Origin of the sequence: Flavobacterium sp. HJJ, assembly GCF_015351475.1 — a bacterium.
GTDB classification, from domain to species: Bacteria; Bacteroidota; Bacteroidia; order Flavobacteriales; family Flavobacteriaceae; genus Flavobacterium; species Flavobacterium marginilacus.
Genome location: NZ_JADKPR010000008.1, coordinates 115343 through 173013, shown reverse-complemented (window position 1 = coordinate 173013; position 57671 = coordinate 115343). Strand labels below are relative to the sequence as shown.

50 protein-coding genes and 2 riboswitches (1 of these 52 cut by a window edge) are annotated in these 57671 nt (G+C 35.2%); of the genes, 40 read left to right on the top strand and 10 right to left on the bottom strand.

What is annotated here, in order from left to right; all coding sequences use genetic code 11:
- The 4 genes from IRZ80_RS08825 to IRZ80_RS08810 form a co-directional block, all read left to right on the top strand.
- Window positions 1–385 carry the 3' end of a BamA/TamA family outer membrane protein gene (locus IRZ80_RS08825; protein WP_194641195.1) on the top strand. It extends 2240 nt beyond the left edge of the window, so 385 of the gene's 2625 nt are visible here — the last part of the coding sequence; its start codon lies off the left edge, out of view; it ends in the stop codon at window positions 383–385.
- Between the two features lie 69 nt (window positions 386–454).
- The gene (gene fbaA, locus IRZ80_RS08820; protein ID WP_194641194.1) at window positions 455–1522 is read left to right on the top strand and encodes a class II fructose-bisphosphate aldolase; all 1068 of its coding nucleotides are present in this window, start codon (window positions 455–457) and stop codon (window positions 1520–1522) included.
- Between the two features lie 80 nt (window positions 1523–1602).
- A complete protein-coding gene (gene accD, locus IRZ80_RS08815; RefSeq protein WP_194641193.1) occupies window positions 1603–2457 on the top strand; it encodes an acetyl-CoA carboxylase, carboxyltransferase subunit beta in 855 nt (284 codons plus the stop codon).
- A gap of 82 nt (window positions 2458–2539) precedes the next feature.
- Window positions 2540–3124: a hypothetical protein gene (locus IRZ80_RS08810; RefSeq protein ID WP_194641192.1), complete on the top strand. Its 585-nt coding sequence runs from the start codon at window positions 2540–2542 to the stop codon at window positions 3122–3124.
- 39 nt (window positions 3125–3163) lie between these two features.
- On the opposite strand, the gene IRZ80_RS08805 is transcribed toward IRZ80_RS08810, so the two are convergent.
- The gene (locus IRZ80_RS08805) at window positions 3164–4045 is read right to left on the bottom strand and encodes a cupin-like domain-containing protein (protein WP_194641191.1); all 882 of its coding nucleotides are present in this window, start codon (window positions 4043–4045) and stop codon (window positions 3164–3166) included.
- A 106-nt stretch (window positions 4046–4151) separates the two neighbouring features.
- The gene (locus IRZ80_RS08800; protein WP_194641190.1) at window positions 4152–5399 is read right to left on the bottom strand and encodes an ABC transporter permease; all 1248 of its coding nucleotides are present in this window, start codon (window positions 5397–5399) and stop codon (window positions 4152–4154) included.
- A gap of 244 nt (window positions 5400–5643) precedes the next feature.
- Between IRZ80_RS08800 and purH the strand changes: the two genes are divergently transcribed.
- The 6 genes from purH to rodA are packed head-to-tail and all read left to right on the top strand — an operon-like array spanning window position 5644 to window position 12824.
- Window positions 5644–7170 (top strand): bifunctional phosphoribosylaminoimidazolecarboxamide formyltransferase/IMP cyclohydrolase, encoded by a 1527-nt coding sequence (gene purH, locus IRZ80_RS08795; protein WP_194641189.1) that lies wholly within the window; start codon window positions 5644–5646, stop codon window positions 7168–7170.
- Window positions 7171–7224: 54 nt separating this feature from the next.
- Complete coding sequence (locus IRZ80_RS08790) at window positions 7225–8253, top strand: rod shape-determining protein (RefSeq protein ID WP_115814184.1); 1029 nt, start codon at window positions 7225–7227, stop codon at window positions 8251–8253.
- Between the two features lie 57 nt (window positions 8254–8310).
- Window positions 8311–9141 (top strand): rod shape-determining protein MreC, encoded by an 831-nt coding sequence (mreC, locus tag IRZ80_RS08785; RefSeq protein ID WP_194641188.1) that lies wholly within the window; start codon window positions 8311–8313, stop codon window positions 9139–9141.
- A complete protein-coding gene (locus IRZ80_RS20955; RefSeq protein ID WP_228520846.1) occupies window positions 9134–9640 on the top strand; it encodes a rod shape-determining protein MreD in 507 nt (168 codons plus the stop codon). The genes mreC and IRZ80_RS20955 overlap by 8 nt, the downstream gene beginning before the upstream one ends.
- Window positions 9637–11574, top strand: coding sequence for a penicillin-binding protein 2 (mrdA, locus tag IRZ80_RS08780; RefSeq protein ID WP_194641187.1), 1938 nt, complete (start codon window positions 9637–9639; stop codon window positions 11572–11574). The genes IRZ80_RS20955 and mrdA overlap by 4 nt, the downstream gene beginning before the upstream one ends.
- 14 nt (window positions 11575–11588) lie before the next feature.
- A complete protein-coding gene (gene rodA / locus IRZ80_RS08775; RefSeq protein ID WP_194641186.1) occupies window positions 11589–12824 on the top strand; it encodes a rod shape-determining protein RodA in 1236 nt (411 codons plus the stop codon).
- Window positions 12825–12930: 106 nt separating this feature from the next.
- Here the strand turns inward: rodA and IRZ80_RS08770 are convergent, their stop codons facing one another.
- Window positions 12931–13413: a dihydrofolate reductase gene (locus IRZ80_RS08770; RefSeq protein WP_194641185.1), complete on the bottom strand. Its 483-nt coding sequence runs from the start codon at window positions 13411–13413 to the stop codon at window positions 12931–12933.
- An 11-nt stretch (window positions 13414–13424) separates the two neighbouring features.
- Window positions 13425–13757, bottom strand: coding sequence for a 2TM domain-containing protein (locus IRZ80_RS08765; RefSeq protein ID WP_194641184.1), 333 nt, complete (start codon window positions 13755–13757; stop codon window positions 13425–13427).
- Between the two features lie 234 nt (window positions 13758–13991).
- Here IRZ80_RS08765 and IRZ80_RS08760 point away from each other — a divergent pair, with 234 nt between their 5' ends.
- Window positions 13992–14288: an isoamylase early set domain-containing protein gene (locus tag IRZ80_RS08760; protein ID WP_194641183.1), complete on the top strand. Its 297-nt coding sequence runs from the start codon at window positions 13992–13994 to the stop codon at window positions 14286–14288.
- Between the two features lie 35 nt (window positions 14289–14323).
- On the opposite strand, the gene IRZ80_RS08755 is transcribed toward IRZ80_RS08760, so the two are convergent.
- The 4 genes from IRZ80_RS08755 to IRZ80_RS08740 all read right to left on the bottom strand — a co-directional run bounded on the left by IRZ80_RS08755 (window position 14324) and on the right by IRZ80_RS08740 (window position 17962).
- A complete protein-coding gene (locus IRZ80_RS08755) occupies window positions 14324–15175 on the bottom strand; it encodes a thymidylate synthase (protein ID WP_194641182.1) in 852 nt (283 codons plus the stop codon).
- A gap of 92 nt (window positions 15176–15267) precedes the next feature.
- On the bottom strand, window positions 15268–15885 hold the full coding sequence (locus IRZ80_RS08750) for a bifunctional nuclease family protein (protein WP_194641181.1): 618 nt from the start codon (window positions 15883–15885) through the stop codon (window positions 15268–15270).
- A gap of 239 nt (window positions 15886–16124) precedes the next feature.
- Entirely contained in the window at window positions 16125–17093 is a 969-nt protein-coding gene (locus IRZ80_RS08745) for an electron transfer flavoprotein subunit alpha/FixB family protein (protein ID WP_194641180.1), read from the bottom strand.
- 122 nt (window positions 17094–17215) lie between these two features.
- Window positions 17216–17962: an electron transfer flavoprotein subunit beta/FixA family protein gene (locus tag IRZ80_RS08740; protein ID WP_194641179.1), complete on the bottom strand. Its 747-nt coding sequence runs from the start codon at window positions 17960–17962 to the stop codon at window positions 17216–17218.
- A gap of 445 nt (window positions 17963–18407) precedes the next feature.
- On the opposite strand from IRZ80_RS08740, the gene IRZ80_RS08735 reads away from it, so the two are divergent.
- From IRZ80_RS08735 to IRZ80_RS08715, 5 genes are all read left to right on the top strand, one after another.
- On the top strand, window positions 18408–19385 hold the full coding sequence (locus IRZ80_RS08735) for a pyruvate dehydrogenase complex E1 component subunit beta (RefSeq protein WP_194641178.1): 978 nt from the start codon (window positions 18408–18410) through the stop codon (window positions 19383–19385).
- Window positions 19386–19450: 65 nt separating this feature from the next.
- Window positions 19451–21949, top strand: a complete 2499-nt coding sequence (locus IRZ80_RS08730) for a DUF5686 and carboxypeptidase-like regulatory domain-containing protein (RefSeq protein WP_194641177.1) — start codon at window positions 19451–19453, stop codon at window positions 21947–21949.
- 190 nt (window positions 21950–22139) lie between these two features.
- On the top strand, window positions 22140–22739 hold the full coding sequence (locus IRZ80_RS08725) for a DNA-3-methyladenine glycosylase family protein (protein ID WP_194641176.1): 600 nt from the start codon (window positions 22140–22142) through the stop codon (window positions 22737–22739).
- Window positions 22740–22850: 111 nt separating this feature from the next.
- Window positions 22851–23381, top strand: coding sequence for an inorganic diphosphatase (locus IRZ80_RS08720; protein ID WP_194641175.1), 531 nt, complete (start codon window positions 22851–22853; stop codon window positions 23379–23381).
- Window positions 23382–23495: 114 nt separating this feature from the next.
- A complete protein-coding gene (locus IRZ80_RS08715) occupies window positions 23496–26075 on the top strand; it encodes a sodium-translocating pyrophosphatase (RefSeq protein WP_194641174.1) in 2580 nt (859 codons plus the stop codon).
- Between the two features lie 74 nt (window positions 26076–26149).
- On the opposite strand, the gene IRZ80_RS08710 is transcribed toward IRZ80_RS08715, so the two are convergent.
- Both IRZ80_RS08710 and metK read right to left on the bottom strand, forming a co-directional pair.
- Window positions 26150–26764: a deoxynucleoside kinase gene (locus IRZ80_RS08710; protein ID WP_194641173.1), complete on the bottom strand. Its 615-nt coding sequence runs from the start codon at window positions 26762–26764 to the stop codon at window positions 26150–26152.
- Between the two features lie 178 nt (window positions 26765–26942).
- Window positions 26943–28193: a methionine adenosyltransferase gene (metK, locus tag IRZ80_RS08705; RefSeq protein ID WP_194641172.1), complete on the bottom strand. Its 1251-nt coding sequence runs from the start codon at window positions 28191–28193 to the stop codon at window positions 26943–26945.
- Window positions 28194–29184: 991 nt separating this feature from the next.
- Between metK and IRZ80_RS08700 the strand changes: the two genes are divergently transcribed.
- The 24 genes from IRZ80_RS08700 to metF all read left to right on the top strand — a co-directional run bounded on the left by IRZ80_RS08700 (window position 29185) and on the right by metF (window position 57234).
- A complete protein-coding gene (locus IRZ80_RS08700) occupies window positions 29185–29334 on the top strand; it encodes a hypothetical protein (RefSeq protein ID WP_194641171.1) in 150 nt (49 codons plus the stop codon).
- Window positions 29335–29390: 56 nt separating this feature from the next.
- The gene (locus IRZ80_RS08695; RefSeq protein WP_194641170.1) at window positions 29391–30683 is read left to right on the top strand and encodes an O-acetylhomoserine aminocarboxypropyltransferase/cysteine synthase family protein; all 1293 of its coding nucleotides are present in this window, start codon (window positions 29391–29393) and stop codon (window positions 30681–30683) included.
- 89 nt (window positions 30684–30772) lie between these two features.
- Window positions 30773–31774 carry an alpha/beta fold hydrolase gene (locus IRZ80_RS08690; RefSeq protein WP_194641169.1) on the top strand — a complete coding sequence of 334 codons (1002 nt, stop codon included), beginning with the start codon at window positions 30773–30775 and terminating at the stop codon, window positions 31772–31774.
- On the top strand, window positions 31761–32867 hold the full coding sequence (locus IRZ80_RS08685) for an aspartate kinase (protein ID WP_194641168.1): 1107 nt from the start codon (window positions 31761–31763) through the stop codon (window positions 32865–32867). Before IRZ80_RS08690 ends, IRZ80_RS08685 begins: the two co-directional genes overlap by 14 nt.
- Window positions 32868–33017: 150 nt before the next feature.
- Window positions 33018–34232, top strand: a complete 1215-nt coding sequence (locus IRZ80_RS08680) for a sterol desaturase family protein (RefSeq protein WP_194641167.1) — start codon at window positions 33018–33020, stop codon at window positions 34230–34232.
- A 790-nt stretch (window positions 34233–35022) separates the two neighbouring features.
- Window positions 35023–35232, top strand: a complete 210-nt coding sequence (locus IRZ80_RS08675) for a hypothetical protein (protein WP_194641166.1) — start codon at window positions 35023–35025, stop codon at window positions 35230–35232.
- A 234-nt stretch (window positions 35233–35466) separates the two neighbouring features.
- A riboswitch (SAM riboswitch) is annotated at window positions 35467–35575 on the top strand.
- A gap of 78 nt (window positions 35576–35653) precedes the next feature.
- Entirely contained in the window at window positions 35654–36616 is a 963-nt protein-coding gene (locus IRZ80_RS08670) for an alpha/beta fold hydrolase (RefSeq protein WP_194641165.1), read from the top strand.
- A 263-nt stretch (window positions 36617–36879) separates the two neighbouring features.
- Entirely contained in the window at window positions 36880–39294 is a 2415-nt protein-coding gene (thrA, locus tag IRZ80_RS08665; protein ID WP_194641164.1) for a bifunctional aspartate kinase/homoserine dehydrogenase I, read from the top strand.
- 53 nt (window positions 39295–39347) lie between these two features.
- A complete protein-coding gene (locus tag IRZ80_RS08660; protein WP_194641163.1) occupies window positions 39348–39590 on the top strand; it encodes a DUF2007 domain-containing protein in 243 nt (80 codons plus the stop codon).
- Window positions 39591–39665: 75 nt separating this feature from the next.
- Window positions 39666–40100, top strand: a complete 435-nt coding sequence (locus tag IRZ80_RS08655) for an OsmC family protein (RefSeq protein WP_194641162.1) — start codon at window positions 39666–39668, stop codon at window positions 40098–40100.
- Window positions 40101–40139: 39 nt separating this feature from the next.
- Window positions 40140–41312 (top strand): trans-sulfuration enzyme family protein, encoded by a 1173-nt coding sequence (locus IRZ80_RS08650; protein WP_194641161.1) that lies wholly within the window; start codon window positions 40140–40142, stop codon window positions 41310–41312.
- 74 nt (window positions 41313–41386) lie between these two features.
- Entirely contained in the window at window positions 41387–41905 is a 519-nt protein-coding gene (locus tag IRZ80_RS08645; protein WP_194641160.1) for an alpha/beta hydrolase, read from the top strand.
- Between the two features lie 122 nt (window positions 41906–42027).
- Window positions 42028–42438: an RrF2 family transcriptional regulator gene (locus tag IRZ80_RS08640; protein WP_194641159.1), complete on the top strand. Its 411-nt coding sequence runs from the start codon at window positions 42028–42030 to the stop codon at window positions 42436–42438.
- 160 nt (window positions 42439–42598) lie between these two features.
- Entirely contained in the window at window positions 42599–43300 is a 702-nt protein-coding gene (locus tag IRZ80_RS08635) for a phosphoadenylyl-sulfate reductase (RefSeq protein ID WP_194641158.1), read from the top strand.
- Window positions 43301–43374: 74 nt separating this feature from the next.
- A complete protein-coding gene (gene cysD / locus IRZ80_RS08630; protein WP_317174749.1) occupies window positions 43375–44328 on the top strand; it encodes a sulfate adenylyltransferase subunit CysD in 954 nt (317 codons plus the stop codon).
- A 159-nt stretch (window positions 44329–44487) separates the two neighbouring features.
- A complete protein-coding gene (locus tag IRZ80_RS08625; protein ID WP_194641157.1) occupies window positions 44488–45732 on the top strand; it encodes a sulfate adenylyltransferase subunit 1 in 1245 nt (414 codons plus the stop codon).
- Window positions 45733–45806: 74 nt separating this feature from the next.
- Window positions 45807–47897 carry a HEPN domain-containing protein gene (locus IRZ80_RS08620; RefSeq protein WP_194641156.1) on the top strand — a complete coding sequence of 697 codons (2091 nt, stop codon included), beginning with the start codon at window positions 45807–45809 and terminating at the stop codon, window positions 47895–47897.
- Complete coding sequence (gene cobA / locus IRZ80_RS08615; RefSeq protein WP_194641155.1) at window positions 47890–48666, top strand: uroporphyrinogen-III C-methyltransferase; 777 nt, start codon at window positions 47890–47892, stop codon at window positions 48664–48666. The genes IRZ80_RS08620 and cobA overlap by 8 nt, the downstream gene beginning before the upstream one ends.
- Complete coding sequence (locus tag IRZ80_RS08610; RefSeq protein WP_194641154.1) at window positions 48666–49253, top strand: bifunctional precorrin-2 dehydrogenase/sirohydrochlorin ferrochelatase; 588 nt, start codon at window positions 48666–48668, stop codon at window positions 49251–49253. Before cobA ends, IRZ80_RS08610 begins: the two co-directional genes overlap by 1 nt.
- Window positions 49254–49359: 106 nt before the next feature.
- Window positions 49360–50412, top strand: a complete 1053-nt coding sequence (locus tag IRZ80_RS08605) for an NAD(P)/FAD-dependent oxidoreductase (RefSeq protein WP_194641153.1) — start codon at window positions 49360–49362, stop codon at window positions 50410–50412.
- A 191-nt stretch (window positions 50413–50603) separates the two neighbouring features.
- A riboswitch (SAM riboswitch) is annotated at window positions 50604–50711 on the top strand.
- 436 nt (window positions 50712–51147) lie between these two features.
- Window positions 51148–52149 carry a homocysteine S-methyltransferase family protein gene (locus IRZ80_RS08600; protein WP_194641152.1) on the top strand — a complete coding sequence of 334 codons (1002 nt, stop codon included), beginning with the start codon at window positions 51148–51150 and terminating at the stop codon, window positions 52147–52149.
- Window positions 52150–52205: 56 nt separating this feature from the next.
- Entirely contained in the window at window positions 52206–52724 is a 519-nt protein-coding gene (locus IRZ80_RS08595; RefSeq protein ID WP_194641151.1) for a hypothetical protein, read from the top strand.
- Between the two features lie 721 nt (window positions 52725–53445).
- Window positions 53446–56121, top strand: a complete 2676-nt coding sequence (metH, locus tag IRZ80_RS08590; RefSeq protein WP_194641150.1) for a methionine synthase — start codon at window positions 53446–53448, stop codon at window positions 56119–56121.
- Window positions 56122–56277: 156 nt separating this feature from the next.
- Window positions 56278–57234, top strand: coding sequence for a methylenetetrahydrofolate reductase [NAD(P)H] (gene metF / locus IRZ80_RS08585; RefSeq protein WP_194641149.1), 957 nt, complete (start codon window positions 56278–56280; stop codon window positions 57232–57234).
- The last annotated feature ends 437 nt before the right edge of the window (window positions 57235–57671 follow it).

Sequence of the window (57671 nt, the reverse complement as noted above, 5' to 3'; positions counted from 1 at the left end):
ATGGCAGCCTTACAATCTTGGACCAGGGAGTAGTTCCTTTTCTAATGATTTTAATGAAGCCAACATGAAAATTGCTTTTAGCAGCGAATATCGTTTTCCAATTGCTGGCAAATGGGGAGGAGCTTTTTTTGCAGATGCGGGGAATATTTGGAACGTTTTGGATGCAGTTACATATGAAGCGGCAAAGTTTAGCAGTGTAAAAGACTTGAGCGAAATCGCTGTAGGAACAGGATTTGGTCTCCGATATGATGTGAGTTTCTTCGTTGTTAGGATAGATTTAGGATTTAAAACCTACAATCCAGCCAAGGAAACTGGGGAAAGATGGTTTACACAATATAATTTTGCAAATTCTGTATTTAATTTTGGTATCAATTACCCTTTTTAAGTGCTAATTAATTCTTATTTTTGCAAATTATAATCTAAAAACTAAAAAAACAATTAAAAGAAAATTACAATGGCACACAATATTAAACCCGGAGTAGCTACAGGAGACCAAGTTCAGGAAATATTTAGATATGCAAAAGAAAAAGGCTTTGCCCTTCCTGCAGTAAATGTTATAGGATCTGACACAATTAATGGAGTACTGGAAACTGCTGCAAAACTAAATGCCCCAGTTATTATTCAATTTTCAAATGGAGGTGCGCAATTCAATGCAGGAAAAGGACTTTCTAATGCTGGTGAAAAAGCAGCTATTGCAGGTGGTATTGCTGGAGCAAAACACATACATACATTGGCAGAAGCTTACGGTGCAACTGTTATTTTGCATACTGACCATTGTGCAAAAAAATTATTACCATGGATTGATGGGTTATTAGACGCTTCAGAAGCACATTTTGCAGCTACTGGTAAACCTTTATTCTCTTCACACATGATTGATTTATCTGAAGAGCCTATCGAAGAGAACATCGAAATCTGTAAAGGATATTTAGAGAGAATGAGCAAAATGGGAATGACACTTGAAATCGAACTTGGAATTACAGGTGGTGAAGAAGACGGTGTTGACAATTCTGATGTTGACAGTTCAAAATTATACACACAGCCAGAAGAAGTAGCATATGCTTACGAAGAATTATCAAAAGTGAGTCCAAGATTTACAATTGCAGCAGCTTTTGGAAATGTTCACGGAGTTTACAAACCAGGAAACGTAAAATTAACTCCAAAAATCTTGAAAAATTCTCAAGATTACGTTCAGGATAAATTCAAAACAGGTTCAAACCCAGTTGATTTTGTTTTCCACGGAGGATCTGGTTCTACACTAGAAGAAATCAGAGAAGGAATCAGCTATGGCGTTATAAAAATGAATATCGATACTGATTTGCAGTTTGCATTTACTGAAGGTATCCGTGATTTTATGGTGAACAATATTGATTACTTAAAAACTCAAATTGGAAACCCAACTGGTGCAGATGCTCCAAACAAAAAATTCTACGATCCAAGAAAATGGCTTCGTGAAGGTGAAGTAACTTTCACAGCAAGACTTGAGCAGGCTTTTGCTGACCTGAACAATGTGAATACATTGTAAATTTCAAATTTCAAATTACCAATTATGAATTATGGGTCCAACTCATAATTCATAATTTATAATTCATAATTACAAAAAAAATGGCTTGGTTTAAAAGAAAAGAAAAAGGAATCACTACGGCGACTGAAGACAAAATGGATATCCCAAAAGGGCTTTGGTACAAATCACCTACAGGGAAAATTATTGATGCTGAAGAATTAGCACGTAATCTATTTGTAAGTCCCGAAGATGGTTTTCATGTTAGAATTGGGAGTGAAGCCTATTTTGATATTTTATTTGACAACAATGAGTTTGTTGAATTAGACAAAAATATGACTTCCAAAGATCCATTGCATTTTGTTGACACCAAAAAATATTCAGAAAGATTAAAAGAGGTGATGGACAAAACCCAGCTAAAAGACGCTGTGCGTACCGGAGTTGGAAAATCCAAAGGAAAAGAAGTTGTAATCTGCTGTATGGATTTTGCCTTCATTGGCGGGTCTATGGGAGCAGTTGTTGGAGAAAAAATTGCAAGAGGAATTGATCATGCAATCAAAAACAGACTTCCTTTTGTGATGATTTCTAAATCAGGTGGAGCCAGAATGATGGAAGCGGCATATTCTTTGATGCAGTTAGCAAAAACATCTGTAAAGTTGGCACAGCTGGCCGAAGCTAAATTACCGTATATTTCACTTTGTACTGATCCAACAACTGGAGGGACAACAGCTTCATATGCAATGCTGGGAGATATCAATATTTCTGAACCAGGAGCCTTAATTGGTTTTGCGGGTCCGCGTGTAGTAAGAGATACTACTGGTAAAGATTTACCAGAAGGATTTCAAACTGCTGAGTTTCTTCTTGAACATGGTTTCTTAGATTTTATAACACCAAGAAAAGAATTGAAAGATAAGATCAATTTATATCTTGATTTGATTCAAAACAATCCTATTAGATAATTTACGAGTTTTCTAAAACACAAAAACCCAAGAAAATTTTTCTTGGGTTTTTTTTACATCTTTATTTTAAATCATTTAGTTTATGGCGAGAATTTTTACTGTTTTACTGATTTGTTTGCTTTTTTTTAATTGTAAAAAGGAAGAAAGCGAACAGAAAAACATTTCTTATATAATCTCTAAAGAGAATAAAGAGAGAATTAAAGGTAATTATATAATTCCTCCTCCTCCGCCTATTCCTGGTTGGTTGTTTTATGGAACAGATACATTTATCATTAATTCTGATACTACAGCATATTATATGAAAAACAAAGGGGTAGGATTTGTTTGCGGAACAGTGACAGCAGATACAATTCCTTATTTTGCGGATTTAAATCCTCGAGATTTAATTGAAATTTCAAATAAAAATATTTTTGATTTTATAAAGTTGAATTATAACGATGACTTTAGAAATGCAACTTTTATTGCGTCAAATTCTGATACAATAGATTCTGAAATCTTTTTTGATTTATATAAAGCTTTAAAAATTTTCAAAAAAGATCGTGATTTTATAGCTATTAGACGGACAACACAAGAAGAAGATACTGTTATTTTTTATAAGAGAAACAATAAGACTTATTATTCAGGAAGCATTCAATGGGACAAGACAAAAATCAAATTTCCAAAATAATAAAATCTCAGAAACTTAGAAATTCAAAGACTTTGAAGCTTATTTCGGTCTGTTCTTGTTTAATTCTTTTTCGGCAATTTTAAAAGCTAATTTTTTACGCCATTTGGCATATCGTTCACTGAAAATTACTTTTATAGCACTATCAACAGCACCATGCATGAATAAGCTCCAGACACTGGCGGCTTTTCTGGTAATTGATTGGTCCCAAGCACGAAGCGTCAAGGAGAAAGAGCCGTCAATATAGCGCATCCAGTGCCACATTCCAGTCGGCATAAATAAAGTATCGCCATGTTCCAGAAAAACCTCATAACCTTCAACTCCTTTTAGGGCTGGGAATTTTTCAAAATCCGGATTGGCAACATCATAATCTTCTAAGGCATAAGTAGTATTGGGGATACAATAAAGTCGTTTTTTCCACTTATAATCGAATAGTATAATATGTTTTCGGCCTCCAAAATGTGTGTGAAAAAGATGAGGCAGATCAATATCGTAATGTAAAAAAGTAATGGCTTTGGATCCTCCAAAAAACATGGCCGGCATACTTTCTATAAAACCTCCCATTAAATCCTTGGGAACTTTTACATCATTGACTAATTCTGGTATGTGCTTGAAAAGATTAAAGAAAAATATACGCAGATCTGTAGGCTCTCTTTTAATTAAATCCAAATATTCGCCAAATTTCATGCTGGCAATCGATGCATTGATTATTTTGGCAGGATGAGCCTTGGAATTGTCCACAAGTTTCACTTCAATATCTCCAGCTATTTCTTTGAAATAATCGATTGACCATTTATCTCGGGCTGGCCAATCTTTTGTCAGACCTTTTATGATTAGAGGTTTCTTTTTGTTTAAATAGTTTTTTTTAAAATCCTCTCTACTAATAGAGTCAACTATATCTACATTTTTTAAAATAAAGCTCATTTATAAAAAATTTAATTAATTGGATTCTATATCCAAAACTAACTAAATATTCATCGCTCTCCAAATTTACACTTAAATAACAATAATATAATGAATGAGAATAATTTTACATTCCAGTCCTGATAGCTTCTACTGGATCTAGCTTAGAAGCTGCAATCGCTGGGATAATCCCGGACACAACTCCTACAATAATTGATAGTCCCGAACCTATCAGTATGTTCCAGAAGCTTAGGATGAATTCAAAATCTAATGCCTTGGTAAGAACTATAGATACAATCCAGACCATGAAAAGACCTATTAATCCGCCAATTACGCAAAGAATAATAGCTTCGAATAAAAACTGGAATAAAATGAATCGGTTCTTAGCGCCTAATGATTTCTGGATTCCTATTAAATTGGTGCGTTCTTTTACAGAAACAAACATAATATTGGCAACGCCAAAACCGCCTACTAAGAAAGAAAAGAAACTTATAAAAATTCCTCCTATACGGAGTGAGCCTAAAATCTCATCTATAAAATCCAAAAAACCAGCAAAAACATTAATGAAAAAATCATCAATTTCTCCCGCTTTCAATCCTCTGAAATTTCGAAGTTTTTGAGAAATTTCACCTTTGTATTCTTCTATGTCCACTCCTTTTTCTGGTTTGAATATGATCACATTCGTTAAATTAGGATTGTTGTCGCCATACAGTTTTCGGACAAAATTAACAGGGATGTAAGCTGCGGAGTCATTACTTCCTCCAAATGTAGATCCTTCTTTTTTTAACACTCCAATAACGGTAAACCGCTGGCCGTATAATCTTACGTTTTTTCCAATTGCTTCAGTATCTTCAAAAAGTGATTTTGCAATATCGTCTCCTAAAACAATGACTGCAGCTCCAGAATTTGCTTCGGACTCATTATAAAATCTTCCTTCTTCAAATTTTAGTCCTTCTATGTCAATAAATTCATGTGAAACTGGCAGTATCTGTACAGCACTTACAATGTTTGAGCCGTATTTTATTGATTCGCTTCTGGTAAATATGCGGTATCCCAATTCATCAGTATGTGTCATTGCATCTTTCAGATAAATGTATTCGGAATATTTTACATTAGGAAACTGCTCTCTTTTCCACTGCGGGATGTCAGATGGGCCAAAAGGGAATTTTAATAAATAAATTGTGTTTTTGTCCATGCTGCTCAGATCTTTTGAGATTTTTTTATCCAAAGAATCAACTGCAGCAAGTACTGCTATTATTGAAAATATTCCAATGGTTACCCCTAATAAAGAAAGAAATGTTCTTAATTTATTGCTCCGCAGTGCATTCATGGCAAAACCGAAACTTTCTTTTAATAACCGTAAGTAAACTAGCATATTTTTAAAATTTGTATTACTGTAAAGTTCTATCTTTTTATTTCTTTTGAAAAGTATTTAAAATTACATCGCCAGGAACTGTTTTTTGTATTTTAACAAGAAGAAATTTCGTCCCGGCGGTTTCAAAAACCTAAAAAAATACATTTAACAATAGGTATGATATTTTAAGAGATTGTTACATCTTTTTTATTGAATTATATTATCAAAAAAAACTATTTTTGCACTTTAAAATTATAACTACTAAATGAACACAGCAAAAACAATCCAATCTGCATTAATTTCAGTCTTTTCAAAAGATGGTCTTGAGCCAATTGTTAGAAAATTACACGAACAAAATGTGACTTTTTATTCTACAGGAGGCACGGAAGAATTTATTAAAAATTTAGGCATTCCTGTAATACCTGTTGAAGATGTTACATCTTACCCATCTATTCTTGGCGGACGTGTGAAAACTTTGCACCCAAAAGTTTTTGGAGGTATTCTAAATCGTCAGGACAATGAAAGCGATGTGCAGCAAATGAAGGAATATGATATTCCTCAGATTGATTTGGTAATTGTTGATTTGTACCCATTTGAAAAAACAGTTGCTTCTGGAGCAAGTGAAGAAGATATAATCGAAAAAATAGATATTGGCGGTATTTCATTAATTCGTGCTGCTGCAAAAAACTTTAAAGATACTGTAATTGTTCCTTCTATGGATCAATACGGTTTGTTTTTGGATATGATTTCTGCTCAAAACGGTGCTACAACATTGGCAGACAGAAAATTATTAGCTACTAAAGCATTTCATGTTTCTTCACATTACGATGGAGCAATTTTTAACTATTTCAATACTGATGAAACAATCTATAAAGCAAGCATAGAAAACGGACAAGTATTAAGATATGGTGAAAATCCGCACCAAAAAGGATTCTTCTTTGGCGATTTTGATGCAATGTTTACTAAAGTTCATGGAAAAGAATTGTCATATAATAACTTACTTGATGTTGATGCTGCAGTGAATTTAATTAACGAATTCAAGAATGACGGACCAACATTTGCTATTTTGAAGCATAATAATGCCTGCGGATTGGCGACAAGAGAAACTATTAGCGAAGCTTATAATGTTGCTTTGGCCTGTGATCCGACTTCTGCTTTTGGAGGAGTTTTGATTGCTAATGCAACAATTGATTTGGCAGCTGCCAATGAAATCAATAAGTTATTCTGTGAAGTTGTAATTGCTCCGTCTTATGAGGCAGAAGCTATTGCTGTTTTACAGGAAAAGAAAAATAGAATTATATTGATTCAGAATGAAGTGGAACTGCCTCAAAAACAGGTGAGAACCTGCTTGAATGGATTGTTAATTCAAGAAAGAAATAATATCACAGATACTAAAGCGGACTTAAAAACCGTTACTGTAAAAGCACCGACAGAACAGGAAATTGAAGACTTAATTTTTGCTTCTAAAGTGTGTAAGAATACTAAATCAAACACAATTGTTTTTGCCAAAAACGGAACTTTAATTTCTTCAGGAACCGGACAGACATCAAGAGTTGATGCTTTGATGCAGGCTGTTGAAAAAGCAAAATCTTTTGGGTTTAGCCTAGAAGGTGCTTCTATGGCCAGTGATGCATTCTTCCCTTTCCCGGATTGTGTTCAGCTTGCAAAAGAAGCTGGAGTAACAGCAGTAATTCAGCCGGGAGGATCAATCAAAGACGAATTGAGTATTAACTATTGCAATGAAAATGATCTTGCGATGGTATTTACTGGAACACGTCATTTTAAACATTAATTTGTTTAACTTTGTGCGTAATTTATTTATAACTTTTTAACCCTTAAAAGGCATATGGGATTTTTTGATTTCATGACCGAGGATATTGCGATAGACCTTGGTACAGCAAACACTTTAATCATTCACAATGACAAAGTCGTAATTGACAGTCCGTCTATAGTTGCGCGTGATAGAATATCAGGCAAAATTATTGCAGTTGGTAAGGAAGCCAATATGATGCAGGGGAAGACGCATGAAAACATTAAAACTATCAGGCCTTTGAAAGATGGTGTAATTGCTGATTTTGATGCTTCGGAGAAAATGATAAATATGTTTATCAAAAGCATTCCGGCATTGAAAAAAAGAATGTTTACTCCTGCTTTAAGGATGGTGGTCTGTATTCCTTCAGGGATTACAGAGGTGGAGATGAGAGCGGTAAAAGAATCTTGTGAAAGAGTAAATGGAAAAGAAGTATACTTGATTCATGAGCCTATGGCGGCAGCTATTGGTATTGGAATCGATATCATGCAGCCAAAAGGAAACATGATTGTGGATATAGGTGGAGGAACAACAGAAATTGCCGTAATTGCATTAGGCGGAATCGTTTGTGATAAATCAGTAAAAATTGCAGGGGATGTTTTTACAAATGATATCGTGTACTACATGCGTACGCAGCATAACTTATTTGTTGGAGAAAGTACCGCTGAAAAAATAAAAATCCAAATTGGTGCTGCTATCGAAAACTTAGAAACTCCTCCAGAGGATATGTCTGTTCAAGGAAGAGATTTATTGACAGGTAAGCCGAAACAAGTAGAAGTATCTTATAGAGAAATCGCAAAAGCATTGGATAAATCAATTCAGCGTATTGAAGATGCTGTAATGGAAACATTATCTCAGACACCTCCAGAATTAGCTGCTGATATTTACAATACAGGTATCTATCTTGCGGGCGGTGGGTCTATGTTAAGAGGTCTTGATAAAAGAATTTCTCAAAAAACTGATTTACCGGTTTATATTGCAGAAGATCCATTGAGAGCGGTTGTAAGAGGCACTGGAATGGCTCTTAAAAACATTACAAAGTTTAAAAACATTTTGATTAAGTAATATAACCTCTTTTTACTGAAGTTACTTTATATCTAACATTCAATATACCGTCAAAAAATGCAGCAAATATTTTCATTTATTATAAAAAACAGTAATAGAATACTGTTTTTGCTGCTTTTGGGTATTTCGTTGTCGCTTACTATACAGTCTCATTCTTTTCACCGAAGTAAAGTAATCAGTTCGGCCAATTTCCTGAGCGGAGGTGTTTATGAAAGGATAAATTCTGTTGAAGAATATCTTAATCTAAGAGAACAGAATGATGAATTGGCTAGGGAAAATGCCAATTTAAAAAGTCTGCTGTTTAAAACTAAAGATTCTGCTGAAATTCCAAATTTAGACAGTTTAAAAGGAGTTCTGCCGAAAGACATTGTTGTATGTAAAGTAATTCGTAACTCCTACAATGTATATGAGAACTTTTTAACATTGAATGCTGGTGCTAAGTCTGGAGTAAGACCAGACATGGGGGTAATTAACAGTTTAGGAATTGTAGGGATTATAGATGATGTTTCAGCTAATTATTCAACAGTAATAAGTATTCTTAATACTAAATCACAGATAAACGCAAAGATTAAAAACTCGGATCATTTTGGTACATTGAATTGGGATGGAAAAAATACTGGTTTTGTACAATTGATTGATGTGCCAAGATTGGCTACCATAAAAAGAGGTGACACTATTGTTACAGGAGGGCAATCAGTGATATTTCCAGAAAATATAGGAATTGGTACAATTGATAAGATATACATTCCTGATGATAAAACACATTATTACAGAATAAACGTAAAATTATTTAATGATATGACCAGCTTAGGTCATGTATATATAATAAAATCGGGTAATAGCGAAGAAATTAGAAACTTAGAAAACCAACATAAAAAAGATGAATAGCACGTTACTAGTGAATATTTTTCGTTTTGTGCTTTTATTAGCTTTACAAATTCTAGTTTTTAATAATATGAATTTTGAAGGTTATGTAAGAGCGTTTCCTTATATCCTTTTTATTATTCTTTATCCAGTAAACGGAAATAAAGCTAATCTTCTTCTCGCTAGTTTTTTTCTTGGTCTGATGATGGATTTATTTTGTAATTCAGGAGGTGTTCATGCCACTGCATGTGTTGTTTTGGCACACTTAAGACCTTCGTTTTTTAAATTTTCATTTGGACTTAGTTATGAATATCAAACCGTTAAACTAAATGATGTACTTACACCAGAGCGGTTTACCTTTGTTTTATTGTCAGTTATCACACATCATATTATATTATTTCTATTAGAATCATTTCAATTCTCTTTTATATTAGACGTTTTACTTCGAACTCTTTTAAGCACGCTATTTACTATATTAACCTGTATTATTCTTATTTACTTAATAAAGCCAAATAAACGATGAGAAAAGTCTTGTTGCCAGCTTTAATTATTATTGGTGCATCTTTGTTAATCATACGTGTCTTTTATTTGCAGATTATTGATGATTCGTTTAAGCTGAAATCAGAAAATAATGCCATAAAAATCAAATATGATTATCCAGAGAGAGGTTATATTTATGATAGAAATGGTGTTTTATTAGTTGCCAATCAGCCTTCTTATGATATCATGGTTATTCCGAGGGAATTAAATAAAACAGATACTATTGAGTTTTGTAAGCTATTGAATATCACCAAAGATGATTTTATCAAAAGAATAGAAAAAGCCAAAGTATACAGTCCAAGACTGCCCTCTGTATTTTTGGCACAATTAAATAAGACTGAGTTTGCAGCTTTTCAGGAAAAAATCAGAAAATTTGAAGGTTTTTATTTTCAAAAGCGTTCTTTGCGTGATTATGAGGTAAATTATGGAGCCAATATTTTTGGTTCTATCAATCAGGTTAATGATAAGCAAGTTGAAAAAAATCATTATTACAAGAGCGGAGATTTGATTGGTGTCCAAGGGGTTGAGGAAAGCTACGAAGAAGTTCTTCGTGGAATAAAAGGAGTAAAATATTTTCAGAAAGACAAATTTAACCGGGAAATAGGTTCCTACAAAGAAGGGAAATTCGATACTATTGCTGTTCAGGGTGAGGATATAAATCTGACTATTGATTCAGAGATTCAAAAATACGGAGAGCAATTAATGGTTAACAAAAGAGGCGGAATTGTTGCTATTGAGCCAAAAACCGGGGAAATTTTAGCTCTTGTTACTGCTCCTTCTTATGATCCTGGGATTTTGGTAGGAAGACAGCGTTCCAAAAATTTTACCAAATTGTATCGTGATTCTATAGCAAAACCACTTTATGACAGAGGTTTATTGGCTGAATATCCTCCTGGATCGCCTTTTAAAATTATGACTGGTCTTGTTGGGCTGCAGGAACAAGTTGTCGATGAAGAAACCAAATTTGTATGCAGTCATGGTTTCTATTATGCTCCTGGACGATTTCAAAGATGTCATTGCGGTGGTGGAGTGCTAAATCTGCATGTTGGAATTTATAAGTCTTGTAATGCTTATTTCTCTAATGTGTATCTGAGAACTATCGGGAAATATAAAAGTACTCCTTATGCTGTTGATGTTTGGAGTAATCATATTAAAAGTTTTGGATTAGGAGAATTTATGGGATATGATTTGCCGATAGGAAGAAGAGGAAAGATTCCGACTTCAAAAACCTATAAAAGAATGTATCCTGGATGGGGCTATAGCGGGAAAACAATTATTTCCAATGCAATTGGTCAGGGAGAAGTTTTGGCAACTCCTATTCAATTGGCCAATATGATGGCTACTGTAGCTAATCAAGGGTATTATTACACTCCTCATATCATTAAAAAAATAAAAGGAGAAAAAATTGATTCCAAGTTTACAACAAAACACGTTACGACCATTGATCAAAAATATTTTCCTCCTATGATAAGCGGGCTTTTTGATGTTTATAACAGAGGAACAGCTTATGCATTACGCGTTGAGGGTATTGATATATGCGGAAAAACAGGAACTGCCGAAAATTTTGCTAAAATTGACGGCAAAAGAGTACAGTTAAAAGACCATTCTATTTTTGTGGCTTTTGCGCCAAAAGATAATCCAAAAATAGCTATAGCTGTTTTGGTTGAAAATGGAGGTTTTGGAGCAACTATAGCAGGTCCTATTGCCAGTTTGATGATTGAAAAATATCTTAAGAAAAAAATCACTAGAACTGATTTGGAAACACGCGTATTAAATACGAGTTTACAAAGCCGATATGCAATATTGGGAGGACTTTCGGAAGAAGTAAAAAAGGAATTAAGAATTAAAGATTCTATTACCCAAAGCAAATTAAAAACAGCTGCTCAAAAAATTGACACAACCAAAACCAAAAAATAATACATTCATATCAGATGAAAAATCAAAGTTTATCGAGTAATATTGATTGGATATGTATCATTATCTACATCGCACTTGTGTTTATGGGCTGGTTAAATATTTATTCTTCTTCATTGTCGTCTACCGATGGCACCTATGAAAAACAAGCCATATTTATTGCTTTAACAGTTCCAATGATTTTTATCTTATTGTATATTGATGGCAAGTTTTATGAAAAGTATGCCAGTATCATTTTTGTTATTTCTTTAGTATCGCTTGCTGGTCTGTTTGTGTTTGGTAAAACAATTGCGGGTCAGCGCTGCTGGTATGGATTTGGAAGTTTTACAATACAGCCTTCTGAATTTGCAAAAGCGGCTACCTCGTTAGCTATTGCAAAATACCTCAGTGATACCCAGATAAATCTAAAGGAAGTTAACAGACAGGTACAGGCACTGGCTATTGTTTTTTTGCCTGTTATGCTTATTTTGCCTCAGCCTGACCCCGGAAGTGCCTTGATTTACAGTGTTTTTATTATTGTTTTATTTAGAGAAGGATTACCTGCCTGGTATGTCTGGACTGGTTTTATAACTGTTCTGCTGTTCATGATGACATTGGTGTTAGAGCCTCAATATGTTATTTTGATATCTCTTTTAGTCATTGTTCTAATTCATTATAAGTCAAGACTGGCTGATAGAAATATAGTGATGAGCGGTATCCTGTTTACAATTATATCTGGCTTTGTTTTATCAGTAAACTATGTTTTTACAAATGTTTTCAAGCAGCACCACCGAGATAGATTTAATATATTGTTAGGGAAAGAAGTTGATATGAAAGGTATTGGGTATAATACTAACCAATCTGAAATTGCTGTTGGCTCTGGAGGCTGGTTAGGAAAAGGTTTCCTTGAAGGGACTCAAACCAAAGGGGGGTTTGTTCCGGAACAGCATACCGATTATATTTTTACTACAGTTGGTGAAGAATGGGGTTTTGTTGGTTCTTTGGTTGTAATAGCACTTTTTACGGGCTTGTTTCTTAGAGTAATTTACTTGGCCGAAAGACAAAAAACTAAGTTCAGCAGAGTTTATGGATATTGTGTCGCAGGTATTTTATTTATTCATTTCTTTGTGAATATTGCAATGGTTATTGGTATTTTTCCAACCATTGGAGTACCGCTGCCTTTCTTTTCGTATGGAGGATCAGGACTTTGGGGATTCACTATTTTACTGTTTATTTTTATTAAAATGGATGCTAATAAAGTGAATGAATGGTAAAATTAGAACCGAAAAAAAACTTTCAATTTTTTTTCTTCTGCGATTTATTTTTTTAGCCCCATATTACATAATAAGCCTTTTTAAAATATTTTAGTTGCTTGAAATATTATACTTTGACAAATGTCTGATAAGTATATGCAAACTGATGTTTCTCATCTATCGGATTAAATTCAGTTTGAACTTCTTTCCAGTCATTAGAATTGATTTCAGGAAAAAAAGCATCTGCTTCAAAATTATGGTGGACTCTTGTGATTTCCAGCTTATCAGCATACGGAATTCCTAAATTATAAATCTCTCCTCCGCCAATTATAAATGAAGTTTCATTTTCCGGACATACAGCAAGAGCTTTTTCAATGCTGTCAACCACAATACAGTCTTTTGGATTATAATCTTTTTGTCTGGTTATTATAACATGTGTTCTGTTTGGGAGCGGTTTTGGGAAACTTTCAAATGTTTTTCGTCCCATTATTATATGATGGCCGGTAGTTAAGGATTTGAATCTTTTAAAATCATTAGGCAGATGCCAAACCAATTCATTATTCTTTCCTAGAGCATTGTTTTCTGCAACAGCAGCAATCATAATAATCATAATGTTGAGATTTATTTTGAATTATTGTCTTCGATTTTGGATTGTAATTGGGTTATTTTTTTTTGCTGTAAAGCCACAAGCCGATCAATTTGATCTCTTTCCCAATATTTATTCATAAATCTATCAGTAATAAAGACTTTTATAAAATGCAGGACAAAAATAAATAGCCATATAGTAATAATCCAGATACACCAATTTAATTCTATGGCTGTTTCAAAAAAATATACTGCAGTGAATAAAAAAATACTGCTCAATGTAAAGAAAACAAAATGGTAATACAGTCTTTTTTTTTGCTTTATGCGATTTCTTGCATACTCATATTGTTCATGTAATTCCTTTTCCATAATGTAGAATTTTGCTTATAAAGGTAAAATTTATTTTTAAATGTAACTATTTTGGCTGTTTAATATTTAATGGGAAAACGTTTTCTTGAATTGAAAATAAAATTTAAGAGATTTAAAATTTTTTTAATGATAAAAAAGGAATGCTTTTTTTGCTATTATGCTAAAAATGAGGTGGTTTGTGTTTTTTTGAGATTATTTTGCTTACTTTGTTATAACCTTAAAAATTAAACAGTTATGTCAGTAAAAAAACAATTTATAAAAACAAAGCCTGTTGTTAAAGTTACTTTTTCTTTAGAAGCAAAAGAGGCTGATCAAGTATCTGTAATTGGTGATTTTAATGATTGGAAAATTGAAGATGGCATTTTAAGTAAATTAAAAAACGGCACATTTAAAGGGACCTTTGAATTAGGTAAAGATGCAGAATATGAATTTAAATATGTAGTTGACGGTACTTATGTAAATGAGCCGGAAGCTGATTCGTTTAAATGGAATGATTTTGCAGGCGCTGAAAATAGTGTATTAGTAATATAACATAAAAAAATCCGCTCGAAGCGGATTTTTGTGTTTTATACAGCAACATTTCCTTTGATAAGGGCATGAGGTTCATATCCTTCTAGTGTAAAGTCATCGAAATCAAAATCGAAGATGTTTTTTATATTGGGATTTAAAATCATTTTTGGCAATGGTTTAGGCTCGCGGGTAAGCTGTAATTCCAATTGTTCAAAATGGTTATTGTAAATATGTGCGTCTCCAAAAGTGTGGATAAATTCACCTGCTTCGAGATCACAGACTTGTGCAATCATCATTGTCAGCAAAGCATAGGATGCAATATTAAAAGGTACTCCTAGGAATATATCTGCACTGCGCTGATACAATTGACAGGAAAGTTTTCCTTTGGTTTCTCCTTTAGATGTATCTGGGGAAGCAACATAAAATTGAAAAAAGGCATGACACGGAGGCAAGGCTGCTTTATTATTAGCAACATTTTCTTCAAAAGACTTACTGGTATCCGGCAATACTGATGGGTTCCAAGCCGATACAAGCATTCTGCGGCTGTTTGGATTCGTTTTTAATTCTGTAATAAGCTCTGAAATTTGATCAATTTCTTCGCTGTTCCAATTACGCCATTGATGACCGTAAACAGGACCTAAATCGCCGTTGCTGTCAGCCCAGGCATCCCAAATTTTCACCCCGTTTTCTTGAAGGTATTTAATATTAGTATCACCTTTTAAGAACCAAAGCAATTCATAAATGATCGATTTAAGGTGCAGTTTTTTAGTAGTTACCATTGGGAAACCTTCGCTCAGGTCAAACCGCATCTGGTAGCCAAATACACTTTTTGTACCAGTTCCTGTACGGTCTCCTTTTTGATTTCCGTTTTCTAAAACGTGTTTTACTAAGTCTAGGTATTGTTTCATTTGCGTTTAATCGTTAAACTGTTTAATCGTTAATTTGTTGATTTGTCTAACGATAAACGATTAAACAAATCACCGATTAAACTATTTTAAATTTATCTTTTTGAAATTTCGTCCCGGATTTTAGCCGCTTTTTCATAATCTTCCTGTTCGACGGCCTGTGTCAATAGCTCATTTAATTCCTGCAGGCTGTGATTAGAATAGGTGCTGCCCGATTCGTTACTTTCAGCAGAGCCGAAAGTTTCAGGATTTGAAAGAATATCTTCTATTTCGCTAGACGTATCACTTTCAAGAGGATTGGCTTTTAGATAAATTCCAGCTTTGTCCAATATGTTTTTATAAGTAAAAATAGGAGCGCTGAACCGAATAGCTAAGGCGATTGCATCTGAAGTGCGGGCATCAATTATTTCTTCGATTTTATCTCTTTCGCAAATGATACTTGAATAAAAAACACCGTCAACTAATTTGTGAATAATTACCTGTTTTACAACTATATCAAAACGTTCAGCAAAATTCTTGAACAAATCGTGTGTCAAAGGACGGGGCGGCTTAATTTCTTTTTCTAAAGCAATCGCTATAGATTGAGCTTCAAAAGCTCCGATGACGATAGGTAATTTTCTTTCTCCGTCAACCTCGTTTAAAATTAACGCATAAGCGCCATTTTGAGTTTGACTGTATGAAATCCCTTTTATAGATAATTTAACTAAGCTCATGTTGGTGTAGTGAAAAGTACGAAGTACTCTATTAATTGTGTTTTATTTTTTGTTTTAAATAAAGTGCAATTTTAATCAAAATTTATGTAACAAAAAAACTGCCTAAAACAAAGATACGATTATCTTATTTTAGGCAGCTAATTATAAGAGAAATTAAATCTGCAGTTATTAGGCCTTAGTAATTGTGAAATGTGATTAGTTTTTTATTAAATCACTCTTCCAGACCAATTGCTAATTACTTATGACTGCTGTTCTTTGAAAGTTTTGAATTTGGCGATTAATTGTGGTACAATTTCGAATGCATCACCTACAACTCCATAATCTGCCACTTTAAAGAAAGGAGCTTCTGGATCACTGTTGATAACTACTTTCACTTTAGAAGAGTTGATTCCGGCAATGTGCTGTATAGCTCCGGAGATTCCAATAGCAATATATAAATTGGTCGATACTGGTTTTCCTGTTTGCCCTACGTGCTCTCCGTGAGGTCTCCATCCTAAATCTGATACTGGTTTTGAACAAGCTGTAGCGGCTCCAAGAACACCTGCTAGTTCTTCAATCATTCCCCAGTTTTCAGGTCCTTTAAGACCGCGTCCTGCAGAAACAACAATATCTGCATCAGCAATTGAAACTTTTCCTGATACTTTTTCTACAGAAGCAACTTTTACTCCAAAATCAGCATCTCCGATTGCTGGATTAAAATCTTCTTCGGTTAATGAAGAGGCATTTTCAAAAATGCCATAAGAATTTTTGCCTATGGACAATATTTTTACATCGGTATTGATTTCTGTGATATTGAAAGCTTTATTTGAAAAAGCAGTTCTTTTTACCTGAAACGGTGAAGTGTTTACTGGCAATCCAACAACATTTGAAGCATAACCGGCTTCTAATGCTACTGCTGTTAATGGTGCTAAGTAAATACTGTCTGTTGTTGAAGAGAGTAAAACTATTTTAGAAGCTTCTTTCTGCGCTGCTTGTTTAATAACATCAGCATAGGCTTTGGCAGTGAAACCAGTTAATTTATCATTGTTTACTTTTAAGACTTTATCAACTCCGTATTTTGATAATTCAGAAACATCTCCAGTATTTATAGTCACCGCTGTCACGGTTGTTCCTAATGATTCGGCTATTTTTTTTGCATAAGAAGCTAATTCTAATGCTGCTTTTTTAAATTTTCCTTCTGCAGATTCTGCATATATTAATATTGACATGATGATTTGTGATTTTAGATTTTAGACTTATGAATTTAGATTTTAGAACTCCGATTAAAAATTTAGATTTTTTTGCCATCAGCAATAAAAAATCGTTGATCTTCAATCAGCAATCTAAAGTCTTAAATTACTTTCGCTTCGTTGTGCAGTAAATTTATTAATTCGTCCAGATTGTCTGCAGAGACCAATTTAACCGCCGATTTTGGAGCTGGTTTTTCAAACTTCACGGCTTTTGTGTTTGCAGGGGCGTCAACTGGTTCTAGAATTGTTAAAACTTTAGTTCTGGCAGTCATGATTCCTCTCATATTTGGAATGCGCAGATCTTTTTCCTCTACAATTCCTTTCTGAGCTCCTATAATAATTGGTAATGAAGTGTTTACGGTTTCTTTTCCGCCGTCTATTTCGCGGACAGCAGTTACATTAGTTCCGTCTACATTTATTGCTGTACAGGAATTTAAAAAGTTATACTCCAAAATACCGGCAATCATACCAGGAACCATTCCTCCGTTATAATCAAGTGATTCTTTTCCTGCTATTACAATATCATATCCGCCGTTTTTAATTACCTCGGCTAATTGTTTTGCTACAAAAAAGCCGTCAGTTGGATTTGCATTTACACGAATCGCTTCGTTGGCGCCAATTGCCAATGCTTTTCTTAAGGTTGGTTCGGTATCTGGTCCGCCTACATTCACTATGGTAACTGTGGCTCCTTGCTGCTCTTGAAACCAGATAGCACGGGTTAGGCCAAATTCGTCATTTGGATTGATTACATATTGAACTCCATTGGTGTCAAATTCAGCATCACCGTTAGTGAAGTTGATTTTTGATGTAGTATCAGGGACATGACTGATGCAAACTAATATTTTCATAATCTATATATTAAATTCTTTTTTTTCTCAGACAAATTTAAAATAATAAATCGAATAATTTACTATGCATGCATAATATTTTTTACAGCTATTACGATTTCGTTAATTATAATGTGATAAGAATGTTTATAATGATAATTTTTATAAAAAATGGACGATATTTTGTGAATTTCAGCAATTTACATCAGCTGTCACAATTTGTCAAAAGGTCATTAAGTGAATAAAAAGAAAAGATTTAGACAGCGGTTTTTTTTACGGATACTTTTTAGATCAAAATAAACACTAATTATTTCAGCAGATAAATAGGAATGAAAAGAACCAGTGCTAAATGGCTCTAAAAAAAAACAATAGTATAAAACCTTGTTATTTTAAAGTGTTTTATGCTTTTAAGTAATTTAAAATAATTATTTTTGCATTTCTAAAAATTACACACGACTATATAAATATGAGAACGATACAATTTAGAGAGGCCATTTGTGAAGCGATGAGTGAAGAAATGCGCCGCGATGAGTCCATATACTTAATGGGTGAAGAGGTTGCAGAATACAATGGAGCTTACAAAGCTTCTAAAGGAATGCTTGCTGAATTTGGTGAAAAAAGAGTAATCGATACACCAATTGCTGAACTTGGTTTTACTGGAATTGCTGTAGGATCAGCAATGAACGGATGCCGCCCGATTGTTGAGTATATGACTTTCAACTTTTGTTTAGTTGGAATCGACCAAATTATAAACAACGCTGCCAAAATGCGTCAGATGACCGGCGGGCAGTTTAATGTACCAATCGTTTTCCGCGGACCGACTGCTTCGGCAGGACAATTGGGAGCAACTCACTCGCAGGCTATCGAGAACTGGTTTGCAAATACTCCAGGACTTAAAGTAATAGTTCCATCAAATGTTTATGATGCCAAAGGTTTATTGAAATCGGCTATTCGTGATAATGACCCAGTTATTTTCATGGAATCAGAGCAGATGTATGGTGATAAAGGTGAAGTGCCAGATGGTGAATATACTATTCCAATTGGAGTTGCAGATATTAAAAGAGAAGGAACTGATGTAACTATCGTTTCTTTCGGAAAAATTATCAAAGAAGCTTATATCGCTGCTGATGAATTAGCAAAAGAAGGAATCTCTTGTGAAATTATCGACTTGAGAACAGTTCGTCCAATGGATAAGGATGCGATTTTAACTTCTGTTAGAAAAACAAACAGATTGGTAATTCTTGAAGAGGCTTGGCCTTTTGCAAGTGTATCTTCAGAGATTGCTTACTTGGTTCAGGAACAGGCTTTCGATTTCCTTGATGCGCCAATCCAGCGTATTACGACAGCTGATACTCCAGCACCATATTCTCCAGTATTATTGAAAGAATGGCTGCCAAATGCTGCTGATGTTGTAAAAGCAGTGAAGAAAGTATTATACAAATAATTTGCATATAACTATTTAAAAAGCTTCATCAATTGTAATTTTGATGAAGCTTTTTTTTATATATCATGAAGAAAATAGTATCCGTTATCGTATTAATTTTTATTGCTGCTAACTCCATTTTTGGTCAGACAAAAGTGAGCGGCATTGTTGTGGATAAACTCAAACAGCCAGTTCCTTACGCGAATGTTGTTTTCAAAAATTCAAGTACAGGTACTGTGACCAACGAAGATGGAAGGTTTTATATGGAATCTCCAAACACCTACACAACATTATTAATTACTTCGATAGGTTTTGCTGACAAAGAAATTACGCTTAGCAAAACGGTTAATTATAATTTCACAATTGAATTAAGTGAGCAGCAGGAACTGAAAGAAGTCGTAATTTTTGCTGGAAAAACCTCCAAGAAAAATAATCCGGCGCTTGATATCCTGCGAAAAATTTGGGAGAAAAAGAAAAAAAACGGATTGTATCAGTTTGCCCAATACCAAATGGAGAAATATGAAAAAGTGGAATTTGACATCAATTCTATTGACAGTGCATATAGAAAGCAAAAGATTTTCAAAGGCATGGAATTCATATTTGACCATGTTGACACTTCAAAAGTAACCGGGAAAACCTATTTGCCTATTTTTGTAAATGAAGCGCTGGTAGATGTTTATGGAGACAACAAAATACCGAAAGTAAAAGAAATCACCAAAGCCAGTAAAACTTCTGGTTTTGATGGTAATCAGCAAATTTTATCATTCATAAAAGATTTATATTCTGATTACAATATATATAATAATTACATCGCATTATTTGATAAAAGTTTTACCAGCCCGCTATCCAGAACAGGAATTGATGTCTATAATTATGTATTAAAAGACAGTGCTTATATTGATAAAAAATGGTGCTATAATATTGTTTTTTATCCAAGGAGGAAAAACGAATTGACTTTCAAAGGAGATTTTTGGGTAAATGATACGACATTTGCCATAAAAAGAATCAATATGGCAGTTACCAAAAGTGCCAATATTAACTGGGTAAAAGATGTTTATGTAGAACAGGAATTTGAAGTTTTAAACGATTCTGTTTTTCTTTTGACCAAAGATTATTTGATGTCTGATTTTGCCTTTAATAAAAAAGACAAATCAAAAGGAGTTTATGGTAAGCGTACCACTTATTATCAGAATCATAAATTCAACATCCAAAAACCGGAAAAATTCTATAAAGAAGAAGTTAATTTTATAGACAACGAAATATACAAGAAGAGTGATGAATACTGGGAAGAGAATCGCTTTGAAAAATTAACCAAAGACGAGCAGGGCGTTTACAAAATGCTCGACACTTTGAAAAATGTACAAGCCTTTAAACAGATTACCAATTTAGTAACGACGCTGGCGAGTGGTTACGTCAATTATGGCAATTATGATTTTGGGCCTATTTTTTCCACTTTTGGCTATAATGAAGTTGAAGGGTTTAAAACTAGATTAGGTGCGCGAACCTATTTTGGTCCAAATGACCCTTGGCGCGTACAGGCATTTATTGCCTATGGTGCCAGAGACGATAAATTTAAATATGGTTTAGCTGGAAAATGGATGATCGACAAGAAAAACCGAATCATCATATCGGGAGGAAACAGACGCGATATAGAGCAGTTAGGAGCTCAATTGACAACGACTAATGATATATTGGCAAGGAATTATGGTTCATCTTCTTTTTTTACCACCGGATCAAATGGAAAATTAACAAATATTGGTTTAACAAACCTTTATGTTGCTGTTGAGCCAATAAAAAACCTAACATTTCAAACAGGAGTAACATATAAAACACTGGAGTCAGCATCGCCAGTCTTTAGTTTAGACTACTATACTGCATTACCATCTGCTGCAAACCCTGCAGGTGTTGTAAAAAGTACGACTACTCAATCCGAGTTTAATATTCAGGCAGAGTACACTCCAAATCGAAGAACCATTGCATATGGTGTCGAAAGAAGTATAGCTAATAGCCCATACACCACCTTATTTGTAAATTATAGTCAAGGATATAAAGGAGTTTTAAACAGCGATTTCAATTATAAAAAACTTGAGATTTACTACAAACAGCCTATTATTATTGGTCCATTGGGACGCACCAATTTAATTTTGGAAGCGGGAAAAACCTTTGGAACTGTACCTTTGGGATTATTAAGTATTGTGCCTGGAAACCAGACTTTTTTCACTATGGAAAACGCTTTCAGTAATCTTAACTATTATGAATTTGTTACAGATAAATATGCAACTTTACAGTGGAATCACGATTTTAACGGAAGATTGTTTGCCAGAGTTCCATTTTTACGAAAACTAAATTGGAGAGAAATTGTAGGAGTTAAAGGGGCTTACGGAACCATTAGTGATGCTAATAAAAGTATAAACGCTTCTGGATTAGAATACACTGCACCCGAAAATATATACTGGGAATATAATGCAGGAATAGGAAATATTTTCAAGGTCTTTCGATTGGATTTTTCTTGGAGAGGCAGTTACTTAAATACCCCAAACATTAACCGATTTGCTGTTAAGGGATCGTTTGGGTTCTATTTTTAGGGGTTGTACTGCGAATTGGACAAATCCGTTACAAGCTGACTAAAAAACTGCTATTTTTGTAAAAATAAAAAGGGAGTCCTTTAACCGTTTTTTTACTTCAACAAAAATCAGCAATTTTTTTCATAAGGCTTTTCATTTAATCCGAGCGTAGCGAACTTGCGAAGTAATCCGGGCTAAAAAAAATCAAACCATGCAGGCAGCAATTGACTATCTATTTCAAAAAGACCCTATATTTCAGCATATAATTGATACCTACGGATTGCCGGTAATTCCAAGAAGACCTCAGGGATTTGAAACGCTGGTGCTGTTAATTTTAGAGCAGCAGGTTTCCATAGATTCGGCAAAAGCCACTTTTTTAAAAATAAAAGCACATACGGACTGCAGTCCTGAAGCGATGTCTGTTTTGCCTGACGAAGAGTTTAGAGCTTTGGGAGTCAGCAGGCAGAAGACTAATTATATAAAAGTATTAGCCCAGGCCGTCCTTAATAAAGAACTTGATATTGAAGGTCTAGCAGCCAAATCTGCACAGCAGGTCCGGGAAGAATTAATCAGATTAAAAGGAATCGGGAACTGGACTATCGATATTTACCTCATGTTTTGCCTGCAGGAACCCGATTTAATTCCGCTGGGTGATATAGCAGTTATTAATACAATCAAAGAACTGCTTGATATTCATGACAGAAAAGAAATGGAAATTCACACAGAGAAATGGAGTCCATACCGCTCTTATGCAACATTTTTGCTTTGGCATTATTATTTAAGAAAACGAAAAAGGACAATTGTGTATTAAATTGTTAATTAACAAAAACTTTATAGTCATTATTGTCTTTTTTTATTGCAAAAAAGTATTGTTTGATTACTTTTGCAGTCGTTAATAAAATTAAGAAAAGACAAAAAAATAATGACTGCAGACAAATTAAAAACTTTTGACGTATTAATTGAAATACCAAGAGGAAGTAGAAATAAATACGAGTACGATTTTGAGATAAAAAGAATGCGTTTTGACAGGATGTTATTCTCTTCAATGATGTACCCAGCTGATTATGGATTCATTCCTGAAACTTTAGCATTAGACGGTGACCCGTTAGATGTTTTAGTTTTGATAAACGAACCTACTTTTCCCGGCTGTGTAATTGAAGTAAAACCTATTGGAGTTTTCCATATGGCTGATGATAAAGGACCAGACGAAAAAATTATCTGCGTACCAGTTTCTGATCCAATCTGGAATTCATTAGAAAACTTATCAGATATCAATCCTCACTTATTGAAAGAAATTGAACATTTTTTCCAGGTTTACAAAGATCTTGAACACAAAAAAGTAGATGTAGAAGGATGGGGAGATGTAAATGAAGCATTTGATATCATCAAAGAATGTACACAGCGTTTTAATGATATTCCAAATAAAGCAGAAGGATTATTTAGCATTAAATAATTTTTACACTTTGAATTTGTAAAAAAAGCAATACTCTGCAAAGAGTGTTGCTTTTTTTTGTTAAATTGCTATCCATTACTTTTTTTATTATTAACCGAATCAAAAAAAATATTTATGGATTCAATTATGATTTATGTGCCAATTGTCATGGCAATAATAGGACTTATTTTTATGACTGTTAAAAAATCTTGGGTGTTAAAACAAGATCCTGGAGATGGCAAAATGAAGGAGATATCAGATTATATATATGAAGGGGCTTTGGCTTTCTTAAAGGCAGAATACCGATTATTGGCTGTCTTTGTATTGATCGCAAGTGTTGTATTAGCAGGAATCACTTTTATCCCTGGAGTTAAAACCAATATATTAATAGTAGTTGCCTTTGTCTTCGGAGCATTTTTCTCAGCATTGGCAGGAAATATGGGAATGAAAATCGCAACAAAAACCAATGTTAGAACTACTCAAGCCGCGCGTACCAGCTTGCCACAAGCTTTGAAAGTATCTTTTGGCGGAGGAACTGTAATGGGATTAGGCGTAGCCGGTTTAGCTGTTTTAGGTTTAACCGGTTTTTTTATTCTTTTTTTTAGAATATTTATGAACGGTGAATGGACATCAACAGAAGACATGACCGTTGTTCTGGAAACCTTGGCAGGTTTCTCTCTTGGAGCTGAATCTATTGCATTGTTTGCACGTGTTGGCGGAGGAATTTACACCAAGGCTGCCGATGTTGGAGCTGATTTAGTTGGTAAAGTCGAAGCAGGGATCCCAGAAGATGATCCTCGTAACCCAGCTACTATTGCAGATAACGTAGGAGACAATGTAGGAGACGTTGCGGGAATGGGAGCCGACTTATTTGGGTCGTATGTAGCAACTGTTTTGGCGGCAATGGTTCTTGGGAATTATGTGATAAAAGATATGGGCGGGAACATTCAGGATGCTTTCGGTGGTATCGGGCCAATTTTATTACCGATGGCAATTGCAGGTTTTGGAATTTTGTTTTCTATAATTGGCACTATGCTCGTTAAAATTACAGACGAAAACGCCAAAGAAGCTCAGGTTCAAAAAGCATTGAATATTGGTAACTGGGTTTCTATTGTTTTAACAGCAATTGCTTGTTATTTCTTAGTACATCACATGCTTCCTGAAACAATGAGTATGACTTTCTTTGGTGAAGGTTCTAAAGAAATTTCGTCCATGCATGTGTTTTATGCTACACTGATAGGTTTAGTTGTAGGCGGTGCTATTTCATCGGTAACTGAATATTATACAGGATTGGGAACAAAACCAGTATTAGCTATTGTTCAAAAATCAAGCACAGGAGCAGGAACAAACGTGATTGCAGGACTGGCAACAGGAATGATTTCTACTTTTCCAACAGTTTTATTGTTTGCAGCTGCTATTTGGGCTTCTTATGCTTTGGCTGGATTTTACGGTGTTGCATTAGCAGCTTCAGCGATGATGGCAACTACGGCGATGCAGTTAGCAATAGATGCTTTTGGACCTATATCAGACAATGCCGGAGGAATTGCCGAGATGAGTGAACTGCCAAAAGAAGTACGTACTAGAACCGATATTTTGGATTCAGTAGGAAATACAACTGCTGCAACAGGAAAAGGTTTTGCAATTGCTTCGGCTGCTTTGACTTCTTTGGCTTTATTTGCAGCTTATGTGACCTTTACAGGAATTGACGGAATCAATATATTCAAAGCGCCTGTATTAGCAATGTTATTTGTCGGCGGAATGATACCAGTTGTTTTCTCGGCTTTGGCGATGAATTCAGTTGGAAAAGCGGCAATGGACATGGTTTACGAAGTACGTCGTCAGTTCAAAGAAATCTCTGGAATTATGGAAGGAACCGGAAAACCGGAATATGCAAAATGTGTTGATATTTCTACAAAGGCAGCTTTGCGCGAAATGATGTTACCGGGTATTTTAACTATTGGCTTTCCAATTGCAATTGTTCTTATAGGGAAATTAGTGTACGGAGATAATAATCAGTTAATCGCTGAAATGCTGGGTGGTTATATGGCTGGAGTTACTGTTTCGGGAGTGCTTTGGGCAGTTTTTCAAAACAATGCCGGCGGTGCTTGGGACAATGCTAAAAAATCATTTGAGGCAGGAGTTATGATTAATGGTGAAATGACATATAAAGGTTCAGATGCTCATAAAGCGGCGGTTACCGGAGATACTGTTGGAGATCCATTTAAAGATACTTCAGGGCCGTCAATGAATATTTTAATCAAATTGACCTGTTTGATTGGGTTAGTTATGGCTCCGATTTTAGGAAACGGAAGCAGTACTGTTGGGACTGACAGCTGTTGTGCAAAGAAAGAAATCAAAATGAAAGAATGCCATACAGATGAAGGAGCTATGATGATGGGAAAATGCGACATGTCTAAATGTGCAAAAATGACTAAAGAGGAATGTGCAAAAATGTGTGACAGCCTAAAATGTACTCCGGAACAGAAAGAAATGTGTTTGTCTCATTATGATAAAGACGGCAAATTTGTTGAGCCAAAAGGAAAGTCATGCTGTGCTAAAAAAAGACAGGCAGAAAAAGAAGTGAAAGTACAGCTGATAAATAAAGACGGAAAAGCAGCAGCTACAGTAACTACTTCAATAAATGGCAATGAAAACGTACAGGTTTTTGAAGGCTCATTGGAAGAAGTAAAAGCTAAAGTAGAAGCTTTGAAATAAAAATAGTTGTTTAAATGAAAATGCCCCGAAGATTCGGGGCATTTTTTATTTTCAAAAGAGATGAAAGTTCAATATTAAAATAATCCGTTTAGCTCAGCATCAATTCGGTTGATGATATTTCCTAAATCTTCTGGATTGTCTACAAAATTGATATTGTCTACATCAATAATCATAATTTTTCCCTTATTGTAGGTTTGAATCCAAGCTTCATAACGCTCATTGAGTCGGCTTAAATAGTCAATGGAAATGGTGTTTTCGTACTCACGTCCTCTTTTATGAATCTGGCCTACTAAGTTAGGGATGGAACTTCTTAAGTAAATTAATAAATCGGGAGCTTTGACAAGTGTTTCCATTAATTCAAACAGAGAAGAATAGTTTTCAAAATCACGGCTTGTCATCAGCCCCATAGCATAAAGGTTGGGAGCAAAAATATGAGCATCTTCATAAATGGTTCTGTCTTGAATGATTTTTTTTCCACTCTCACGAATCTGCATTATCTGACGAAAACGGCTGTTCAAAAAGTAGATTTGTAAATTAAAAGACCAGCGTTCCATCTGATGGTAAAAATCATCAAGATAAGGATTGTCTACTACTTCTTCAAAATGAGGTTCCCATTTAAAATGTTTGGCTAACAGACGGGTTAATGTTGTTTTTCCTGAGCCTATATTTCCAGCTATAGCTATGTGCATTACGATGTTACGATTTTATAATTCATACTTTATAAGATTGTAAAAATAGATAAAAATTAGTTTTGGCAAAGGGAATTATACAACGATTTTGAAATATTAATTTTTGCAAATCCGCCAATTGACAAAAAAAAACCATCCGATTGCCGAATGGTTTTTTTTGTATAAAATATTTTAGATTTTACAATCCAAAAGCAGTTTTTACCTGATCTACAAAATCTAATTTCTCCCAGGTAAATAAGTCAACAGTAACTGTTTTAGTTAATCCGCCCGGAGCAGAGAAAGTTTTGGTTACAGTCTCAGGAGTACGTCCCATGTGTCCGTAAGCAGCAGTTTCGCTGTAAATTGGATTTCTTAATTTTAATCTTTGTTCGATGAAATAAGGACGCATATCAAAAATAGCTTCTACTTTTTTAGCAATTTCGCCATTAGTTAAATTCACTTTTGATGTTCCGTAAGTTTCGATAAAAATACCCATTGGTTTAGCCACTCCAATTGCATATGAAACCTGAACCAAAATTTCATCAGCAACACCAGCTGCAACAAGGTTTTTAGCGATATGACGTGTAGCATAAGCAGCACTTCTGTCTACTTTACTTGGATCTTTTCCAGAGAAAGCACCACCACCGTGAGCTCCTTTTCCACCGTAAGTATCAACGATGATTTTTCTTCCTGTCAAACCAGTATCACCGTGAGGACCTCCAATTACAAATTTTCCTGTTGGATTAATATGGTATTGAATTTTATCATTGAATAAATGTGCGTGTTCTGGATTTTTTGCAATGATTCTTGGAATCAATATTTCGATAATGTCTTTTTTGATTTTCGCAAGCATTGCAGCTTCTTCGTCAAAATCGTCATGCTGTGTAGAGATTACGATAGCATCAATACGTGTTGGTTTGTTGTCATCGCTGTATTCTAAAGTAACCTGTGATTTTGCATCAGGACGCAAATAAGTGATTTCGTTATTTTCACGTCTCAAGATGGCTAATTCCTGTAACAATTTATGAGATAAATCAAGTGCCAAAGGCATATAATTTTCAGTTTCATTAGTTGCGTAGCCAAACATCATTCCCTGGTCACCAGCTCCTTGCTCTTCTTTACTAGCTCTGTCAACTCCTTGATTAATATCTGCAGATTGTTCGTGAATTGCAGAAAGAATACCGCAGGAATTGGCTTCAAACATGTATTCGCTTTTTGTATAACCAATTTTGCGGATTACTTCACGGGCAATTTGCTGTACATCTAAGTAGGTATTCGATTTTACTTCACCTGCCAAGATTACCTGGCCAGTAGTCACTAACGTCTCACAAGCTACTTTTGAGTCAGCATCAAATGCCAAAAAGTTATCAATTAATGCATCCGAAATCTGATCTGCAACTTTGTCTGGGTGTCCCTCACTTACAGATTCTGACGTAAATAAATAAGCCATAATAAATATAAATTTTTAAAATTAATCGAGGAAAAATAATTGCAGGAATGCTAAAGGAGAGTTTCTGCTTTAGCATTTTTTATACTGAAAATTTTTCAGTACTCATAATGAAGTCGTTTCATTATGAAGAGGTTGCAATCAGTTCAAATTTTTCCTCTTGTATTCGGGTGCAAAGGTATGAAACCATTTTGAATTGCAAATTATTCTTTTACTTTTTTTGATTAATTAAGAGGAATTTAACAATGTATAGTAATTCTATAGAATTTATAAATATATTGATTTTCACTTACCAAAAATGTAATCAAAAGTAGGACAGATTTTAAATCTTAAAAATTAAGACAATTAAAAGATTATGACTATCCGTAACTAATACCAAATAGATTTTTAAAAAAATAGTAATGAAATCTGTGAAAATCTCTGTAATCAGTGGCGAAAAAAACACATGGTATTATTTGTGGACAGTCATATAAAAGATTGTGACTTATTGATCTCTTTGATAATAATTAATTAGGTGAACTGTTGCAGAAATTTTAGAATTCATTTTAGATATAATTAATTATAAAAAAGTATAAAGATTTGTTTTAAGCAGCGGTATTACAAATTTTTAGTAAAAAATATTTTTCACACATAAAACTCCTTAAGCCTTGAATTTAAAGAAGTTTTTAAAGGTTTTTTTGATAAAATTGGTAAACTGAATCTTTTTTTAAATGTTAAAAAATGTATTTTTTTTTGGTGGTTTGAAAATACTTACTACATTTACTCTATCAAATTAGTCGAATTAAAATAATTCAAAGAATTTTTCAATTAAAAACAAATTATAATATGAAAACAATATCAGATAAAAAGAGAATGTGCTGTATGATGCGAAAATGTGTTTCAAGCTGCTGTTGTCAAAAGTGAAAGATGAATCTTTATTATAGTAAAAAACTATAAACCTTTTGGGCAGTCTGCCGAAAGGTTTTTTTATTCCACGCTTTTAAAAATTATAATCATGAAAACATTAAATAATCAAAAAAACAGCAACTTAATAGAGGATGTTCAAACAGAAGCATCTCAGCAAAATGAAGGGTTGTATTTAACAGGTCACGAATCATTACTATTTAAAATGTATGATTTAGAAGAAGAAGACCTTTTTGTTTAAAAAATAAAGCATTACTAATTCAATATACTATTTAACAATATAAAAAATAAGAAATCATGAGCACACAAAACTTTGCAACAAACGCATTACACGCAGGACACGACGTAACTAAAAATGGCGGATCTAGAGCAGTTCCAATTTATCAGACCTCTTCGTATGTGTTTAATAATTCCGATCATGCTGCCAATTTATTTGGCCTTGCTGAAGAAGGATATATTTATACGAGATTAAATAATCCTACAAATGACATTCTGGAAAAGCGATTAGCAGTTCTGGAAGGAGGTATTGGCGCTGTAGTGACAGCCTCTGGAGCATCAGCAATTTCGACAGCTTTGTTAGTGCTGCTGAAAGCTGGTGATCACATTGTAGCATCCAGCAGTTTATACGGCGGAACTTATAATTTATTGAAAGTAACATTGCCAAGATTAGGGATTACAACCACATTTGTAGATGCTGCAGATCCTGAAAATTTTACACGCGCAGCGAAACAAAATACACGAGCTTTCTTTGTAGAAAGTTTAGGAAACCCAAAATTGGATGTGCTGAATTTAAAAGCAATTTCACAGGAAGCAAAGGCTTTCAAAGTTCCGTTTATAGTTGATAATACAGTCGCTTCACCATATTTATTGAACCCGATTGAGCATGGAGCAGATATTGTTATCCATTCTTTGACTAAATATATTTCAGGAAACGGAACGTCTTTGGGAGGAGTAATCATCGATGCTGGAAAATTTGACTGGGCAAATGGAAAATTCCCAGAATTCACCGAGCCATCTGCAGGATATCATGGATTGGTATATCACGAAGCATTAGGAAATGCGGCATTTATTGCAAAAGCACGTATCGAAGGATTACGGGATCATGGAGCTGCCTTGAGTCCTTTTAATGCTTTCCAAATTATACAAGGCTTGGAAACTTTAGAAGTCCGCATCAAAAGACATAGTGAAAACGCTTTGGCATTGGCACAATGGTTAGAGGTTCAGGATGAGGTTGCTTGGGTAAATTATCCAGGATTGAAATCTAGTAAATACTATGTTTTAGTTCAAAAATACCTTCCAAAAGGGCAAAGCGGTGTTGTAACTTTTGGTTTAAAAGCAGGTTTTGATGCAGCCAAAAAAGTAGCTGATAACACAAAACTGTTTTCCATATTGGCAAACATCGGTGATACAAAATCACTGATTATTCATCCTGCCAGCACCACACATCAGCAATTGACAGATGAGGAGCAGATCTCAACAGGTGTTACCAAAGATTTAATCAGACTGTCCGTTGGACTTGAAGACATAGAGGATTTAAAAGCAGACTTAAAAGCTGTTTTTGAAACCATAAAAACGCCACAATTAGCTTAATAATGTGTTTTTTTTTGTTAGTAAAACTGCCTTAGCTACTTTGGATTGTCAGCCTAAGGTAGTTTTTACAAAAAATAATTTTAAATGATATGGAAAATTTAGAAAAAATAGATCTCTTTAATTTTGATTTAGAAATAGGAAAGCAAAAAGCATATCTGCCTTTGTTTTATAATGTCTTCGGGAGACCGCTGGGCAGTGCTCCTGTTGTGGTAATAAACCATTCCTTGACAGGAAACTCTAAAGTTACTGGTGAAAAAGGATGGTGGAGTGGTATTGTTGGCGAAAACAGAGCAATTGATACCGATTATTTTACGGTTATTGCGTTCAATATTCCAGGCAATGGCTATGATGATAATATTGAGAATCTGATTGATAATTATCGCGATTTTAGTGTTCGCGACATTGCCAGAATCTTTTGGGAAGGCTTGTTTTATTTGAAAGTAAAAAATGTATATGCCGTAATCGGTGGCAGTTTAGGCGGAGCCATAGCTTGGGAAATGGCCGCTTTGCAGCCTGATAAGATTGATAATCTAATCCCGATTGCTACCGATTGGAAAGCTACCGATTGGGTTATTGCCAATGTATTGATTCAGGATCAAATCTTAAACCACTCGGATGATCCAATTGTGGATGCTCGTCTGCATGCAACATTGCTGTATAGAACTCCCGAATATGTCAATCAAAGATTCAGAAGAAGCAAATTGGATGAATTATCAGCGCTGAAAATTGAGAATTGGCTGTTAGATCATGGTTTTAAATTAAAAAACAGATACCGGTTAGCGGCTTATAAATTGATGAATCATTTGCTCAAAACAATTGATATTACTAGAAACAGACCCGATTTTTTGACTGTTGCCAATTCAATTGAGAGCAATATTCATCTTGTAACTGTTGATACAGATTATTTGTTTATCGCCGAGGAAACCCGTAAAACCTACAGAGAATTGACCAATAAAAAGCTGAATGTTTTTTATCACCAGATTCAATCCATTCACGGGCATGATGCTTATTTGATAGAATTCAATCAGCTGTCCGATATTTTGAAGCCAATTTTTAACTTTAGTAAACAGCACCTCTATGCCAGCGCTTAAAATAAATGTAATCCTTTTTGGAATTGGAAGCGTGGGGAGCGCATTGATAAATCAGATTATTGAAAGCCAGCAGTTCTATCAGGAAAAGAAAGATATCGATTTGCGCTTCCCTGTCATTACCAACTCAACTTTAGCTTTTTTTGAAAAAGAGGGAGTCAAAAATAGTTGGGAAGCCAATTTCGATAAGTTAGCGTTTCCTTTTACAATAGCTGATATTGTTGAGTTTGTTAAAATCAAAGAATTGGAAAACGTAATAATTGTAGATGCTACGGAAAGTTCAGAATTAGTAAAACATTATATTCCCTTAATTCAAAACGGATTTGATATTGTGGCTGCGAATCAAAAAGCAAACATATTGCACATTGATTTTTATAAAGAAATCCGAAGAAATCTAAAAAGGTTTGATAAGTCATTTTTGTATGAAACTAATATTGGAGCAGGAATTCCGGTTTTGCAAATCATCAGTGATTTGTATTATTCAGGAGAAAAAATAACAAAAATCAGAGGCGTTTTTTCGGATTCATTAAGCTATATTTTTAATAGGTTTTCATCAGAAGCGGTGTCTTTCTCTTCTATATTAAACGATGCAGATAAAAAAGGTTTGCTAAAATCTGATTTTAAAGAAGAGCTTTCTGGAATTGGAGCAGCAAAGAAAGTATTGGTTTTAGCAAGAGAATTGGGCAAAGAGATAGAGTTTTTGGATATAAAAATAACTTCACTTTTGACACACGGTCTGGAGGATTCAAATCTCAAATCAAAGTTTTTATCTAATGCGAGTGAGTTGGACAAAGATTTTGAAGTGGCCAAAATTACGCAGCCAGAAAATGAAGTGTTAAGATATATTGGAGAAATTTCGATTCCAGAAAATAAATTTGAAGTCAAGCTGGTTTCTGAACCCGTTTCTTCCGCTATTGGTCAATTAAAAGGAACCGAAACAGTTTATGAAATTTATACACAATCCCGAGGAAATAATCCAATTGTTGTACGTGGAGATACTTCAGGAAAAAAGACGGAAACAATTGCAAGGGGAATTCTCGTGGATATTTTAAAAGTAAGCGAAAAAATAAAAATAAAAGAAGCAATTTGGCTATAAAGCCAATAATTAAATCCCCAATGAAATGAGCATTACTACAAATTGGTCGCAAGCACCAATGATTATATGCGAAACGTAGTTCGATGATTCTAATAAAATATAAACAGTCATCAATTACATATGACCAATAAAAAGCAATAAAATTTACATATGAATTTAAATTATATAGCACTTGCAGTTCCATTTTTTGCAATATTCATGCTTTTGGAATACTATATTAGTGTAAGGAAAAATAAAAAACTTCATCATTTTAACGAAAGTGTTGCCAATCTAAACGTCGGAATCGCAGAACGTATCGCCGACCTATTGACTACGGGAACATTTTTCTTTATTTTTTCGTGGCTAAATGCAAATTTCTCTATTTTTTCAATTGAATCGACCGCGACAACCTGGGTTTTACTTTTTTTGGCTACCGATCTGCTTTGGTATTGGTACCATCGATTTGGTCATACTGTTAATCTTTTTTGGGCATCACATATAGTACATCATCAAAGTGACGATTTTAATTATACAGCTGCTGCTAGAATAACCGTTTTTCAGGCTGTTGCAAGAGGTTTGTTTTGGTGCGTTCTGCCCATTATTGGTTTCAATGCACATATGATTACGGTGTTATTGCTCATTCACGGGACTTATCCTTTTTTTACACATACACAACTGGTTGGCAAACTGGGCTGGCTGGAATATATTATTGTAACGCCATCACACCATAGGGTTCATCATAGCAGTAATCCCGAGTATTTGGATAAAAATTATGGTGATATGCTGATTATATGGGATAAAATCTTTGGAACTTTTATAGAAGAAACCACGGAGCCTAAATTTGGATTAACCAAATCATTAGGAAGCTATAGTTTTTTGTGGCAGCATTTTCATTATGTTCTCGAATTAAGTGTTGCTTTTAGAATGGCTAAAACTGCGAAACAGAAATTCAAAGTAATTTTTGGAGGTCCAAATGATATTGATGCCAGAATCCGATTGCTTTTGGAAAGAAAGTTTTCTAAAAAAACGGTTGAAGCTGATGTTAAGTATTCAAAGAAGCTGACTAATTCAATTATAGCCAAAACTGCTGTGACGATGATCGTATTATTCTTGACGATTCTTTTTGCAGAATTTATAACTGCGTTCAATATTTTTTTAATAACGGTTTTTATTATTTTGAGCGTAATAGCAACTGGCGCAATGCTGGATCAAAAAAAATGGATTTTTCATTTGGATTTTTTAAGGCTGTTCATTATTAGTTTTTTGAGTTTTTCGTTTTTTCCAAATCCATTTTTGCATTTTATTATCGCATTGTTTGGCGCAGTAGGGGTTTTATTCTATCAAACCATCCATTCAAAGTATCAGGATTTCCTGTTTTCTTCTTAATTTTCAGCTGTTTAGTCGGTGAAAAAAGAGAAAATTTTGTTAAAAAAGAGAAAGAAATATTAAAATATTTAGACGCTATTTGTTTAAATTATTGATTGGCAAATAGTTAGTGTTTTAACTTAATATATTTTTATTATTAAATTTACGTTTAGCATTTGGAAAATTGAAAAAAAGTTTAGATATTTGTACAACAAAATAAAAACAGAAAAAATGAGATTTAATCTTTGCAATATGTCTAAAAAAGCCATTCAGGTGAAAACCTGCAAGGGGAGGTGTATATAGCTTTATTTTAAATTAAAAAATATATAGCAAAAACCTCCCAACTTATTGGGAGGTTTTTTTTTAGTCATTTCCTAAGTCATTTTTTTTAAAGATTAAAACAATAATAAGATTAAGTAAAACAATAATTAAGCATGCAGCAGCTTTACACTAATAAGATTACCATTTGCAAGGCAAAGAAGATGAAGAAGAAGATGATGCGTGTCAATGCCATGATGGCTGCCCTTATTTGTTGATTCCAAAAGAATAAGTTTTATAGTACAACTTAAAACCCTTTTGGATATGTATCTAAAAGGGTTTTTTGTTTAAGAGAAAATATAAAAAAAATAAAATTATGAGTTCTAAAAAAATAAAATCAAAAGTATCTCACACAGCAAGTCTGTCGATCTTTTTTTGTTGTATTAAAAGAGAAAGCGTCTGGTTGTTTTTTAAAGAGCAGACTCATAATGCCAAAAAAGAGAAAGTATAAAATAAGTATAAGCCATAAAAATAATTACAAAATTACAATATCATGAAAACGATAACATACATCAGAAATACAGTAGAGTTCTTCAAAAGGACAATTACAAAAACTATAAATATCGAACCATTCAATCCAAAAAAAGAGTTGGATCACCCAAGATTTGACGTAGATGAAAATTTTGATTTGAAAGAGAGAAGAGGGAATAATTCTTTATTGTTTCATATGTATTCTAAAGAAAATGAAACTCTTTTTATCTGACACAAAACAGGCGTAACACTAGAAATTGACAGGTTAAAATTATCTGCCAAAAATTGCACAGATAAAAACACGGAATATCTTTTTGTATAAAAAGAAATACGTGAGAATAAGTGCAATCTTTGGCAATTTTTTTAATGTTGAAGAAAGGCTGTTTTAAATATCAGTTGAATAATTATTTGGTGGTTTCATAAAATTGTGGTTAATTTGCACCGTTAAGTTCAGAAACGTATTGAAATGTTATAAAGAAAGGCAGAGGGATTAGACCCGATGAAGCCTTAGCAACCCTTCGATTTATCGAAGAAGGTGCTGCATTCTACCACGCCCAAACGTGGAAAGATAACACAAAGAAAATCATCTAGTTTTTTTCAGCTTTCTTCATAATATTTCCGGTACAAATCAAAAAAATAATAAAGATTTGAAATTGGAAAATAAACCAACTATAATTACCATACAAAATTTTACTACCGAAAGTGGTGCTTTTTATGCTTCGATCAATTTGAGTTATGAAATTTTCGGACGTGATCTGCATACTGCGCCTATTGTTTTGGTCAATCATGCACTTACCGGAAACTCACATGTTGTGGGGTCTAAAGGATGGTGGAATGTACTGATAGGTGAAAACAGAACAATTGATACTAGTAAATATACCATACTTGCTTTTAATGTGCCTGGAAATGGTTTTGACGGAACAGTTATTGAAAACCATTTGGATTTTACGGCGAGAGATGTGGCAAAACTTTTTATAGAAGGGCTGAAAATACTTGAAATTAATCAATTATATGCCATCATCGGCGGTTCTGTAGGTGGTGGAATTGCTTGGGAAATTGCCGGATTGGAACCTAAAATAACAAAACATTTAATTCCGATTGCGACCGACTGGAAATCGACTGACTGGCTGATTGCCAATTGTTTTTTGCAGGAACAGATTCTGAATAATTCGGCAAAGCCGATTGAAGACGCCCGAATTCATGCCATGTTATGTTATAGAACGCCGGAGTCTTTTAAGGCAAAATTTGACCGAACGATGAATCAGGAATTATTGATTTTCAATATCGAAAGCTGGTTACAGCATCATGGACAGAAACTGCAGAAACGTTTTCAGCTTTCGGCTTACAAATTGATGAATCAGCTGCTGAAAACGATAGATATTGCTCGCGGAAGGGAATCTTTTGTGGAGGTGGCATCACAGATAGAAGCAGATATACATATTATCGGGATTAATTCGGATTTATTTTTTACGGTTAAAGAGAATAAAGAAACCTACGAAACATTAAAGAAGTACAAAAAGAATGTTACGTTTCAAGAGATTGATTCTATTCATGGGCATGATGCTTTCCTGATTGAATATAAACAATTGGACAGCTTGCTTAAAGGTGTTTTTTAAGAAATAAACAGTTTGTGGTTTTATAAAAGTTATTGATTAGCATTCGCGTGAGGGCAATGTTATTAAGTTAAGGTTTTCTAGGAAGGCTTTTTCTAAATATAATTCTCGCAAAGACGCGAAGACGCAAAGAAATCAGTCCTGAACTTTGTTGCTCAGTGTCTTTGCGATATAGAATATAAGATTAACTTAAAGAGACCACAAAAAACAGAAAAAGATATAAAAGAATTGGTCGAAATTAGATTTTGACTTAAAAGAGTAAAACAATGAAAATATTAAAATTTGGAGGAAAGTCTTTGTCAAACGGAGACGGAATCAATAAAGTGGTTGCAATTATTGAGAGTAAGGTGAAAGCGGGCGAGCAGATTGCGATAGTAGTTTCGGCACGCGGGAATGCCACAGATGAATTGGAAGCAATATTGGCGCTTGCTTCAAAAAATGGGGATTACAAACCGCTTTTTGAGGATTTTAAAAAATATCAGCAGGATGTTTATGCAGACGTAGATTTGTCTGAAGAGTTCAGCAAGCTGGAAAAATTATTTGAAGGCGTGAGCCTCATTGGGGATTACAGTGTGAAAATTAAGGATGAGGTTTTGTCTAAAGGGGAACTGATTTCGGCTAAATTATTGACCGCGATTTTGGTAAAAAAAGGCATAAAAGCCAATTTTGCCGACACTAGAGAATTGATAAAAACCGATTCGAATTACGGTGATGCACAGCCTGTGGAGCAATTGTCAAAGAAGAATGTGGTGGCTTATTTTAAGGAACACAATGGTGAGACGGTGAACGTTGTTACAGGCTTTATAGGTTCCAATAGTAAAAACGAAGCAACGACTCTGGGGAGAAACGGCAGTAATTACACGGCTTCACTGCTTGCAAATTATCTGGATGCAAAAGAGCTTCAGAATTACACGCACGTTGATGGAATCTATACTGCGAATCCGGATTTGGTTTTTGATGCTAAAAAAATTGATCATTTGACGTTTAATGAAGCGAATGAGCTGGCCAATTTTGGAGCAACCATTTTGCATGCAAAGACGATTATTCCGTTGCTGGAAAAAAATATTCCGCTTCGTATTTTAAATACGTTCAATCATGAAAATCAAGGAACTTTAATTACGTCAAATGCTAATAAGGAAGGAATTAAAACGCTTTCGGTTCTTGAAAACGTGGCTTTGGTGAATCTGGAAGGAAGAGGACTGCTTGGTAAAACTGGTGTCGATGCCCGAATTTTTAAAGTGATGGGCGACAACGAAATCAGTGTGAGTATCATTTCGCAGGGTTCATCCGAAAGGGGAATCGGAATTGTGGTCGATGCCGATAAAGCGACCCGAGCGATGATTGAACTGGAAAAAGAATTTGAAAACGATTTTTATTCCAAAGACGTCAATAAAATTACGGTTACCGATAATGTTTCGGTGATTTCGATTATTGGACAGGATTTGAGCACGTTTCACAAACCTTATACAGCTTTGATTAAAAACAAAATTGTTCCTATCCTTTTCAACAATACGGTTACGGGGAAAAACGTGAGTTTGGTGGTGAGAAAATCCGAGCTGAACAAGGCATTGAACGTAATTCACGGAGAGATTTTTGGAGTTTCCAAGAAAATAAACATTGCAGTTTTTGGTCATGGATTGGTAGGCGGAACGCTGATTAACCAAATATTGGAATCGGCTGGAGCTATCGAAAAGCGTAAGGGAATTAAACTGAATGTTTTTGCGATTGCTAATTCCAAAAGCCTGCTTTTGAATAAAGACGGAGTTTCGCCAAACTGGAGAAATGAAATTCAAAACAATGGAGTTGCTTATACAATTGATGATGTTATCGCTTTCGCTAATGATAATCATTTGGAGAATTTGATTGCTATTGACAATTCAGCAAGTAAATCTTTTGTTGAGAATTATATTAAACTGGCAGAAAATAGTTTTGACCTAATTTCATCCAATAAAGTGGCGAATACGTTGAGTTATTCATTTTACAAACAATTGCGTCAGGTATTGGAAGACAACCAAAAAACATATTTGTATGAAACAAATGTAGGTGCAGGTTTGCCATTGATTGATACAATAAAATTATTACATCTTTCGGGTGAAAACATCACGAAGATAAAAGGGGTTTTCTCGGGAACGTTGAGTTATTTGTTTAATAATTTCTCTGCCAAGGATGTTCCTTTCAGTGATATTTTGAAAGAAGCCATCGATAACGGTTACACCGAGCCAGACCCAAGGGAAGACCTTTGCGGAAATGACGTTGGTAGAAAATTATTGATTTTGGCGAGAGAATTAGATTTGCAAAATGAATTTGAGGAGATTTCAATCCAAAACTTGATTCCGGAGCATTTACGTGAAGGAGATGTCGCTGATTTCTTGAATAAATTGAAAGAGTTTGATCCGATTTATGACAAAATTAAAGCCGATCAACAACCAAATCACGTGTTAAGATACATCGGTGAATTGTCAGGTGATTTGCAAAATGATAAAGGAAATCTTGAAGTGAAACTAGTTTCTGTACCAAAAGATACTGCTTTGGGCGGATTGAAAGGTTCTGATTCATTCTTTGAAATTTACACCGAATCCTACGGAGACAGACCAATCGTGATTCAGGGAGCAGGAGCAGGATCTGCGGTAACGGCAAGAGGTGTTTTTGGAGACATTTTGAGATTGTCGGATAAAGGGTAGAGATTTTAGATTGCATATTTTAGAAATTAGATTTCAGATTTTAAAAAAAAGCTATGGTAGAAGTTTTTAGCGGGTCGTATTTTGAGGCAATGAATGTTAGAAATTTATTGGAGGGAAATGAAATTTCAGTTTTTACTCAAAATGAATTCATGTCAAATATTGAGCCTTGGGTTGTTACTGCGGGAGGATTAAATCCTGTAAAACTTCAAGTTGATGAATCTGATATGGAAGCATCAAGGACAATAATTGAAGATTATTTAAAGGGTAATAATAATTTAGAGACTGAGGATAAATAAAAATAACAAAACTCCTGCTTTGGCTCCCCTCTCCTTTGGAGAGGGGCTGGGGGTGAGGAAATAACAACAATAACAATGAAAATAACACTTAACAGAGTAAACGAAAATTTCCATTTTGAGTTAAAAAACGAACGCGGTCACATCGTAAATGTTGATGCAAGACCAGAATTTGGAGGAAATGATATGGGGCCAAGCCCAATGGAATTAGTATTGATGGGCGTTGCAGGATGCAGCGGTATCGATATGATTTCGATTCTAAAAAAACAGCGTCAGGAAATCACTTCTTTCAAAGCTGAGGTAGAAGGCGAGCGCGTTCAGGTAGGTGAAGCAAAACCATTTAAAGATATTTACGTTGTTTTTTCTTTGGAAGGAAATATTAAAGAAGACAAAGCGGCCAAAGCAGCACAATTATCTTTTGATAAATACTGTTCAGTTTCTAAAACTGTAGAACCAACAGCAACAATACACTATAAAGTAGTTTTGAACGGAGTGGAATTAGCTAAAATCTAAAGACATTCATAAACTAAAAAACATACAAACAAAAAAAACATGAACGAACAAGAATTTGGTTTTGAAACCGAAGCCATCCGCGGTCAAATAGAAAGAACTCAATATTTAGAGCATTCAGTTCCCTTATATTTAACATCCAGTTTTGTATTTGAAGACGCCGAAGACATGCGTGCTTCTTTTGCAGATGAAAAAGATCGTAATATTTACAGCCGATACAGCAATCCGAATACGAACGAATTTATAGATAAAATCTGCAGAATGGAAGGTGCTGAGGCGGGTTTCGCATTTGCATCGGGTATGGCTGCGGTGTATTCTACTTTTATGGCTCTGCTGAAATCAGGAGATCATATTGTGTCTTCTAGCAGTGTTTTTGGGACAACTCATTCTTTGTTTATGAATTATTATCCAAAATGGGGTATTGAAACATCTTATTTTGACCTTACAAAACCAGAAACCATTGAAGGTTTGATACAGCCAAATACAAAGATACTTTTTGCTGAATCACCGACTAATCCAGCTGTTGATATTATTGATTTAGAGCTTTTGGGAAATATTGCCAAAAAGCACAACTTGATTTTGATTATCGATAACTGTTTCGCTACGCCATACATTCAGCAGCCTATAAAATGGGGTGCGCATTTGGTAATACACTCAGCAACTAAATTGATTGACGGTCAAGGAAGAGTATTAGGAGGAATCACAGTAGGTAACGCCGACCTGATTAAAGATATTTACCTGTTTTCAAGGCTTACAGGGCCTGCATTGTCACCTTTTAATGCGTGGGTATTGTCAAAAAGTTTGGAGACTTTGGCAGTCCGTGTCGAAAGACATTGCGAAAATGCATTGAAAGTGGCTGAGTTTCTGGAAAAACATCCAAACGTAAACAGCGTGAAATATCCGTTCCTGAAATCGCATCCACAGTATGAAATCGCTCAAAAACAAATGAAATTGGGAGGTAATATTGTTGCGTTCGAAGTGAAAGGCGGCATTGAAGCGGGAAGAGCATTTTTAAACAAAATAAAATTATGTTCATTGTCGCCAAATTTAGGTGATACCAGAACAATTGTAACGCATCCAGCTTCAACTACACACAGTAAATTAACCGTTGAAGAGCGTCTTGCCGTGAGCATAACAGATGGTTTGGTTCGTGTGTCCGTAGGATTGGAAACCGTAGAAGATGTAATCGTCGATTTGGAGCAGGCATTGTCTTAAAGTTTATAATTATAGCAATAGCCCACGGTTTCAGCCGTGGGTTTATTGATTTTATACTATTCATTTATTCAATAATGAAACCAAGATTAATCATTTTATCGGATTTATGGGGAAAGGAAAAATCTAATTGGGTTTCATTTTATACTGAATTATTGGAAGAGAAATTCGTAATTCAATATTATGACTGCTGTGAATTGGCTGAAATTGACAAAACCGAATATTTCGAAGAAAATCTCCATAATCAGTTTATTAATGGCGGGATAGAAAAAGCAGTTGCGAATCTTTTGAAAGCGGAAAATAATGAAATTGATATTCTAGCCTTTAGTATTGGCGGTGGAATTGCATGGAAGGCGGTTTTGAAAGGACTGAATATTAGAAGTTTTTTTGCTGTTTCATCAACACGCCTGCGTTATGAGAATGAAACTCCGAAAGGAAGAATAAAACTCTATTACGGAGAAAATGACACTAATAAGCCAAATAATGACTGGTTTCAAAAACATTCAATAGCTTTTGAAATCATAAAAAATAAAGAACACAATTTTTATACAGATAAAGATTTCGCGATTGAAATCTGTAATGAATTTTTAAAATAATTTCATACAACTGACTTACAAAAGGATAAAGTTTGTAGTTTCGCAAATATATTTTAAAAACGATTTTTTAGATTCAAAAAAATCTGAAATCTAAATTCTAAAATCTGCAATCTTAGATCAACATGCTTTCAAAGAAAACAAAATACGGAATAAAGGCACTGACTTTTCTGGCTAGACGCGAGAATAAAGAGCCTGTTGCCATTGCTGATATTGCTCAAAGCGAGCATATTTCGATAAAATTTTTGGAAAGTATTTTGTTATTGCTTAGAAACTCCGGTTTTCTTGGAGCCAAAAAAGGAAAAGGAGGCGGCTACTACCTGATAAAAGACCCAAAAGACATCAGTATGGCCAAAGTGTACCGCATTCTCGAAGGTCCCATTGCCTTGCTTCCTTGTGCAAGTCATAATTTTTATGAAAGATGTGATGATTGTGATGACGAAATAACCTGTGGTGCGCGCCGCTTAATGACTCAGGTTAGGGACAATACACTCAAGGTTCTTGAGAATAACACTCTGGCAGACATTGCATTCTAAATTATAAAATTTATTTAAAATTTATTTAAAATTTAAAAAAAAGTAGTACTTTTGCAAAGTAATCTAGTAACCCGATAGGGTAATGGATTTAAAATAAAAATCAAATCCGCCTTCTCCCTCTCCTTTGGAGAGAGTTGGGGTGAGGAAAACGAAAATAAAAATGAGCACAGAAATAGCAAATACTTTATTGGAAAAAACTGCCGGTTTCTCGATTGAGGAAACTTTGGCTTTTTTGGCTGATGAGTACAAAGGGAAAGTGATTTTTTCGACTTCATTTGGACAGGAAGACCAAGTTATAACTGCAATGATTGCCAAGAATGAATTGCCAATCAGCATTTTTACACTGGATACTGGAAGATTGTTTCAGGAAACCTATGATGTTTTTCATAGAACGGTAAAAAAATACAAAGTAGCTATTCAAACCTATTTTCCAGAGGCCAGTGCTGTGGAAAATCTGTTGAATACAAAAGGGCCAAACAGCTTCTACGAATCGGTTGAGAATAGAAAAGAATGCTGTTTTATTCGAAAAGTAGCTCCATTGACGAAAGCCTTGAAAGGAAATGAAATTTGGATTACCGGTTTACGTGCTGAACAATCAGAAAACAGAAATGATTTGAAAGCCTTTGAATACGATGCCCATTTCAATATCATAAAATTCAATCCATTGCTGAAATGGAGTTTGGAAGATGTTCAAAAATATATTGACGAGAATAATGTGCCACAGAATGCTTTGCACAAAAAAGGCTTCGTAAGCATTGGCTGTGCGCCTTGTACCAGAGCGATTGCCGAAGGAGAGGACATTAGAGCTGGAAGATGGTCATGGGAATCAAGCCATAAAGAATGCGGATTGCACCAAAAATAAAAGTTTAAAAAGTTTAATCGGTTATTTGTTTAAAGGTTTAATCGGAAAAGTTTAATTGTTGAATATTCAACGATATAACAAATCAGCGATTTAACGATTTAACGAATCAACAATCAACAAATAAAATAATGAGTTCAGTATTAAAAACAAATGCTTTAGAAAGCGAAGCAATTTACATATTCAGAGAAGTAATTTCTCAATTTGACAAACCGGTTTTGCTTTTTTCAGGCGGTAAAGATTCGATTACATTGGTGCGTTTGGCACAAAAAGCATTTTTTCCAGCAAAAATTCCTTTTCCATTGTTACACGTGGATACAGGACATAATTTTCCGGAAACTATTGAATTTAGAGATAAATTGGTAGCCGAATTGGGGTTGGAATTAATCGTTCGTAACGTACAGGATGCTATCGATTCAGGTAAAGTTGTTGAAGAGTCTGGAAAATATTCAAGCAGAAACAGCTTGCAGACGACTACACTTTTGGATGCTATCGAAGAATTCAAATTCGATGCTTGTATTGGTGGAGCGCGTCGTGATGAAGAAAAAGCAAGAGCTAAAGAGCGTATATTTTCTGTTCGTGATGATTTTGGTCAATGGGATGAAAAAAACCAGCGTCCAGAATTGTTTGACCTTTTGAACGGAAAAATTGAAAACGGACAAAACGTTCGTGTTTTCCCAATTTCGAACTGGACAGAATTGGATGTTTGGAGTTATATTGAACAAGAGCAGATCGAAATTCCATCGATTTACTTTTCACATAAACGTAAAGTTTTTTTGAGAGACGGTTTAATTTGGTCACACTCTCCTTTTGTGTACCAAGAAGAAGACGAGCAAGTCGAAGAAAGAATTGTTCGCTTCAGAACCGTTGGAGATATGAGCTGTACAGCTGCTGTTGAATCGTATGCGGCAACTATTCAAGAGGTAGTGGGGGAGATTCGTTCTTCTACCATTTCTGAAAGAGGAGCCAGAATTGACGATAAACGTTCTGAGGCAGCGATGGAAAAAAGAAAACAGCAAGGGTACTTTTAATAATTGTAAATTATGAATTATAAATTATGAATTGTTTCCAAAGCATTTAAAATTTAAAATTCAGCATTTAAAATAAAAAATCAAATTTAGAAGTTTACATAGAGGTATTTAGAAAAACTTGAAACCTTAAACTTTTAAACTTTAAACAAAAAATTAAGAATGGAAGTTTTAAAAATAGCAACAGCAGGAAGTGTAGATGACGGAAAAAGTACTTTAATCGGGAGATTATTGTATGATACGCAATCATTGACTACAGATAAATTAGAAGCAATAGAAAAAAGCAGTAAACAAAAAGGATACGATTACCTTGATTTTTCATTGGCTACCGATGGTTTGGTTGCCGAAAGAGAACAAGGAATTACGATTGATGTTGCTCATATTTATTTTTCGACTGCGAAAAAAAGTTACATCATTGCCGATACTCCAGGGCACGTAGAATATACCCGTAATATGGTTACAGGAGCTTCGACTTCGCAGGTTTCTATCATTTTGATTGATGCCCGTAAAGGAGTTATTGAACAAACGTACCGTCACTTTTTTATCAATAACTTATTGAGAGTAAAAGATGTGATTGTTGCGGTAAACAAAATGGATTTAGTTGATTATTCAGAAGAAGTTTTCAATAAAATCAAAACTGATTTTCAGGCATTAAATGCGAAAAGTTCATATAAAGAACAAAACGTAAGTTACATTCCTTTGAGTGCTTTAACAGGAGATAATGTAGTGGAAACTTTAGGGAAAATGCCTTGGTACACAGGACAGACTATTCTTCAGCATTTGGAAGCACTGGAATCAAAAGATATTTATGATAATGGAAAAACACGTTTTCCTGTACAAACCGTAATTCGTCCAAAAACGGAAGAATACCACGATTTTAGAGGATATGCTGGTAAATTATATGGAAATTCTATTAAAGTTGGAGATGCAGTAACCGTTCTTCCTTCTTTGACAGAATCTACGGTGACTAATATCCACTTTTTTGACCAGCAATTTGATGAAGCTAAGGCAGGTTCTTCAATCACTATCGAATTAGAAAATGATATTAATGTGACCAGAGGTGATATGATTGTAAAATCAAACGAGCTTCCTAAAGTAGAAAAAGATATTACAACAACTGTCTGCTGGATGGACAGCAAAAAACTAGTAGCCGGAGCTAAATATTTTGTACAGCACAATACCAACAGGGTTTTGGCCAAAATTGACAGCGTAAAAAATGTAATCGCTACTGATTATTCTGGTTCAAAAGAAGCTTCTCAATTGTCTATCAACGAAATTGGAGAAGTTACTATTAAATTGAGTAAAGCTATTTATTTTGATGCCTATAATGACAACAAATCAAATGGAGCTTTTATCTTAATTGATGCATCGACTAACACAACAGCAGGAGTAGGTTTTATTAAATAGTTGATTGTTGATGGTTTTTTGTTGATAGTAAAGCAACCAACAGCCAACAACTAACAACCAACAACTAAAAAGAAATGGAAAGTTTTAGAACAGAAATAGAAAACCCGATAGTTCAAAAAGAGATTATCGATTTAGAGAAAAAGATTCATTTATTCCGTGGCGGACAAATTGATGATGAGCGTTTTCGTAGTCTTCGTTTAGCGCGTGGAATCTACGGACAGCGTCAGGAAGGTGTCCAGATGATTCGTATCAAATTGCCTTACGGTAAAGTGACCAGCGAGCAACTGAAAAGAATTACTGAGGTATCTGATAAATATTCTACGGGACGTCTGCATATCACTACGCGTCAGGATATCCAGATTCACTATGTAAGTCTGGACAGAACTCCTGAACTTTGGTCTGAATTAGCCAAAGACGATATTACACTGCGTGAAGCTTGCGGAAACACAGTGCGTAACATCACAGGAAGCGAATTGGCAGGTGTAGATGTAAACGAACCATTCGATGTTTCGCCTTATGCGCACGGAATGTTCCAGTATTTGTTGAGAAATCCTATCTGTCAGGAAATGGGACGTAAATTCAAAATTTCGTTCTCTTCTTCAGATGAAGATACCGCTTTGAGCTATCTGCACGATTTAGGATTTATTCCAAAAATTAAAGATGGACAAAAAGGTTTTAAAGTAGTTTTTGGTGGTGGTTTAGGTTCACAGCCAGCTCACGCCGAATTGCTATCCGAATTTATTCCTGTTAACGAAATCATTCCAACAGCAGAAGGCATCATTCGTATTTTTGACAGATATGGTGAGCGTGCCAAAAGAATGAAAGCCCGTATGAAATTCTTAATCAAAGAAATCGGAAAAGATGTTTTTCTTGATTTGGTTGCCAAAGAGAAAAAAGCAATCGCTTTTGAAACATACGAAATAGATACAACTGCTTTTGAAGGTGCTATTCCAGAACCTTTATTAGAAGTACCACAAGTTACAATTGATGATGCTACAGCTTATGAAGCTTGGAAAGCATCCAATATAATTGCTCAAAAACAAGCGGGTTATTACGCAATCGGAATCAAAGTTTTATTAGGAGATTTTTATACGGATAAAGCGAGATTATTAGCCGATTTAATTAAAAATTACGGAGCTAACGAATTGCGTTTTTCATTGCGTCAAAACATTGTAATCCGTAACATAAAAGAGGAAAATTTACCTTTCTTCTATCAGGAATTAGCCAAATTGGATATGGTAGCTTTAGGTTACAATACAATTGGTGATATTACGGCTTGTCCAGGTACAGATACTTGTAACCTAGGAATTGCAAGCAGTACCGGAATCGCTGATGAATTAGAAAAAGTTATCAAAGCAGAATACCCGCAATACAGTGACAACAAAGAAATTGAAATCAAAATCAGCGGTTGTATGAATGCCTGCGGACAGCACAATATGTCAGCTATTGGTTTCCAAGGAATGTCTATCAACTCAGGAAAATTGGTAGCGCCAGCGTTACAGGTTTTATTGGGAGGAGGAAGATTAGGAAATGGAGAAGGACGTTTTGCTGATAAAGTAATCAAGATCCCAAGCCGTAGAGGACCAGATGCTTTGCGTTACATTTTAAATGATTTTGAAGCCAATGCTAATGGTTCATCTTTCTTGGATTATTATGATGCCAAAGGAGAGAAATATTTCTATGAGTTCTTGAAACCGTTATCAGATGTAACCAATTTGACCGAAGCTGATTTCGTAGATTGGGGTAATGCCGATAACTATGTAAAAGCAGTTGGAGTAGGGGAATGTGCTGGTGTTGTAATTGACTTAGTAGCTACTTTATTATTAGAGGCAAAAGATAAATTAACGTTTGCACAAGAATCTTTCAATGAAGGAAAATGGTCTGATGCTATTTATCATACTTACGCAGGTTTTGTAAATGGTGCAAAAGCATTGTTACTTTCTGAAAATGAAAAAACCAATAACCATGCAGGAATTGTAGATTTGTTTGATACTGTTTTTGTAGAAAGCAAAAAAATTGAATTGGCTACTACTTTCAGAGAATTGGTTTACCAAATAAATACAGTTTCTCCTTCTGAAGCATTTGCAAAACAATATATTCAAGAAGGAATTAACTTTTTTGATACAATCGAAAAATACAGAGCCAAAGATTTAGCTGATGCTTAATACTATTCAACCCAAAGTAACTTTAGTCGGTGCAGGGCCTGGAGATCCAGACTTGCTTACGCTGAAAGGCGCAAATGCCTTGGCTGAAGCGAAAGTGGTTTTGTATGATGCTTTGGCAAATGAAGAAATATTGAATCACGCTCCGCAAGAAGCTATCAAAATTTTTGTTGGAAAACAAATAGGCAATCACGCTTACACGCAAGACCAAATTAATCAATTGATTGTTGATAATGCGCTTACGTATGGTCATGTGGTGCGTTTAAAAGGAGGAGATCCCTTTATTTTTGGACGCGGAAGCGAAGAAATTGAATACGCTGAAAGTTTTGGAATTCCTACATTTGTGGTTCCTGGAATTTCATCAGTAATTGCAGTACCTGCGAGTCAGGGGATTTCGATTACCAAAAGAGGCATTTCAGAAAGTTTTTGGGTAATCACGGGAACAACTTCTGATAGGAATTTATCAAATGATGTTGCTCTTGCTTCAAAATCATCAGCGACTGTTGTAATTTTGATGGGAATGAGCAAATTATCACAAATTGTTTCATTGTTCCAAAAAGGATCCAAAGGAGAAACTCCGATTGCTATTATTCAAAACGGAACTACTCCAGATGAAAAAATAGGCGTTGGAACAATTAACACGATTGAAGAAGTGGTTGCCAAAAACAAATTAAGTTCTCCAGCCATTATCGTTATTGGCGAAGTGGTGAAAGAAAGCAACAAATTAAAAGGGTTTTACGAAGAATTTGTAACTGCCGAAATAAAATTATAATGGAAGAAAGAAACGAATTATATCCTATATTTTTAAAACTTCACAATATCAATGTGCTTATTGTTGGAGGTGGAAATGTTGGGTTAGAAAAGTTGTCTTTTATGTTGAAATCCAGCCCAAATGCAAATGTTGAGGTAGTGGCGACAAAATTTCTGCCCGAATTGGAAGCATTAGCCGAGAATCATCCTTCGGTTACATTGACCAAAGCGAAGTTCAAGAAAAAAATGCTGAAAAAACGCCACATGGTTATTGCCTGTACCGATGATTTGAAAGTAAATAAGCGGGTATATGATTTAGCCCGAAAAAGATATTTAATTTGTAACATCGCCGACACGCCACCATTATGTGATTATTATTTGGGCGGAATTGTAACCAAAGGAAACGTAAAAATTGCTATTTCGACCAACGGAAAATCACCGACAACAGCCAAAAGGCTTAGGGAATTTTTTGAAGAAGTAATCCCTGAGGATGTTAACAAAATGATCGAAAACCTAAATGAATACCGAAAAACGCTAAAAGGAAATTTCGAAGAAAAAGTCCAACGAATGAACGAAATCACTCAAGCGTTAAAAAATAAGAATGAATAGCGTCGGGTTTTAACCCGATGATAAAAAATAAAGAGTAACAACAACATTGAAAAGTAAATTATTCGTTTCTTTGTATTATTAAGAATTATTATAAATAACAAAAATAATGGTTAAAACAGACATACTTATAATAGGAGCTGGACCAACAGGTCTATTCGCAGTTTTCGAAGCAGGATTATTAAAATTAAAATGTCATATTCTTGACGCTTTGCCACAACCAGGCGGACAGCTTTCAGAATTATATCCAAAGAAACCTATCTACGATATTCCTGGGTTTCCAGAAGTATTGGCTGGAGATTTAGTTGATGGTTTAATGGAGCAAATCAAGCAGTTCGAACCAGGATTTACCCTTGGTGAACGTGCCGAAACCATTGAAAAACAAGAAGACGGAAGTTTTATTGTTACTTCCAATAAAGGAAAGAAATTCCACGCACCTGTTATTGCCATTGCAGGTGGGTTAGGAAGTTTCGAACCAAGAAAACCGCTTATCGAAGATATCGAGTTTTACGAAGACAAAGGAATTAAATACTTCATCAAGAATCCAGAAAAATTCAGAGACAAAAGAGTGGTGATTTCAGGAGGTGGAGATTCAGCTTTGGACTGGAGTATTTTCTTGTCAAATGTAGCTTCTGAGGTAACTTTGATTCACAGAAGAAACGAATTCCGTGGTGCTTTAGATTCAGTAGAGAAAGTACAAGAATTAAAAAATGCTGGAAAAATCAGAATGATAACTCCAGGAGAAGTCGTTGGTTTAAATGGAGCAGAACATTTAGAATCTGTTGATGTAGATATCGATGGTGCTCACATGAACATTCCAACGGATTATTTCATTCCACTTTTTGGTCTTACTCCAAAATTAGGTCCAATCGCAGACTGGGGATTAGAAATCGAAAAAAATGCTATCAAAGTAAACAATGCTTTGGATTATCAAACCAATATCCCTGGAATTTTCGCCATCGGCGACGTAAACACGTATCCAGGAAAATTAAAATTGATTCTTTGCGGATTCCACGAAGCCACTTTAATGTGCCAGGCCGCTTATCAAATTATCAATCCTGGTAAAAAATATGTGATGAAATACACCACCGTTTCCGGAGTTGACGGATTCGACGGTACACGTAAAGAAGCTCCAAAAGCAGTTGTAAAAGCGATTGTATAAAAGTTGTTGAGTTGCTAAGAAACTAAGTTTCTAAGATTTTAAAAAAGCTCAAACTCGAAATAGTTTGAGCTTTTTTATTGCGTTCAGATTTACTTAGAGACTTAGCAACTTAGAATCTTAGCAACTTAAGAAAAAAAACTTGTAAGTCGCAAGGCTATTTCATAACTTTGCGCCGTTCCTAATTTTATTGAACGTTATCACGAAAGGCGGAGGGAAAAGACCCAATGAAACCTTAGCAACCTCCCGTCCTCACGAGAAAGGTGCTACATTCTACCACGCATCGCGCGGATAGATAACACAAGATACATCCAGTATTTTTCAAACCTTTTCCAGATAACATTTTGATAATTTTTTAGAGCGAAAGATTGGCGCATTTTTAGCAGTCATCGTTCCCGCTATCCGTTGTAAACGAAGTTCACTGAACTCCGCTGAAAATAGAAGTATAGTGAAGTAATCTTATATGCCGAACCCCGGCATACAAGGATTTCCACTACACACGAGCGAAGCGAACTGGCGAAGCAATCGGGGCTAAAGAGTAAATAATTGTGATTTTTTGGAGACCTGTTTTTTTGGGTCATCCGGAATGGTTTTAGAAGCTTGTAGGTATTCTGAGATATACCTAATAAGGTCAAAAAAAACCTTGCAGGAAAACAACAGAGTCAACAAAAGAATATTTGAAAAAACAATAACAAAAAGCTTTGCGCCTTTGCGTCTTTGCGAGAAATAAAACATAAAATGTCAACAATTCAAGAAGAAATAAAAAAGAGAATTCTCGTGCTCGACGGAGCAATGGGAACTATGCTGCAACGATATAATTTCTCCGAAGAAGATTTTCGAGGCGAACGGTTCAAAGATTTCCCGCATCCGCTGAAAGGGAACAATGATTTGTTGTCCATCACACAGCCACAGGCAATCAAAGCCGTTCACGCCGCCTATTTTGAAGCAGGAGCTGATATTGTAGAGACGAATACGTTCTCTGGAACCACTATCGGTATGGCAGATTATCACTTAGAAGATTTGGTTTATGAACTGAACTACGAATCGGCAAAAATCGCCCGCGAAGCAGCAGATGAATTCACTGCCAAAAATCCAAATCAGCCACGTTTTGTTGCCGGTTCAATCGGCCCGACAAACCGCACGGCAAGTATGTCGCCGGACGTAAACGATCCAGGTTACAGAGCCGTAACTTTTGACGATTTACGCATTGCTTACAAACAGCAGGTAGAAGCCTTAATGGACGGAGGCTGCGATTTGCTTTTGGTAGAAACTATTTTTGATACATTAAATGCCAAAGCTGCGCTTTTCGCAATCGAAGAAGTAAAGGAAGAACGCAATCTTGATATTCCAATCATGGTTTCGGGAACCATTACCGATGCTTCAGGAAGAACACTTTCCGGGCAAACGGTAGAAGCATTCTTGATTTCGGTTTCGCATATTCCGTTGTTGAGCGTAGGTTTCAATTGCGCCCTTGGTGCCGATTTGTTAAAACCGTATCTGCAGACATTGTCGCAGCATACTTCTTTCAATATTTCAGCACATCCAAACGCAGGATTGCCAAACGCCTTTGGAGAATACGACGAAACACCTGCTGAAATGCAGGCACAAATCAAAAGTTATTTAGACGATAATTTAATAAACATCATAGGAGGCTGTTGCGGAACAACTCCAGATCACATTAAACTGATTGCTGATATTGCCAAGGATTATAAGCCTAGGGTTTCGACTGCGGTGATGTAATTTTTATAGAGACGTAATTTAATTAGTTGATGGTTGTATGATTTTATAAAAAAGAAATGAAAAAATTAAAAACAGTAATTATTGTGTTTGCCATTTTTAGTTTGTTCGGCTTTAAGAATGAAAAGTCATCAGTTATATTGCAAAAAAATGAAAAACATTCAATTCCTGCTGATTTTAGTTTTGTGATTAATAGTGGCGGAAACGATAGTTATAATTCTAAGTATACAAGTTTTTACAGGTTATATTTAGAAGGAGAAAAAACGATTAAAGTGGAATTAACAAAGGATGAAAAAGAAAAGATATATTCATTTATTATGAAAATCAATTTTTTTAAAATGCCAGTTAAGTTTCAGCCAAAAGGAATTATTAGTGTAGGAAATCCAAGTTTTACGGAGAGTATAGTGATTCATGCAAATGGTAAAAAAAAATTCGTAAGTTATCACACAGGTTATACAAATGATTTAAATGATCAAAAGGCGAAACCATTTTTGGATTTATATAAAATGATTTGGGATATTTTATATAAAAAGAAAGAAATAATAGCATTGCCAGAATCAGATCAATATTATGAATAATTTATAGTTCGTGCCACAAAGAGAATAAGCCTAGTTTGTCATTCCGAGGAACGAGGAATCTCCGTAAGTAACACGACAAACAAAGTCCTCAACGGTGTGGAATAGCAAATGGAGATTCCTCCTCCGTCGGAATGACAAACTGGGTGATGAAGTTGGAATGGGCACGAGCGGGACGCTCGCGCTAGCGAAGATACGATTGAGGAGTTTCGTAAGAACAATTAATTTACAATATGTGAGACATTGTCTCACATATTAAAGAGATAGTGCTGATTTGGAATTATATGTTTGCAAAATGTACAGATTTGGTTTTATTAAGTCTCAAAAAATCAAGACAGTGTTTGGACAATTGAAAAAATAGTTCCGTAGGAACGACCCATTTTGTAGCAACGGAATTTATTCCGTTGAAAATTGAAACGATGCAGAAAAGAGTTCCTTAGGAACGGTACATAATTTATTGGAAATTCATTTCATTTAATGATGAAAATTAAAATTTCTGTCAGCATAAATTATTGTCATGAAATAGAATACCTGCGTGAGGGATAGCAGTGAAAAGCCCACAGTCTCGTCCTTTTTGACGAGACGAGGACTTGAAACGGATAGCCCGACCCTTGTGGTCACGCCCAAAATAGAAATACTTTCAAGGCTTTAGAAACCTTGAAAAAAACATAGAATAAAAACTCAGAATCTAAGCATCTTAGAAACTCAGTAACTCAAAAAAGAAATGAAAGAAAAAAGAAGAAACCTTGTATTGTCGGGATTGGAACCGTTAATCATTACGCCGGAAAGCGTATTTGTGAATGTTGGGGAGCGTACCAATGTGACGGGTTCCAGAAAGTTCCTTCGATTGATCAAGGAGGAAAAATATGAGGAAGCGCTCGATATTGCGAGACAGCAGGTAGAAGGCGGGGCGCAGATTGTCGATATCAATATGGACGAGGGGATGCTTGACGGTGTATATGCGATGACCAAATTCCTGAATCTGATTGCAGCCGAGCCGGATATTTCGCGTGTACCGCTTATGATCGACAGTTCGAAGTGGGAAATCATTGAGGCTGGTTTGAAAGTCGTGCAGGGGAAATGTGTGGTTAACTCGATTTCGTTAAAGGAAGGAGAAGAGGCTTTTATCCATCATGCTCAGTTAATAAAACGCTACGGTGCGGCGGCCATTATTATGGCTTTTGACGAAGTAGGACAGGCGGATAATTACGACCGAAGAGTCGAAATCTGTCAGCGTTCGTACGATATTTTGGTAAATAAAGTTGGTTTTCCACCACAGGATATCATCTTCGATTTGAATATATTTCCAGTGGCAACTGGTATGGAAGAACACCGTTTGAATGCTTTGGATTTCTTTAGAGGAACCAAATGGGTTCGCGAGCATCTGCCTCATGCGCACATTAGCGGCGGGGTGAGTAACGTTTCGTTTTCGTTTAGAGGAAATGATGTGGTGAGAGAAGCGATGCACTCGGTTTTCCTATATCATGCGATTCAAAACGGAATGACGATGGGAATTGTAAATCCGGAGATGCTGACGATTTATGACGATATTCCGAAAGATTTGCTGGAGTATGTTGAAGATGTAATTTTGGACAGACGTGATGATGCTACAGAACGTTTGCTGGATTTTGCCGAAAGCGTAAAAGGAGAGGGAAAAACCAATGAAAAAGCGGTACAGGAGTGGCGTTCGGGAACTTTTCAGGAACGTATTACACACGCTTTGGTAAAAGGAATTGATGAATTTATTGAGGTTGATGTTGAAGAAGCAAGATTGGCAGCCACAAAACCTATTGAAGTAATTGAAATCAATCTGATGACGGGAATGAACGTTGTTGGTGATTTGTTTGGTTCGGGGAAAATGTTTTTACCGCAGGTGGTAAAATCGGCCCGTGTGATGAAAAAAGCGGTGGCTTATTTATTGCCTTTTATTGAAGCTTCAAAACAAGCGGGTGACAAACAAGGTAACGGAAAAATCCTGATGGCAACCGTAAAAGGCGACGTACACGATATTGGTAAAAATATTGTTTCTGTGGTATTGGCTTGTAACAATTATGAGATAGTAGATTTAGGCGTAATGGTGCCTCCCGAAAAAATTGTTGCAGCTGCTATCGAACACAACGTAGATATTATTGGATTGAGCGGACTGATCACGCCGTCGTTGGATGAAATGGTCTATCTCGCAAAAGAATTGGATAAAAGAGACATTACCATTCCAGTGATGATTGGGGGAGCAACGACTTCGCGTGCGCATACAGCCGTGAAAATTGCACCGCAATACAAATCGACTGTGATTCACGTAAATGATGCTTCGAGAGCGGTTACCGTTGCCGGAAATTTATTGGATCACAACCGAAAAATATATGCAAGCGATATTCGTGCCGAATACGATGCGTTTAGAGAAACTTTCCTGAACCGTTCGCGCGACAAGAATTTCCTAACAATCGAACAGGCTCGTAAAAACAAATTACAATTGGATTGGAAACATTTCGAACCTGTTAAGCCAAAAGTGATTGGCGAACAGATTATCGAAGTGGATTTGGATGTACTGGTTCCGTATATTGACTGGACTCCGTTTTTCAGAACTTGGGAATTGTTCGGGAAATATCCTGCGATTTTGACTGATGATGTTGTAGGCGAACAAGCCACTTCTGTTTTTAAAGATGCGCAGGCAATGTTAGAAGTAATTTTGAAAGAAAAGAAATTACAGGCAAAAGGTATTTACGGAATTTTCCCTGCGAATCAAATCAATGATGACGATATTGAGCTGACTGATGAAAACGGAAAGCTATTACAGACATTTTTGACTTTGCGTCAGCAGTCACAAAAAACAAAAGGAGCTCCAAATATCGCATTGGCTGATTTTATTGCCCCAAAAGACAGCGGAAAAGTGGATTATATGGGAGCGTTCTGCGTAACCACTGGTTTTGGCGTTGACGAATGGGCGGCCGAATTTGAAAAGGATCTGGACGATTACAATTCGATTATGGTTAAAGCTTTGGCAGATCGTTTCGCAGAAGCATTCGCCGAATACCTGCACGAAAAAATCCGTAAGGAAATCTGGGGTTATGCATCGGATGAGGTGTTGAGCAAAGAAGCACTTATCGACGAAGATTATAAAGGAATCCGTCCAGCACCAGGTTATCCTGCCTGTCCGGATCACTTGGAAAAACCAACGATCTGGAAACTGCTGAATGTTGAAAAGGAAATTGGTGTAACCTTAACCGAAAGTATGGCAATGTGGCCGGCTTCATCAGTTTCGGGATATTATTTTGGAAACCCTGACAGTAAGTATTTTGGTCTTGGAAAAATAAAAGAAGACCAAGTGATAGATTACGCCAAAAGAAGAAACGTTCCAACGGATTACGCAATGAAATGGCTGAATCCTAATATTGCAGATTAAAAATAGTCATAAAGTCAAAAGTCATAAAGTCTCAAAGGATATGGCTTTCGAAATTCAAACTTTAAGATTAAAAATATCGTTGATTAAAAATATAGTCGTAAAAGGCATAAAGAGAGTGACTTTTGACTTTCGACTTTCAAACTTTAAGACCTAATAATGAAAGTAACAGAACATATAGAAAAAGCCAAAGGAGAAACATTATTTTCTTTCGAAATTATACCGCCTCAAAAAGGAAAAAGCATTCAGGAACTGTATGACAATATCGATCCGCTGATGGAGTTCAAACCGCCGTTTATTGATGTAACCACTTCCCGTGAGGAATATATTTACATTGACAAAGGAAATGGTCTGCTGGACAAAAAATTGACCAGAATGCGTCCGGGAACTTTGGGGATTTGCGCTTCTATTAAGCATAAATACCAAGTGGATACTGTACCGCATTTGCTTTGCGGAGGGTTTACCAAAGAAGAAACTGAGTATATGCTGGTAGATTGTCATTACTTAGGAATAAATAATGTGATGGCACTTCGCGGTGATGCAATGAAGGATGAACAGTCTTTTGTTCCAAAAGAGGGAGGAAATAATTTTGCAGTGGATTTAGTTACACAAATCAATCAGCTGAATTGCGGAAAATATCTGCACGATGTTATGGATATCGATAACAAAGCCGATTTTTGCATTGGTGTGGCAGGCTATCCGGAGAAACATTTAGAATCCCCTTCTTTGCAGACTGATTTGAAAAGGTTAAAAGAAAAAGTAGATGCAGGTGCCGATTATGTAGTAACTCAGATGTTTTTTGACAATTCTAAATATTTCGAATTTGTAAAAAAAGCAAGAGAAATGGGAATTACAGTTCCGATTATTCCAGGGATAAAACCTATTGCGGTACAAAAACATCTGCAGATTTTGCCTCAGATTTTCAGAATAGATTTGCCGGAAGATTTGATAAATGCTGTTGATAATTGTAAAAACAATGCTGAAATCCGTCAAGTAGGAATCGAATGGGCTATTCAGCAGTCTATCGAACTGAAAGCGGCGGGAGTTCCTGTTCTGCATTATTATTCAATGGGGAAATCAGAAAATATCAGGCAGATAGCAAGCCAGATTTTTTAAATAAAGAATTATTGTTAATTTCAAATTGAATACCCGATTGGTTATTATTAACCGATCGGGTATTTTTTTAATCTTAAATAAAAGATTAGTAGCCTAACCGCTCGATGAAATAAAAAATGAACCACATAGACACATAGATTTAATCACTCGTCAAAGAATAGATAGAAATAGCTCTATTTTTCACATAGATTGAATATATGAAACAGTAAAACGTCTATCAAAGTTTTTTTAAACATAAAAAAAAAATCTATGTTTCTATATGGTTAAAAATAATTTTATCCAACGAGTTAACCCAACTTCCATTAAAATTTAAAAGGTATTAAGAGAGTTATCGAAATAATTAGGATGCACGGCATTCACATTTAAAAAAAGATAAACACGAATTTCACCAATTAACACTAATTCTTATCAAAATTGAAATCAAATTTTACAACTTT

Bases quoted from the DNA above. Each gene is read 5' to 3' on its own strand.
- fbaA (WP_194641194.1), top strand. From the start codon at position 455: ATGGCACACAATATTAAACCCGGAGTAGCTACAGGAGACCAAGTTCAG.
- accD (WP_194641193.1), top strand. From the start codon at position 1,603: ATGGCTTGGTTTAAAAGAAAAGAAAAAGGAATCACTACGGCGACTGAA.
- IRZ80_RS08810 (WP_194641192.1), top strand. From the start codon at position 2,540: ATGGCGAGAATTTTTACTGTTTTACTGATTTGTTTGCTTTTTTTTAAT.
- IRZ80_RS08805 (WP_194641191.1), bottom strand. From the start codon at position 4,045: ATGAGCTTTATTTTAAAAAATGTAGATATAGTTGACTCTATTAGTAGA.
- IRZ80_RS08800 (WP_194641190.1), bottom strand. From the start codon at position 5,399: ATGCTAGTTTACTTACGGTTATTAAAAGAAAGTTTCGGTTTTGCCATG.
- purH (WP_194641189.1), top strand. From the start codon at position 5,644: ATGAACACAGCAAAAACAATCCAATCTGCATTAATTTCAGTCTTTTCA.
- IRZ80_RS08790 (WP_115814184.1), top strand. From the start codon at position 7,225: ATGGGATTTTTTGATTTCATGACCGAGGATATTGCGATAGACCTTGGT.
- mreC (WP_194641188.1), top strand. From the start codon at position 8,311: ATGCAGCAAATATTTTCATTTATTATAAAAAACAGTAATAGAATACTG.
- IRZ80_RS20955 (WP_228520846.1), top strand. From the start codon at position 9,134: ATGAATAGCACGTTACTAGTGAATATTTTTCGTTTTGTGCTTTTATTA.
- mrdA (WP_194641187.1), top strand. From the start codon at position 9,637: ATGAGAAAAGTCTTGTTGCCAGCTTTAATTATTATTGGTGCATCTTTG.
- rodA (WP_194641186.1), top strand. From the start codon at position 11,589: ATGAAAAATCAAAGTTTATCGAGTAATATTGATTGGATATGTATCATT.
- IRZ80_RS08770 (WP_194641185.1), bottom strand. From the start codon at position 13,413: ATGATTATTATGATTGCTGCTGTTGCAGAAAACAATGCTCTAGGAAAG.
- IRZ80_RS08765 (WP_194641184.1), bottom strand. From the start codon at position 13,757: ATGGAAAAGGAATTACATGAACAATATGAGTATGCAAGAAATCGCATA.
- IRZ80_RS08760 (WP_194641183.1), top strand. From the start codon at position 13,992: ATGTCAGTAAAAAAACAATTTATAAAAACAAAGCCTGTTGTTAAAGTT.
- IRZ80_RS08755 (WP_194641182.1), bottom strand. From the start codon at position 15,175: ATGAAACAATACCTAGACTTAGTAAAACACGTTTTAGAAAACGGAAAT.
- IRZ80_RS08750 (WP_194641181.1), bottom strand. From the start codon at position 15,885: ATGAGCTTAGTTAAATTATCTATAAAAGGGATTTCATACAGTCAAACT.
- IRZ80_RS08745 (WP_194641180.1), bottom strand. From the start codon at position 17,093: ATGTCAATATTAATATATGCAGAATCTGCAGAAGGAAAATTTAAAAAA.
- IRZ80_RS08740 (WP_194641179.1), bottom strand. From the start codon at position 17,962: ATGAAAATATTAGTTTGCATCAGTCATGTCCCTGATACTACATCAAAA.
- IRZ80_RS08735 (WP_194641178.1), top strand. From the start codon at position 18,408: ATGAGAACGATACAATTTAGAGAGGCCATTTGTGAAGCGATGAGTGAA.
- IRZ80_RS08730 (WP_194641177.1), top strand. From the start codon at position 19,451: ATGAAGAAAATAGTATCCGTTATCGTATTAATTTTTATTGCTGCTAAC.
- IRZ80_RS08725 (WP_194641176.1), top strand. From the start codon at position 22,140: ATGCAGGCAGCAATTGACTATCTATTTCAAAAAGACCCTATATTTCAG.
- IRZ80_RS08720 (WP_194641175.1), top strand. From the start codon at position 22,851: ATGACTGCAGACAAATTAAAAACTTTTGACGTATTAATTGAAATACCA.
- IRZ80_RS08715 (WP_194641174.1), top strand. From the start codon at position 23,496: ATGGATTCAATTATGATTTATGTGCCAATTGTCATGGCAATAATAGGA.
- IRZ80_RS08710 (WP_194641173.1), bottom strand. From the start codon at position 26,764: ATGCACATAGCTATAGCTGGAAATATAGGCTCAGGAAAAACAACATTA.
- metK (WP_194641172.1), bottom strand. From the start codon at position 28,193: ATGGCTTATTTATTTACGTCAGAATCTGTAAGTGAGGGACACCCAGAC.
- IRZ80_RS08700 (WP_194641171.1), top strand. From the start codon at position 29,185: ATGAAAACATTAAATAATCAAAAAAACAGCAACTTAATAGAGGATGTT.
- IRZ80_RS08695 (WP_194641170.1), top strand. From the start codon at position 29,391: ATGAGCACACAAAACTTTGCAACAAACGCATTACACGCAGGACACGAC.
- IRZ80_RS08690 (WP_194641169.1), top strand. From the start codon at position 30,773: ATGGAAAATTTAGAAAAAATAGATCTCTTTAATTTTGATTTAGAAATA.
- IRZ80_RS08685 (WP_194641168.1), top strand. From the start codon at position 31,761: ATGCCAGCGCTTAAAATAAATGTAATCCTTTTTGGAATTGGAAGCGTG.
- IRZ80_RS08680 (WP_194641167.1), top strand. From the start codon at position 33,018: ATGAATTTAAATTATATAGCACTTGCAGTTCCATTTTTTGCAATATTC.
- IRZ80_RS08675 (WP_194641166.1), top strand. From the start codon at position 35,023: ATGAAAACGATAACATACATCAGAAATACAGTAGAGTTCTTCAAAAGG.
- thrA (WP_194641164.1), top strand. From the start codon at position 36,880: ATGAAAATATTAAAATTTGGAGGAAAGTCTTTGTCAAACGGAGACGGA.
- IRZ80_RS08660 (WP_194641163.1), top strand. From the start codon at position 39,348: ATGGTAGAAGTTTTTAGCGGGTCGTATTTTGAGGCAATGAATGTTAGA.
- IRZ80_RS08655 (WP_194641162.1), top strand. From the start codon at position 39,666: ATGAAAATAACACTTAACAGAGTAAACGAAAATTTCCATTTTGAGTTA.
- IRZ80_RS08650 (WP_194641161.1), top strand. From the start codon at position 40,140: ATGAACGAACAAGAATTTGGTTTTGAAACCGAAGCCATCCGCGGTCAA.
- IRZ80_RS08645 (WP_194641160.1), top strand. From the start codon at position 41,387: ATGAAACCAAGATTAATCATTTTATCGGATTTATGGGGAAAGGAAAAA.
- IRZ80_RS08640 (WP_194641159.1), top strand. From the start codon at position 42,028: ATGCTTTCAAAGAAAACAAAATACGGAATAAAGGCACTGACTTTTCTG.
- IRZ80_RS08635 (WP_194641158.1), top strand. From the start codon at position 42,599: ATGAGCACAGAAATAGCAAATACTTTATTGGAAAAAACTGCCGGTTTC.
- IRZ80_RS08625 (WP_194641157.1), top strand. From the start codon at position 44,488: ATGGAAGTTTTAAAAATAGCAACAGCAGGAAGTGTAGATGACGGAAAA.
- IRZ80_RS08620 (WP_194641156.1), top strand. From the start codon at position 45,807: ATGGAAAGTTTTAGAACAGAAATAGAAAACCCGATAGTTCAAAAAGAG.
- cobA (WP_194641155.1), top strand. From the start codon at position 47,890: ATGCTTAATACTATTCAACCCAAAGTAACTTTAGTCGGTGCAGGGCCT.
- IRZ80_RS08610 (WP_194641154.1), top strand. From the start codon at position 48,666: ATGGAAGAAAGAAACGAATTATATCCTATATTTTTAAAACTTCACAAT.
- IRZ80_RS08605 (WP_194641153.1), top strand. From the start codon at position 49,360: ATGGTTAAAACAGACATACTTATAATAGGAGCTGGACCAACAGGTCTA.
- IRZ80_RS08600 (WP_194641152.1), top strand. From the start codon at position 51,148: ATGTCAACAATTCAAGAAGAAATAAAAAAGAGAATTCTCGTGCTCGAC.
- IRZ80_RS08595 (WP_194641151.1), top strand. From the start codon at position 52,206: ATGAAAAAATTAAAAACAGTAATTATTGTGTTTGCCATTTTTAGTTTG.
- metH (WP_194641150.1), top strand. From the start codon at position 53,446: ATGAAAGAAAAAAGAAGAAACCTTGTATTGTCGGGATTGGAACCGTTA.
- metF (WP_194641149.1), top strand. From the start codon at position 56,278: ATGAAAGTAACAGAACATATAGAAAAAGCCAAAGGAGAAACATTATTT.